We start from the raw sequence: 57,372 nt of genomic DNA, 5'->3' as shown, positions 1-57,372 counted from the left end.
ACGGTCTCCGGGTAGCCGACCAGGGGCGCGATGCGCAGATCGCTGCCGACCGGCCCAAGAAGCAGGTTCCGGCGGGCCGCCCACACGGGAGGTGACAGGGCGGGGATGTTCCACCAGAACGCGGCCAGGTGCAGGGCGTCTGCGAACAGGGCCCGTCCTCCCGGGCCGAGCCGCCGCTCCAGCAACAGCCGCTGCCGATGGGCGTGAACCACCTCGGGCAGGCCGGCCAGCGACAACCAGGTCGTGCCTGCCTCGCGCAGATTGTCCAGCCAGCGGTGATGGCGGGCGCACACCCGCCAGCGCGTGACCGACACCAGATACACCTCGGACGGCCGGCGCCGGGCCGCCGCGCACAGATCGCAGGCGCGCACCAGGAACAACGGCCCTCTGGGCTGCCACTGCGGCCAGTGCCAGACGGGCTGCTCCGAGCCGTCCAGCAGATGGTGGTCCTGCAGATGCGGTAGCGCCCGCTGCAGGAGCTCCACACCTTGCCCGCTCAGCGCGGCCAGACGCTCGAGAGCCGCCGGGTTGAGATAGACCTCGGTGGACTGCACCGGCATGGGCCGCCCCCCGTCCCCGACCCGCTCCATCAGGTCGCCGACGGGCAGACTGTTCAGCGTCGCCAGCCGGGTGACGAAGGAACCCGTGGACTCACCCGCAATCAGCCGCGGCTGCCGGGGCAGCGGAGCGGACACCCGCCGCATCTGCCGCCGCTTCGCCGTACCCCGGCCCCGACCGCTTCCTGCTGCCCTGCCCACGTCCGGTCCTCCCGTTGCGCACTGCCCGCGGCACGCCAGCCCGGCCCGATACGGCCCTGTCGGGCCGGGCGGGACCTGCCCGCCCGGCTGTCAGACCGTACGCCTACAGTGCAGCACGACGTACACACCAGTCGCATCAAGGAATGGCATGCGCCCCTCCAGTCCGCTCGCTCTGCGGCCTCACCAGACAGAAGCGGTCGAAGCAGTCGTCGACGCCGTCGCCGCGGGAGAGCAGCGGGTCACGGTGGTGTCCGCCTGCGGCACGGGCAAGACCCTCACTGCGGCGGTCACCGCCCACCGCCTCGCCCCGCAGGGGGCAGTGCTGGTGGCCGTGCCGACCCTGGCCCTGCTCACCCAGACCGTCCAGCGCTGGCGGCAGGCAGGACGCGCCGGCCCGATGCTCGGGGTGTCCTCCCTGACCCAGCACCGCAGTGGCCTGAGCACCCGGGAAGCGACCATGACCGACGACGGCGACACCATCGCCGACGTCCTCCACGAGGCGCGCGGCCCGGTCACCGTGTTCGTCACCTACGCCTCGCTGCCGCTGATCTGCCGTCTCCACGAGAGCCACGCCCTCGCGGCCTGGGACCTGGTGGTCATCGACGAGGCGCACCGCACCTGCAAGAAGGCCGGACGCGGCTGGGGCATCATCCACAGCGACAACGCTCTGCCCGCCAAAGTACGCCTCTACATGACGGCCACCCCCCGCATCTTCAACACCCCGGCCCTGCCCGGCCCGCTGTCCGCGCTGTTCGAGGCGATGCCGGACGCCACCATGGACCGCCGCGACATCTTCGGCCCGGTCGTCTACCGCCTGAGCCTGTCCGACGCCATCGAACGCGGCATCCTCGCCGACTACCGCGTCGTCATGCCCATCGTCACCGACGAGGATTTGCACGAGATCCTCACCGCCAACCCGGCCGACACCGCCCACCACAACGGACTGCGCACGGCCGCCCTCCACGTCGCCGTCCTGCGCGCCGTCGCCGACCACGACCTGCGCCGCGTTCTGGTCTTCCACAACCGCATCGACGCCGCCCACGCCTTCGCCGCCGCCCTGCCCGGCACCGCCGCCGAGGCTGCCGACGCCCTGAACATCCCCGACCTGTGGTCCCAGGCCGTCGACAGTCGGCAAACTCCCGCCCGTCGGCGCCTGCGCATGGAGGACTTCGCCGACACCCCCCGGCGCGCCGTCCTCAGCAACGTCCGCGTCCTGGGCGAAGGCGTCGACATCCCCGCCATCGATGCCGTCGTCTTTGCCGCCGCCCGCAAGAGCGTCATCGACGCCATCCAGGCCATCGGCCGCGCCCTGCGCCAGCAGCCCGGCCAGGGCAAGAAGGCCACCCTCGTCCTGCCCGTCTACCTTCCCGGCGCCGCCAGCGCCGCTGACGCGCTGCGCACCACCGAGTTCGCCGGACTGTGGAACATCCTGCAGGCCCTGCGCGCCCACGACGACACCTTCCTCGACCGCGTAGCCATGCCGCACTCCAGCGGCCACGCCACCCAGCCCGCCCGCGCCGTCCACTACCACCTGCCCGAACGTGCCCTGGAGATCGCCCTCGCCCTGGGCTTGGAGATCACCCTGCCGCCCACCGGCGACTGGGACGAGGCCCACGCCAGCGCCACCCGCTACCGAAAGGAGTTCGGACACCTCGACGTGCCCGCTGGCTACCGCGACGACACCGGCTTCGCCCTGGGGGAGTGGATCGGCCATCAGCGCCTGCGGCACACCGCGGGCCGCCTCGACGCCGCCCAGCACGCCGCCCTCGATGCCCTGAGCGTGCCGTGGACCGCCTCGGGCGACGACTTCACCCGCATGCTCGGCCACGCCCGTGCCTGGGCCGACGTGAACGGCCACCTCGGCGCCCCGCAGGACGTCACCCACGGCGGACACCCCGTCGGCCGCTGGCTCGCCGAATGCCGCAGAAAAGCCAAAGACGGCCGCCTTGCACCCGACTACGTACAGGCCCTCGACGCCATCGACCCCTGGTGGAACCCGCCCCCTGGCTTCACCGTCATGTGGCGCCGCTACTACGCCTACGCCAAGGCGCATGTCGAGGCGTACGGCACCGGATTCGTCCCCAACGCCTACAAGACTGCCGACGGTGTCCCCCTGGGCCAGTGGATCAATCGGCAGCTCAGTGGCTGTTGTCGTTCCGAAGCTGAGGGCGTCGTTTTCGCTGGTCAGGAATAGAGTCGGCGATTCAGCGGCAGTGGTGACGTGTCGTGTCGTCGCTCCCCGGGAGGTTGCGGATGCCGTCGGTCGTCGGACTGCTGGAACAGCACGAACTCGCCGCTCGCCGTCGGGTCGACGGGTTGCGTGAGGAAGCCGATCGCCTCCAGGCCGAACTGGCCGCGGCCGAGGAGGAATGGCAGGAGTGGGCGATCGCCCGCAGGCGGGTGGGCACCGTTCTGGCTCCGGACAAGGACACCATTGCTGGTCAAGAGGCTGTCCCCGGCCCGCAGGCCGGGGACACACGGTCGGCGCCCGGGCGGGCGGCGAAGGCGAAGTCGCAGGTGCCGGTGTGGCGTGAGGGGCTGGCCTGGTCGGTGCTGTCGGTGGACTACCAGCGCATCCTCACCGCGCTCGCGGACCGGCACCGGCTCCGTCAAGGACCGCTGACCTGCCAGGAGTTGGCCGTGACGTTCGGCCTGGACGCGGTGCCGGCCAGGGTGGAGGCACTGCGGTCGAAGGCGAAACGCCTGGTCGCGCGGGGCTGGCTGGCCGAGCCGCAGCCGGGCCGGTTCACCCTCGCCCACGGTGCGGCCGGGCAAGACGGCGCGTCATGAGCAGGGTCATGGACCAGTAGACCATCGCCTCGGCGCTGGCGGTGCGGCGTTCGAAGTCGCGCACCAGACGGCGGCTTCGCATCAGGTGGGCGAAGAACCGCTCGACGATCCACCGCTTGGGCAGCACCACGAAGCCGCGCATGTCGTCGCTGCGTTTCACGATCGCCAGGACCAGGGCGAACGTGGCCAGGCAGTGCGCGACGAGGCCGCCGGTATAGCCGCCGTCGGCCCAGACGAGTTCCAGCCGGTGGTGCGCGTCGGCGACCTGCCCGAGCAGCACGTGGGCGGCGGTGCGGTCGCCGGTGTCCGCGGCGGTGACCATCACGCCCAGCAGCAGGCCGAGCGTGTCGACCACGACGTGCCGCTTGCGGCCGTTGATGAGTTTGCCGCCGTCGAAGCCCCGGCTGTCCGTCCCGACGACGGCGTCCGCCTTGACCGACTGCGAGTCGATCACACCGGCCGTCGGTGCCACGTCGCGGCCCTGCCCTGCGCGGACCTGTCCGCGCAGCCGGTCGTGCAACTCCCTGACCAGGCCATGGTCGCGCCAGCGGCGGAAGAATGCATACACCCGGTCCCACGGCGGGAAGTCGACCGGCATACCCCGCCACTTGATTCCGTTGTCCACGAGGTAGCGGATCGCGTCCAACATCGCGCGGTGGCAGTATGCCTCCGGCTGCCCGCCCCGGCCGCGCAGCCAGGCCGGCACCGGCAGCAGCGGCCGGACCACGGCCCACTCCGCGTCCGTCATGTCGGACGGATACCGCCGAACACGTTCCGGGTGATCGGCCGCGTTTCCGAACCGGTGGGCGACACAATCACACGACGGAGACGCCGAGTTGAACTCCACCGGCGCGAGCACGTACAACTGCGGCAACAGGGTCTCCTGGATCTCGGTCGGCTTCGCAACCCCGAGCTACCAAGAGGCCCTGCCTTCATGCCCGCGACCAGTAGCGATCACCCGATCGAGACTCCCGTTCGACGCGCACCCCTCAAGATCGAAACGACAACAGCCACTCAGCTTCCGCGCCTGGCTGGGCTTTACCGCAGCCGCCGGATCAAGTGACGACCCCCGCCTGCGCTTTTTAACCCTCAGCCTGAACGAGCCCTACCCAGAACGCCTGTTCACCGCCCAGCGCCACGGCGCTGCGGAGACAGAACTGCGCGCCATCCTCAACGACGCCCTCAGCACGTGTTACTTCCACCGTGACAGACCCGCGCACACACGGGAGAGCGTGAATCTGGAGCGCATCGACTTCCTGGAGTTCTATTACTGACACCAGTTGTCTGAGGGCAACTCGTCATCCTGCCCCGTCTCGCTGCGCTGGGCGACGGCCGACGCCCCCATTGCGACGCCGCCTGTCCGGCCGACGCACAGATGCCCCCGACGCGTCACCGCCATCAGCCTCACCCGCGAAGACAAAACCCCGCCGGCGGCCCCCAGGGGGCTGGTGAACAGTTCGGCCCAGGCAGCGAGTGCTGTGGGCGTCGCCCTCATCTCGCGGCCGGCGAGGCGCCGCCGAGCGGGAGGCCCCCGTTAAGGAATGACCCGCTCCACGCAGCAGACGCCCGCAGGCGCCGCCTCCGGTACCGAAGGCATTGTCCCCGGAGGCACGCCGGGCAGCGGACAGCCCCACTGCGCCCGGGGCCGCCGAGGCGCCGGCGAGGTCAAGCGATGATCGTCACGGACGTCCCACGGAACTCGCGTAACAGCGGCATCGTCCATGTCGAACGCATCCTGTTCCAGGAATCCAGCACCGAAATGGATCTCGACGTCCTCATCGGTCAGTTCCTCACCCGGCTGCGTGCTCCCCGCTGACCACAGCAGTGCGCCGATCCGCTACGGCCGTGCTCTGCCAGGGATAGCGGCCTTGATGCGGCGACGCCGGGGTCGGGTGACGTAGCCGAGTGCCGGTCAGAACAGGTAGCGCGAATCTTCATCGCTGCTGCAGTCTTCGGCCAGCTAACCGAGGCCGCCCTCGAAGGTGGCGTCGATCGCCGTGTGAAAGTCCTTGCGAAGCTTCGGCAAGGTGCGGTCGCAGAGGGCGACGGTCTCTGTCCAGCCGCCCTGCGGCATGTCGAGGCGGGTGACTCCCTGGGGGAGGCCGAGCAGGAGCCACCGGTCCAAGACGTGCTGCTCGGCTCGCAGGGCATGATCACCGGGCAACGGACTGCTCAGAACCTGCTTCCAGCCGTTGCGCTCGTGATCTCGAATCCGTCCACTGCCTTCGTTGCAGATGCCGACCTTTGCGGCACCCAACACGATGTGGACCATCAAGTACAGGAAGGCGGGCAGATCTACTTTGAAGCCATACCGGGCACAGTGGATGCAGGAAGCCCGACGGCGCTGGATGACCTTGTCGAGCACGGCGTCGACCTGCTTGCCGCAGGCGATGTGTTGCGCCTTCCAGACGGCTTTGACGCTCCCGGGAAAGGGGGCGAGCGGTTTCAGACCAGCCTCCTTCATAATCTCAACGGCTACACCGGGATGCGTAGCGCGCCGCGCGCAGTACCGACAGGGGAACTTCGTCTTGCGAGCATTACCCAAGGTCGGGTCGACGATCTTCTTGCACGCGGTGCAGCGGCTGCGCCACTCCGTGTTCGAGCTCGGGTAGGGAACGAGGGCTTCGAGGCCGAGGGTGAGGAGTTCGGCGCGGGCATCGGCATCGGGTATCTGCCGGCTGCCGGAGCAGTAGTCGCAGGCTCCGTTGCCGGCGTAGACGACGCTGGAGTACCACACGTCGATCTCGTGTAAGCAGACAAGGCAAAGGCACCGCCAAGTGCTGCGCGTGCCGGGGAAGTCCTCCAGCGGCTCGACATTTGCCTCACGGATCTTTGCCTCTGCGACATCGGCTGGCACGGCTCGTTTGAGGGCGGCCGCCGCGGAACTCCTGCGTTGCCCGCACGTGAAGCAAGGGCCTTGCCCCTTGGTGACAACGCTGCTGTAACTGGATTTCGTGGGGTTCCTACACGTCTTGCAGATCGCCGGCCAGGGTTTGTCCGCACCAGGGTACGGAGCTTTCAGAATTAGGCCGCGAGCGGACATCTCTGCCGCACGGGCAATGGGATCGATCTTTGCCACGTTGCCTCTGTTGAGTCGAAACATTCCTCACGTCATGTGGACAGGACGCGAGCATACGGAGTCCCACTGACAACGAAGAGGCTGTGACCGAATCATGTACGTCTCTTGTTTTCTGCGGTCCCGGTAGGACGGCATTCCCACGAGGTACAGCCAGCCCGTCTCCGCCGCCGTGCGACGGCCTTCGCTGCGGATGCTCCAGTACCCGGTCTGCGGAAAGCGTCACCAGGACCGGCACCGGCGCACGCCGGCATCAGATGTCCCAGCCGGGGCAAAGCCGGCCGGGCCAGCTCCCTTGAGACGCCTTGACGACCCGTACAGCGACACCGTGTACCGCTACACTCACCACCGCATCGCAAGGCGGGGCGACCGCCGAGCGCCTGACCAGCGAGACCTCTGCGAGCCCTCCGCCTAATCGGCACGTTCACCCAGCAGGAACGCGACTTCGGCGCCTGGCCGGTCACCATCGTCCGTCGTCTGGTCGCCGACTGTCTGTCCGGCGACTCGAACGATTCGAAGAAACCGCAGCACGCGCGCCAGCCTTGCGCTGACGGCGTTGCGGCACCCCGACGCAGAGCGCTCACCGGGTCTTCACTGTGGCTGCGGCAGTCGGGCACAGGAAGCAAGGAGGTCAACTTGACCGTGGGGTGCCGCTGGGCGCGGAGTTCGCGGGCAGTTCCCACCGGATCTCGTCGCTGTCGTGGTTGTGGTGCCAGGCGGTCAGGAGCCGGGTGCGGATCAGCTGGTCGAGTAGGTCCTTCAGCGGCTGAGGTGGCTGCCCGCACTGGCGGGTGAGGGTGTCGAGGTCGCTGCCGCCCGCTGCGGCGGTGCTATGGGCCGCCAGGGCGAGTGCGGTCAGCCGCAGGGCGGTTGGCAGGGCGAGCGGTGCAACCAGCGGGACGGGGCACAGCGCCCATTGGGCGGCGCGGATACGCGCGGTGCGTCCGGAGGCTTGGTGGAGGACGGCGGCATCGAGCAGTTGTGCCCGGATGGCCGGGTGCCGGGGAGCGGGCCGGTGCAGCCAGCCGGCGTGTTCCAGCTCGGACCACACTTCTGTGTGGCCGTGCAGCCGCATGCCCCGCAGAAAGCCGTGGGGCATGCGGATCTGTCCCCGGCTGTCGGTGCGCAGCGCGCACTGCAAGGCGAGCAGGCGGGCGGCGGGGGAAGAGAAGCGGGGCAGAGCCGCAGCGAGGTAGGTGAGCATCTCGCGCACACGCTGCTGCTCCGCCGGACCGAATCGGACGGCCCGGCGCACGTAGTCCGGCGTGCCGGGGGCCGCCTGGGCGGGTCCGGGGCCCAGCAGGGTGCAGGGCACGAGGGCGGTGTGGTCCATCGCCGCCGCGCAGGCGGTGCAGGCATCGGCCAGCCGCCAGATGCGGCCGCTGGAGTCGCGGGTGAGGGCGAGCAGGACGGGGCCGGAGCAGCCGCGGTGGCGAGGGTGCCAGTGGCAGCCACGCGCCCGGCACTGGCAGGTGCGCAGGTGGCCGGGGAGTGCATCGGTAAAAGCGTGGCGGGCCAGATGAGTGAGGGCTGCGGAACGGGCGGAGGCGGCCGGCAGAGCGGGGCCGGGCGCGCAGCGCGGACAGGCCAGGACCGGCCCACCCGCCTGCGGGCGCAGCTGCACTGTCCAGATGCGCGGCACCGTGGCATGTGTGCTGGCAAGCCGCATCGGCTTGTTCTTCCTCCTGGTCTGATCCGGGCCGGCCGTGGGCAGATCGTGATCCCGGGTGCGCGGACGCGGGAGTCGGCCGCACCGTAGTGCAGAGATCCGTAACTGCGCAGCGCCGCCGCCGGCCGTGCGCACCTGCACCGATAACGCAGATCTCTGCGCCGACAGGGCACGGGCCTGCACCGTCGGATGGCGAGGCGACGATCTCGCCGCCCGACCCCTGCCTCGGCCTCGCCGCGTGTAGTGCCGGCACGGCTGGGGAACGAGCGCGGCCGGACCCTCGACGAACTCGCCCAGTACAGCGGCCTGGCCCAGCACACCCTCATCGACCTCGAACACGGCCTCACCACCGGCAACATCACCACCCGGCACGCCCTCGACCACGCCTTCGCGTCCATCCCTCAAGCAGATGCTCGCCGCGCTCTGCGACGACCACACCCTGCCCGGAACACCCGCAGCCGTACCCTCGCCCGGCCGGGCTCATCAGGCAGCCGGATACCGCACGCAAATCACCCGGAACGGTGAGCAGACCCAGAACTCCCGAGCGACAGCTCGACCATGCGTTCGGCACCGCTGGGCCGCCCGGGGGAGTGTCTCCCGGCCGCGTCGTGTCTATGGCAGGCCACCTGGCACGGTCCTCGCCATGCACCTCCACTCCGTCCCTGCCGACCGTCCCCGCACCGGGCCGGTGCCCCGTCCGCCGGGCCTCCCGCCCTGGCCGCACGCCGGTCGCAGCGGCTGGTGCCGCCGATACGGTCACCGCGGTGCCCTCCCTCTGCGCCCCGACCTGCGGCCCATCGCGCAGCACCCCGTCGACCTGGCCACCGTCCGCGTGCCGCGCTCCTGCCACCGGCACCCGCAGGGCAGCACTGCCCGCCCGCACGGTGACGGCACCCCCTGGGCCTGGGTCCCGCACGCCGTGCTCCGCCCCCACCGCGATCCCACCGGCCGTACCGGCCCGTACCGGAAGGCGGAACGCCGCCGACTCGCCCTACGCACCCGCCACCTGATCGACACCGGTGTCCTCACCCCGCCCGCCACCCTCCCGCAACCGGTCCGCCCGCCGGTGCAGACCCTGCTGACCCGTTGCCTGACCGGGAGCCCCGCCGCGCCCCGCCGGCACACGGACCGCATCCGTCCCCGCGGACCCCGCCACCCAGGCACGCTGCGGCCCACGCACCAGACCGCCCCGCACCGCCCGCAGGCGCACAGGCAGAACCTCCTCAAACCCGTCCTGCCGCCGGCCATGGCTGTCCGCCGCACCGCCGGCCGGATGGGACGAAGCCCGGACAACGTCGTGCAGCTGGCCGCGCACCGTGCTGCGGCCCGGTACGTCGCTGACGCGGCCGGCCGGAGCGGCCCGGTCGTGCGGCAGAAGCTCACCCGCGCCCCTTACGGTCGCCTCCGGGCGGCCGGGGGACGCGACCTGGCCCGCACGCCGGGAGCCGGCCCGTGCTGAACGCGACCGAAGAACAGACCGCCGCGGCCGACGCCTTCCGCGCCGGGGACCACCTTGCCCTCCAGGCGGGCGCCGGCACCGGCAAGACCACCACCTTGTCCCTGCTCGCCGACACCACCAGACTCCGCGGCCGCTACCTCGCCTACAACCGGGCCATCGCCCAGGACGCGCGCGCCCGCTTCCCCCGCAGCGTCCAGTGCAAGACCGCGCACGCTCTCGCCTACGCCGCCGTCGGCCACCACTACACCCAGCGCCTGAACGCCCCCCGCCGCCCGGCCTGGCAGACCGGCCACGCTCTGGGCATCACCAGCCCGCTGCGCCTCGGCGACCGCGACCTGTCGCCCCGGATCCTCTCCTACGCCATGCTGCGCACCGTGATCCGCTTCTGCCAGTCCGCCGACCCGCAGATCACCGACGGTCATGTCCCGCGCCTGCGCGGCCTGGAAGATGACGGCTTCCACGGCGAACTCGCCGAGTACATCGTGCCGTTCGCCGCGCGGGCCTGGGACGACCTGCAGCACCCCGACGAGGGCGTGGTCCGCTTCGACCACGACCACTACCTGAAGATCTGGGCCCTGACCGACCCGAAGATCGATGCCGACTTCCTGCTGCTCGACGAGGCCCAGGACACCAACCCGGTCGTCGAACAGGTCTTCCTCGCCCAGCGCGGGCACGCCCAGCTGGTGATGGTCGGCGACTCCGCCCAGGCCATCTACCACTGGCGCGGCGCCAGAGACATCATGACCGGCTTCGACGGCACCCGGCTCACCCTGTCCCGGTCCTTCCGATTCGGCCCGCCGCTGGCCCGGGAAGCCAACCGCTGGCTGGCCATCGCCGAGGCCCCGATCCGGCTGACCGGCACCCCCGCGGTGCCCACCGAGATCGGCCCTGTCCTGCAGCCCGACGCTGTCCTGTGCCGCACCAACGTGGGCGCCATGACCGAGGTGATGAACTGGCTGGCCGCCGGCTACCGCGTCGGCCTGGTCGGGGGAGGAGACAGCGTGCGCAGCCTGGCCCTGGCTGCCCGGGACCTCAAGGAAGGCCGCCGCACCGCCCACCCCGAGCTGGTGCTGTTCCCCTCCTGGACAGGCCTGCAGGACTACGCCGCCCACGACCCGGCCGGCCGCGACCTGCAGCCGCTGGTCGACCTCGTCGACACCCACGGAACCGACGCCATCCTGGCCGCCGTCGCCAGCCTCGCCCCCGAGAACCAGGCCGAGGTCACCGTCTCCACCGTCCACAAGGCCAAGGGCCGGGAATGGGCCCGGGTCAGCATCGCCGACGACTTCACCCCGCCCGGCGACAGCGACCAGCAGGACGCCAACGGCCGCCCCCTGCCGCGCCCCGTCGACGATGCGGAGGCCCGCCTGGCCTACGTCGCAGTCACCCGCGCCCGCCGCCGGCTCGACCTCGGCGGCCTGTCCTGGATCCACGACCACCCGCAAGGAGACCAGTCCGCCTGGCCCCCGTGATCCGACAGCAAGGCCGCGATTCCGCCGCAGCGCCACGGCCGATGCACCCGCGTAGTCCTTCCGGCACGGGTGTCAACTCGGGATCTCCTCGCCGGTCTGGCGGTCGGCAGCCTCCGGTGACGCGGACAGCGCAACCGCCCAGCGCAACCTGCAGACCCGGGACGACCACAGAGCAGCGGCCGCGGCGAGGACGACGACGCGAACGCAGCCGGCCAGGGCCGTACCCGAACCGACCTCCTGCACCACCGGCCCGGCCGCCAGCAGGACGAGCGGGGCGAAGGTGAGCGATCCGGACAGGTCGCAGGAGCTGACACGGGACAGTATCTATTCGGGGACCTCGCGCTGCAGGGTGCTGGCCCACAGCACGGTGAAGATGCCGCCCGCCGAACCCGCGCAGAACGTCGCAGCGGCGATCAGCCAGCCCAGGGCGGCGACACCCTGGAACAGCGAGGGCCGGGCTGCGGGGTACGTGGCGAGTACGGCGATCCGGATCGGGCGGTCCGCTTGTACCCGTACGGCGGGGCCGGCCCCCGTCGTGGCGCCCAGTGTCTGCGCGGCCACGATGACCGACCAGGAGCGGGCTCGGCCCAGGTGTTCCTCGGCGGCCCGCGGGCCCAGGACTGTGACGGCCGCGTTGCAGGCGGCGACGCGGCTGTGCACGGAGCTACCACCACCCACAGCCACTGGCGGGACGCGAACTCCCGCGAGCCCTCGCGCAGGTCGGCGCCAGGCCGGACAAGGTCCGGACCGGCCGACGACGCGGCATCCGGCTGCTGTCCCGCACCTGCGGCGTTCCCGGATTGACGCGAATTCACCTCCCGCGCTACGTTACATCCCTGATCAGATATCAGAGTTTGGATGTAAGGGAAGATGCTGCTGACCACCGGGCAGGCCGCGGAGGAACTCGGCTGCGCGATCACCACGTTCCGCCGCCTCGTGCGCGCCGGGCTGCTGCCAGGTCTGCCGCGCCGCGGGGTGCGGGTCATGGTCCCCCTCGACACGGTTCACGCGCTGCGAACGCGTCACCGCGCGCCGCTGGACCAACTGGAGGCTTGGGAGACCGCCGTGCTGCGGGTCGATGTGGCCCGGCGGGTGGAGGAGACCGACCGCGACTGGATCGGCTTCTCCACCTCCCTCACCCCCGAGGACCTCCTCAAGGCGCTGCGCGGCTGGTGGCGTTGCGACGCCGCAAGCGTCGCGGCCGCAGGCGTGCTGCCAGTGACCCTGTCGGGCTACGTCGTGGCCGTGCTGACCGGCCTGGAAGTGTGGCAGAAGAACGCCGAGGGCCGCCATGCCTTCCCCGAAGCCCGCCTGGCCGGTTACGTCACCGACCTGGCCGCCGCCCGGACCGCGCTCACCTCCCGCACCGACAGCGACCGCCGGCTCGCCGATCTGCTGCTGGGCACCCGCCTCGCCTCCCACTCGGGCGGCGCGATCGCCTACGTCCCGACCCACACCACCCGCTGACGCCCCGGCCCGGAACAGGAACCCTCCCGATGGACGCACACCGCTACAACGCTGCGCTGGCGGATCTGCGCACCGTGCGTGACCAGATCAAGAAGGCCCGGGCGCAGTTGGCGAAACTGGAAGCCGACCGTGACAGGCGGATCACCCGCCTCGCCGTGCACGAGAAGGCCAGAGCGGACCGGATCGCCCCGGCAGCGGGCCTGAGCGTCGCCGATGTCGTCGCCCTGGCCCCGGCCCTCGCCCCCGACAGCCTCGCCGCCGCCGATAACGCCCCCGCCCTTCCGGCACCCCCCGAGCCGTCCCCGGAGGCTGGCGAGGAGGCGCCACAAGAGGAGATCGCAGAGCCGCAGACCGCCGCCCCGGCCGCCCACCGGCCCGCTGCCGCGGCTGACGCCCCCTCGCAGCCGGCGGCCTCCGGGGGGACGGCGCCCGCGGCGGACACCTCGCTGCCCGCACCGCGGCCGGACACACCCGGCACCACCATGACAGGCGGCACCCGTTCCCAGCCCGCCGCACCAGCCGGTTCCGCGGCCCCGCAGACGCCCCCGGCCTCCGAGGCGCCGCGCAGCCTGCCCTCTCTTCCTGAAGGCGACGCGGGCGACGCCTGGCTCACCCACAGCACCGGTCTCGCCTCCCGGCGGCCGAACTTCACCCAGCAGGCCCGCAGCACGGTCTTCCTGGACGCCGGAACCGGCGTGTTGGTGCACCGCCAGCAGACCCATCGCCTCGACCTCGGCGCCGCCTCGGCCGCCGAGATTCTCACCGCGGTCTTCCACACCGTGCCCGAGGGCGTGGAGCGGATCTACATCACCGGCGGCGACCCCTGGCACCGGGACGCCGACCGCTACCCCTATCTGCGCGACGCGGTCGCCGCCTGGCTGAACGCCCCGACCCCGGGCTGGCGCACCGACACCGGCCGCGGCCGGGACCGGATGGCCGGGCACTTCGTGCACGCCCGCAACCCCGTCGGCCGCTACCAGCGCGAGAGCGGCGACCAGCATGTGGAGATCCGGTCGGTGGGGGAGTGGTTCGACACCGACGGCGACGACCCCACCGTGATCCGGGACGCGTTCGTGCTGTTGTGGCAGGCCCTGCGCCGCCACTGGCCGGATGCCGTCGTCATGGGCTCGCCCTCGCAGACCGGCCGCGACCTGTGGACCCGCACCATCCCCGTCCGCGGCCAGCACGTCGACGGCTTCCCCGTGCTGTCGGAGGAGCTGCGCGGCCTGCTCCATGCCACCGCCGGGCAGGGCCGCAACGAACTCGTCGTCCCGCCCCGCGTTCCCGAGCAGCTGCCCCGACTCGTCGAATACGACCGCACCTTCGCCTACGCCAAGCACACCTGGAAGTCCCCGGTCGGCACCCCCCGCCGCATCACCGCCCAGACATTCGCCGCCTGGTCGGAGAAGGAGCAGATGCGCGCCCTGTACGGGTGCGGGCACTGGCACGTGCGCGTCACCGTCCCCGACACCTGGAACCACGTCGGCCTGCTGCCGGCCCCCGCCCCCGGCGACCGCGCCTGGCACTACCCCGCCCAACCCGGCACCACCTTCACCACCTGGGCCGGCGGCCCCGAAATCCACACCGCCCTGACCAACCCCCTGACGCCGTGGAAGATCGAGATCCTCGACGGCATTCTGTGGGAGGACGGCAAACCGCTGGACGACTGGGCCAAGAAACTCAAAGACACCTGGGCCAACCTCTCCGCACAGGCCCACTTCCAGGGCGACCCGGCCCAGGCCCGCGCCGCCCACCTCGCCTCCCGCGCGGTGCGCTCCATCCTGCTGTACGGCATCGGCTCCTTCGCCCAGCGCCCCCGCATGGTCACCGGCACCACCCCCCGCACCGCCGAGCGGGACGTCCCAACGGACGCCGAAATCATCGGCTTCGACGACCAGCAGATCACCTGGCAGAAGCCCACCGGCTTCGCCCGCGACCCCAACGCCCACCCCGAATGGGCCGCCGCGATCTGGTCGTCCGCCCGCGCCGCCCTGCTCACCCAACGCCACCGCGACGAAGGCACCTACGCCGGCGCCCTGCACACCCCGCCCGGCACCGTGATCGCCTTCCGCACCGACGCCCTCTACCTCACCCAGCCCCACAACTGGCCCCACCACCATCAGCCCGGCGACTACCTCCTGCGCGGCCACCTCACCGGCCCGCTCACCGCACCCACCACCGAGGACGAACTCCTCACCCTGCGCGACGCCGGACGCGCCGCCCTCACCACCGCCGGGCAGGAGGCCTGATGCCGCCCCGCCCCCGCCGCAACCATTCCCCGGCCTCGAGCGGGCTGAACGAGGCCGCCCGGCTGGCCGACCGGCTCCAGCAGGCCGGCTACACCAAACGCGACATCGCCCGCATCCTCAACCGCGACCCCTCCCTCGTCTCCCAGTTCTACACGAAGAACAAAGGCGCCGCCTTCGTCCCCGCCCTGCGCCACGTCCTCACCGCCGTCGAGACCGGCGGCATCACCGACCTGCCCGAACTCACCGCCCTCGCCGCCCGCCACACCACCCGCCGCACCACCGCCTCCGGCACCCGCGCCCGGGTGCGCAGCAAAGCCGTCCTGATCACCCCCACCGGCACCGGCACCGGCCGCGTCGCCGCCCAGGCCATCGCCTCCGGCTCCGCCCGCCTGCGCCCCCTCGTCGCCGAAGCCGCCCGCCAGAGGCTGCGCCTGGCCTTCACCGTCCGCCTGGCCAGGACCGGCTACCTGCACCCCTCCGGCAGCCGCACCGACTCGCCCGGCATCCGCCGCGACGTCGTCCAGCGCGCCGACCACACCGAGGAACGTTCCTACGGCTCCGCGCAGACCGGCGGCCACGACGCCGCCGGCTTCGCCCGCCGCGTCGACGCCGCGGGCGGCGACGTCACCGCCGCCGTCCACCAATGGCTCGTCGAGACCGGACGCATCCGCCCGGACGCCCACATCATCCACCTCGAGATCCGCACCTGGCGCCCCCGATGACGCCCGACGCACCCAGGAGAGGAACTGGCCCGCCGTGGCAGTCTCTTGAGCTGTCCAGGCTGCCTTGCCCGAGGTGGAGACCGCCGCAACCGGCGCCACCTACGTGCCCTCCGTGACGGCAGTGGACCGCACGCACCGGGATCGCCGGGAGACCACAGCCGAGGCGATGACTCGTCTTTTGTGCTGCGGCAGGTGCGAAAGCTGCCGGCTTGAGTACGGACGGCTGCGGGGCCGAGGCCCGCAAGCTGTGCGGGCAACAGGCAGTGGGACTGCCCGATCGAGAGTTCATCGGCGGTACGGCCGACGATGAACCCGCCGCAGTCGAAAGCCCGTTGAGCGAGAGCTCCGCGGTTGCCGCTTTGCCCCGGGCGACAGCAGCGGGTCATGACGCTGACGCTGGTCGACATGGTCCCGCCGGAGATCACTGAGGCTCTCGGGGCCCCGAACGGGCCCGCAGATGTCGCCCATGCACGCGGTCGCCGAAGTACATCTCCAGAGGAAGGAGGGCGAAGGGACCCGACGCCCAGCGTGGACTACGAGCCGGAGCTGGCCGATTGCGACATCGCCTACGCTCGGCTCGGCATTCGGTACCAGGCGTCGTAGCTGAGGTGTGCTGCACCATGCCACGGCGAGGGCGAACCGCCGGACAGTGGCTGAGATGCAGGTGACCAAGCCGGACTGGGCCGGGCAGATACGCCAGCTGGCGCTGGCCGAGGACCAGTTCGCGGCCGCGGCGCGGTCTCCGGCAGCCGTCCGCCCGCCGGACTCGGCAAACGGTTCATGGCGCGGCTGAACGGCACCCGGTGCCTGCTGCGTTGCTGTTACCTGTTGCTGCCAGCTGTCCGGGGGGCGCAGGCCACGGCTCTTCCCGCCGGGGCGCACACGCTATAGGCGGGCGGGTGCGCTGGTGAACCCGGTCTGCTGCGACGAGCTTCTGATCCCAAGCCACGCAGACAGAGTGTGCCTCTGGGTAGGCACGGAAGGCATGCGGCGGCCAGTGCCAGCGCGATGCCGCTGGGCTCGCGGTCGTCGGCGTCGAACCGCGAGAACGTCGTCCAGCCTGCAGCTATTACCGCCACGCCCGCCCAGCCCATCGGTGCAGGGTGCTGCAGACGACAGGTGCGCCGGGGGTTACGTGGATGACCTGCGCTGCACATGAGGACACGTTGAGCATCCAGACGATTACTACAACGGATGCACTAAATTGCTCTCGGTGACCTCGCCGCGGTGCGTAAGTGCCTTTAAAGTGCCACTACGGGCTCACGATTTTCACGGGGGGAACATGACGTCACCTGTCATCCACTGCAGAGACAGAAGGCCGATGCTCCCGGACCCGGATCTAGGACATCTCAAACGCTCGCCGATCGAACTGGTGGTTTTCGAGCTGCTGCTCCCGCCCGGCGCCGAGCCGCTTGGTGCCGCTCAGATGCTGGAGTTCAAAGAAGCCGTCGCGGCGCGTGGCTGGACCGCGGGCCGGTTCGAATCCGCCTTTCGCCGCAACCTGAAGCTGGCGCTCGAGCCAGGCGAGATGCTCGCGGACGAGGCAAGAGGATGGACCCTGATTGGGCGGGAGGACCCTCCGGTGACCGTGTCCGTCTTTCCCGCCGTCGTCAACATCCAGGCCAACGGCTACAGTTCCTGGCATCACGCGCTGCGTCCTACCCTCGACGCTGTCATCACCACGGTGCACGAGGTGTTGGAGCCTCCCGCAGTTCAGCGAATCGGCCTGCGCTACATCAACCGCCTCGTCGATCCCGAAGCACGGAGGGCCGACCACTGGCGCGGCAAGGTTTCGGATGAGTTCTTGGGCGCGGCGCTCCACCCCGTCCTCGGGCCGGCTCTTGCCGGAAGTCAGCAGCAGCTGGACCTGGCTTGGGAGGGCGGCGTCACCGGAGTGATCAGACACGGTGCATTCAAGGACGGTGCCGTGTCGAATTCCTTCAGCTACCTGCTCGACGTTGACATCTCCGACGCGAACGGCGGTAATTTCACGCCCGGGCGGGTACTCTCGGTAGTGGACGGACTACAGCTGATGGCCGTGTCCGTGTTCCAGCAGTCATTGACTGGGCAGTATCTCGAAGTTCTACGGGGGAGAACTGATGTCTTTGGCGTCCCCTCCCGCACGCGGTAAAAAAGTGTGGCGTTCGCAGGCGGAGCACGAACCCGCCCTCGAATCCCGGCGTACCGATGTGGAGATCTCCCGGATCGTCGATCCGGTTCTGCGGGATACCCTGATCGCGTTCGAGGCGCGGCTCAGCGCTGTCGGGGGTCCTTCGCTGCCCCTGTACTCGCGTACTTTCTGGCCTCTGGACGCCGTCATGATCGCGCTGTCCCAGGAACTCCAGCCTTCCCCGCTGCGCTCGACCGGAATGGGATGGCTGGGCACCACCCGCAACAGATCTCGGTCGGTACAGGTGGTACTCAGGGCTGTTGCGGAGTTGCAGGACCTGCTGGGCTTCACCCAGCAAGAGGTGTTGCAGGCCGCCGGTGTCAGCAAGCGGACTTTCCAGAACTGGCGCAAGGGCAGCGTCGAGCATCTGCGCTCCGCCAGCATCGGTCGACTCTGGGAACTGTACGCCCTCGTCCAGGACCTGACGGAGACCAAGGGCATCAGCGGTCTTCAGCACTGGCTGGCCGAAGACAAGACCAGGAAGAAGGACCTGAGAGAGGGGAAGTTCGACACCCTCATGATGCAGGCTTCCGCACCCGACGCCACGAAGACGTCCGCTCCTCTCTTCCCGATCGAGACCACTGGGGTGGAAGAGGACCTCAGGCTGTCCGTCGATCCGCACGAGACGGACGACCTGGAGATCGACCCCGATGATGTTGCGGAGCCGCCAGAGTGAATCTGGAAACACTGATCGACAAGGACGCATGGTCCGAGGGCATCGACCAGTCCTTGGATCAGTTCCATCAAGGTCACTTGATCCGCAATATCCCTCTGTTCTATGCGGGCAGCCTCAACGCGCCCGTGACCAAAGCGACCAAGAAAGTCGCGGACGCTATGCAACGGGCCGGCAGCGACATCGCCGGCCTGCAGGTGATATCCCTGCCCAAAACGAAGCGTTACCCGTACGCAGTGATTACATCGGCCACTTGTGACATAGCAGAGGCCGGGACATCCAGGAACCCTTTCATTCAGGTCGCTCCCGTCTTCAACATCGGCCCCAACATAGACAACGGCGCGGCCAACATGATCCGCGCAGGCCGATACGGAGACTTCGTGTATCTGACGAAGCAACCCAGACCCGTCGGCTGCTGGGTCGTCGACCTGCGCGTCTTCTTCCCCGTCGAAAAGGGCGTCCTGCACGACCGCCAGCCGATCGACGGGTTCGCATCCGAGGCAGACCGCCTCCGCTTCGCCCGGCGCCTGGGCAAGCGCGTCATGCGGCCGGCACTGGCAGATGTGGTGCACACCCACGTCGTCGCCGAACTCGACCGATGGATCAAGGAGGACGAGCGGGAAGCGGTACGCAGCAGACCTAAGGTCCTCCGCGGCGGACTGGCGCGATTCGCCGACGTCAAGCGTATTGCCCTGCGCTTCCAAGGTGACCGTCTCGCCCCGGAGTGGGTCCAGGTTGTCGTCTTCCAGGACACCGCCCTGAGCCCGACGGACAAACTCCACTGGCGGAACTGGCGCAGCAGAACGGAGAAGAAGCTCCGCAGACACGGCATCCGCCTGCAGCCCGTGGCCTTTACCTCCCTGGCCGACATGTCAGTCGCTGAATACGAAGGCCTGGTAGAAGTGGTCGTGACGGGGCTGGGACATGAGACATACTACTGAACACCACAATCGGAACAGGGGCAACGCCCCTTGACCAATCGTGAGTCTCACATCCCCCGCTCAACCCGTCCACCGTGCACGTCGACGCGAGTTCGACGCCGCAGATCTTGCGGAGCCGGCCGGTGAACAGCCGGAGCGCAACCCCCGGATGCGGTAGGCAACCTGCTGGCGGTCGGCTTGTTACACCACCAGACCTCACGGCCTCCGCGGCCCGATCGGCTCGGACGAGCAGCCGTCGGACGCGGCAGCACCCCGCCCCGGCCCAGGGCGCAGAACCCGACCGCGGACGGCCGAGGGAGCCAGCGCCAACGTGGGCACCCCGATCGTCTCCGGCGCCGGACGCCTCGCGCGCAAGGCCCTTTTCCCTCCGGCCCGCCGCCGCAGCCACTTGGCCGCCCCCGTTCGGACCACCCGCTGATACGGCCGTGCCGTATCGCTCCTGCGGTATGACTGATCCACTCGGCCGGGTGACCGGCGCACCAACCGCAGCGTCCACCGTCCGCCAACCGCTTGAACGGTGCATGTTCCAGACCGCTGTGCGAAGCCTTACGGCCGTAGCCATCCTCGCCTGCCCGCTTGCCGTGATCCCCTCGGCGCACGCTGCGCCGCAATCCCAGCCACTGAGCCTGCACGCCGCCGTCGCCCGGCTGCCGCTCGCCACCGAATCGCGCGCGGGCTACGAGTGCAGCAGCTTCAAGCACTGGGTGGATGCCGACCGGGACGGCTGCTCCACCCGTGCGGAAGTACTGATCGCCGAGTCCCGCACCGAGCCGGTGATCGCGTAGCCGAGTGCGGTGGCGTCCACGCCGAATGCGGCGATCTGGCCCAGGCCGATGCCGGTGGTGGCGGGCATGGACTGGTAGCTGACGTACCGGACGGGGCCGTGCGGCCGGGGCGGGTGGACGGATGGTGATGTGTCGTTCCGGTTGCTGGGAGGCGCAGAGCGCCCGGGGCAGGCCGACGTGCTTGCCCTGGGCGGCTGGCTGACCCTTGTCGGGCTGTCAGGGCTTGACGTGCTGCCAGACGAGCCAGGCGAGTGCTTCCTGGCCGGTGGCGTTCGGGTGGAAGGATTCGACCTGCCTGGACAGGGGGCGGATACCGTTGACCCAGGCGGGGTCGCCGCAGCTTTCATGGGTGTTGAATGAGGCTCGGGGATCGACGAAGTCGTAGCCGTGGGCCTTTGCCCTGGCGGCGAGCGCCGTGTTGAGGGTGTCGGCGGCGCGGTGCAGTGCTTGATGGGTGCTGTCCGGCCAGGCTCCGTCCGCCAGGCACCAGAAGGTGGATTCGGCCTGCACGACGTGCGGATAGCCCACCACGACGACCTGGGTGCCCTTCGCCTTCCGGGTGTCGATCCTGTCGAAGAGCCGCTCGAGCTTGCCGGGCAGTTCCTGCCGGTATCGCGCGGTGACTGCGTTGATCCTGCTGTTGCAGGCGCCGGTCCGCGGCGGATTCCAGAGGTAGCAGAAGGTGAGAGGCGTGGAGAAGCCGAAGTCGTTGGAGCCGGCCTGCACGGTCACAAGGTCGGTGGACTTGGTGACAGCCGTCGCCTGCTGGCTGCGCACCGCTGTGCTGGACGCGCCGCAGAACGATTTGTCGGTCAGGGTCGCGCCGAGCGACTGCGCGACACGATTCGGGTAGGAGAGGCTTGAGTTGGGCACCCTGGGGCCCGAGTTTCCTCCGTTGAGGAAGCAGCTCGATGAGTTCGCGGACGGTGAACCGGCCCCGATGCCGGCCGCCACCGAGTCGCCCAGTGCAACATACTTGATGGCTTCGGCACCTGCGTCGGTTGCCGAGGCGGGAGCGGGTAATGCCACAGTCGCCGACCGAAGAGGCTTATGAGGCCGAGGGCGGTCCGTCTGCCGAATGCTGTTCTCACCACTGGTGATCCTTCCTTTGCCGGCGAGTTGCCAGTGGTGCCTCATGTTTGGCAGGGCCGTGACAGGACACAAGGCCTCGCGCCTGTCCCGGACAGTCCGCGTCTGTCCGGACTGGTCAGCGGACTGTCCGGGTCGCCGTCCGGCGCGCATGCCGCCCCCGGCCCCAGGGGAGAGTCCGGCCGCAGGCCGTTCCTCTCATCCCTGCGGGAATCTGCACGCTGTGCATCGTCGGAAGCGGACCTCGCAGGCGGCGTACCGGTGGCGCGTTCGTCCCGTGCGCGTCCGGCGGGCGGGGGCCGAAAACCGCCCCGCATCCCACCGCCACGACCAGCCCACCCGGCAAACTCACGCGGTGACAGCACCGGCTGGCGCAGACGCATCCCACCGAGGAACCGGGCTTGCCCAAAGACCGAGCCGCCATCGGCGGACGCCTCCTCGGCCGCCCCATCCGGAACCCGTCCGGCTCTGTAACGCCGTAGCCCTGGGCACGACGTCCCCGCTGCTCACGCAGCGAGGCGGCCGCTCGTCCGCGGCCGGAGCGGGGCGGCTGTATCACAGCCCCGAGCCGGGGTGATGCCGAGACACTTCCGCCGGAAGGCAGGTCGCCCGTGCTACAGGTGCAGCCGCCAGGTAACTTCGCCGGTCTCTGTAAGGTGGTGCCAGGCGGACAGGGCGCGGTGGGCGACCAGGCGGTCGAGGAGTTCGCCGATCTGCTGGGGTGAGTGTCCGCACAGGCGGCCCAGGGTGTCCAGGTCCGTCGTGCCGTCGGCGGCGGTGTGTGCGGCCAGCGCCAGTGCGGTCAGGTGCAGGGCCGGCGGTGCCGCGGCCGGCAGGGTGACGGGGGCGGGCCGCAGCGCCCAGTGTGCGGCGCGGCGGCGGGCGTGGCGGCCGGGCGCCTGGTCCAGGACCGCGGTGTCGCCAAGCCGCACGTCCAGGCGCGGCGCGCGGAGGTCGGGCAGCTCCAGCCAGCCGTCCTGGGCCAGTTCCTGCCACAGTTCCTGGCGCCGGTGCAGGCGCATGCCGCGCAGCAGGCCGGCCCGCAGCCGGACGCGGCCGCGGGTGTCGCAGCGCAGGGCGCACTGCAGGGCGAGCAGCCGGGCGGCGGACGTGGTGCAGCGGGGCAGCGCGGAGGCGAGATACGTCAGCATCTCCCGTACGCGCGTCCGCTGTTGTGCCTCCTCGTCTCGGGGGCGCTGCTGGTTGCGGCCCGGCCGTGCGGACGAGAGGGACTGGAGCGGCCGCCGGCTCGTGCCGGGCAGCATGTCCGGTACGACGGCGGTGCGGCTGGTGGCCGCCGCGCAGGCGGCGCAGGTGTCGGCCAGCCGCCAGAGGCGGCCGCTGCCGTCGCGGGTGAGGGCGAGCAGCACGGGGCCGGCGCAGCCGCGGTGGCGCGGATGCCAGGAGCAGCCGCGCTGGCGGCACTGGCAGGTGCGCAGATGCCCGGGCAGCGCGTCGGCGCGCGCGTGGCCGGCCAGATGCGCCAGTGCCGCCGACCGCGCGCTCCGGGCGGGCAGGGCGGGGCGGGCGGTGCAGTACGGGCAGGCCAGCGCCGGACGGCCCCCGAAGGGGCGCACTTCCACCGTCCAGATCCGCCGCACCGCGGCATGCGCACCAGCGAGCCTCATCGGCCGACCGCCCTCGCCTTCGTCCGTCGTCGTGAGCCTGTGTCCCCGCCGGCCTGGTCCGCGACCCGGGACGCAGGCACGTTAGTGCAGGTTTCTGCACTACGGGAGCCATCTCGACCCCCTGGTCCGGAAAGTGCAGATTCCCGCACTGACAGGGCAGGTGTCTGCACCGTCGGATGGTGGGGTGACGATCTCGCCGCCCGATCCCGAACCTCACCGCGCTGCGCCTGACGCTGGCGCGCCTGCGGGGCGAGCGCGGCTGGACCTTCGACGAGCTCGCCGACCGCAGCGGCCTGGCCCGGCGCACCCTCATCGACCTCGAGCACGGCCGCGCCGCCGGCAATGTCACCACCTGGCACACCCTCGTCCACGCCTTCGACGTGCCCATCGAGCACCTGCTGGGCGCCCTCTGTGACGACCACACCCCGCCCGGCGGCAGCCGGGACACCTGACCCTTCCCGCCGCGCCGTCCCGCCCGGCGGCGGAGCGGCGAATCACCCGAACCGGCGAGCCCCCACCGAACACCCATCCGGGTGCTGCGATATGTGTTCGTCCCCGCTGGGCCGGCCGAGCGACACCCTCACAGCCGCACCGCCCCGCACGGCGCGTCTGCTGACACCGTCCCCGCCATGCACCCCACACCCGCCGGCCGCCACCGGGACGGCAGCCCCCGCGTCACCCGCCACCCCCGCCCGCTCCACCTGGCCGCGACCAGCCCCAGCCGCCTGCTGCGCGCCGACCAGAGCAGCCGCTGCCGCCAGTGCGGCCAGCCCGTCCACCTCTATCAGCGCACCGACCGACGGCCGATCGCCCTGCACCCGGCCGAACTGCCCACCGCCCACGTCCCCGAGCCCTGCCGCTGGCACCTGAGCGGCGGCATCGCCCACCCGCACGGCGACGGCAGCGCCTGGTGCCGCATCCCGCACGCCGTCCTGTGCCCGCGCCGTACCCCCGCCTGCCCGCCCGGCCTCCGCCTCGAAGCGATCCGACGCCACCTCGCCGTCCGCACCCGCCGCCTGATCGACACCGGCAACCTCGCCCCGCTTCCGCCCTCCAGTACCGCCCCATCTGCCGGCCCCCGGCCTCCTGCCCGGCCCGTCGTGCAGATCCTGCTCGTCCGCTACCTGGCCCCAGGCCCCCTGAACTCGCTGCGCTGCGTGGCCCGGACCCGCCACCGGCACCGCTGTCCCCGGCCCGTCCTGTCCGCCGGCAGCCCTGTCGGCCGCTGGAGACTGCTGCCTGCCTCACCCCAGCACGGCCAGTCCGCCCTGCCCGATATTCCGATGGCCCTCTACGACCTGAGCCACCTCCCCCATAGCGAGCAGCTGCGCTGGCGCGCCCAGCGCTGCCCCGCCCACAACGCCGGTTCCGTCGCCGACCTCGCCCTGCCGGGATGGGAGCCCTTCGACCCGCTCGCGCACGCCGCCCACATCCACACCCGCCTCCCGCACTCACCGGCGGCCCGGGGACGGGCGAGCTGACAGTGCCCCACTACGCCCTCGAGGTCTCCCTGACCCGCCCGCTCTCCCCGCAGGCCCTGCACCGTGCAGCAGGCCGACTGCCGCTGGCCGCCAACCACGACGCCACCCGCCTGATGACTCTCATGCCCGCCAAGAGCCCCCACCGGGCCGCACAGAAACTGCGCCACCGGCTCGGACACCGGCTGCCCGTCGACGTGATCACCACCCACTACCCGGACGCCGACCACCACGTGCTGCTCAACGTCGCCTTCCCGCCCGCCGCCCGCGCCGCCCTCGAAGACGGCGCGCGCCGCGCGCACCAGAGCCCCGAGCGCTTCACGGAACTGGCCCTGCACCGGGCCCTGGTCCAGCACGCCGATGAGGAGGCCGACCGCATCGACCGGCAGGTGCAGCGCCTGCTGGAGACCACCACCCCGGCCTGTCTGCTCGCCGCCGTCGGGCACGCCCTCACCCGGCTGTCCGGGAGGAGCACACCGTGAAACCGACCGACGAACGGACCGCCGCCGCCGACGCCTTCCACGCCGGCCACCACCTCGCCCTGCAGGCCGGCGCAGGCACCGGCAAGACCACCACCCTGGCCCTGCTCGCCGCCGCCACCACCCGCCGCGGCCGCTACCTCGCCTACAACCGGGCCATCGCCCAGAACGCCGCCACCCGCTTCCCGGCAAGCGTCCGGTGCAAGACCGCCCACGCCCTCGCCTACGCCGCCGTCGGCCACCGCTACCGCCCCCGCCTGAACGCACCCCGCCGCCCCGCCTGGCAGACCGGACAGGCCCTCGGCATCACCAAAGCGATCCGCGTCGGCGACCGTGCCGTCACCCAACGCCGCCCTGCGCACCGTCACCCGCTTCTGCCACACAGCCGACGAGGCGATCACCCGCCACCACGTACCCCGCCTGCGTGGCCTGGACGATCCCGACCGACACGCCCAACTCGCGAGCCATGTTCTGCCGTTCGCCCGCAAGGCCTGGGCCGACCTGCAAGATCCCGACGCCGGCGCCGTACGCTTCGAGTACGACCACTACCTGAAAATCTGGGCCCTGACCCGGCCGCGGCTCGATGCGGATTTCCTGCTGCTGGACGAGGCCCAGGACACCAACCCCGTCGTCGAACACCTCTTCCTCAGCCAGCGCGACCACGCCCAGCTCGTCATGGTCGGAGACTCCGCCCAGGCCATCTACCAGTGGCGCGGCGCCAAGGACGTCATGACCGGCTTCAACGGCACCCGGCTCACCCTGTCGCAGTCCTTCCGCTTCGGCCCCGTCCTCGCCGACGAAGCCAACCGCTGGCTGCGCCTGGCCGACGCCCCGATCCGCCTCACCGGCACTCCCGCCATTCCCACCGAAGTGGGCCCCCTTGCCTGCCCCGATGCCGTCCTGTGCCGCACCAACGTCGGCGCCATGGCCCAGGTCATGACCTGCATGGCCGCCGGCTGCCGGGTCGCCCTGGCCGGGGGAGGAGCAAGCCTCCAGGTCCTGGCCCTGGCCGCCCGCGAGCTGAAAGAGGGTCGCCGCACCCACCACCCCGAACTGACCCTCTTCCCCACCTGGGGCGACCTGCAGGACTACGCCGCCTACGACCCGGCCGGACGCGACCTGCAGCCCCTGGTCAGCCTTGTCGACGCCCACGGCACCGACGCCATCCTCGCTGCCGTCGCCCAGCTCGCCCCCGAATCACATGCTCAGGTCACTGTCTCCACCGCCCACAAGGCCAAGGGACGCGAATGGCCCCGCGTGCTCATCGCGGACGACTTCGCCCGGCCGGAAGACACCCCTTCCGAGGGGCGGACCGGCACCGCTGCACCACCCGATCCGGTCGACGACGGCGAAGCCCGCCTGGCCTACGTAGCCGTCACCCGGACCCGCCAACACCTCGACCTGGGCGGCCTGTCCTGGATCCACGCCCACCCCGACGGGGGCCCCGCCGCGAAGGAGGATCCAGACACAACGACGGGTCAGACATCGTGACACCGTCTGACAGGTGCTTCCGGGGCAGCGGCGCAGGGGCACCGTGAGGTGGCGCGTGGAGCCCTTGTTCAGCCTGAGCCAGATCGGGACGGCTGTCGGCGTGCGCGAAGTCCCTGTATAAGGCGTTCGGGCTGGTCCGTGAGACCTCTACAGCAGGTGCTGTGACTCAGATTACTGAATTTTATTCCGTGCTTTCATGTCATTTCGTCGACGAGTTTCCCTGCGGCGAGTGCTACTTGACCGCCGTACTGACTGGGGCCCTTTGTGCACGCGCACGTCGGATGCCCGAGCGGTTCGGTACGCCGGACGGGATGATTCCGTTGGCGTTGACGGATCGCGGCGAGGCCATCTTCCTCGCGCCGAAAGGATCAGGGGGCGCAGGATCGCTGTTCGTGGAGAACGGGGAAGGTGTTTTTTCGAGTTTTCGGTCAGCTTCTCCGAGTGGCTGTACCGCTGGCTGGCCGAAGAGGAGATGACGGGCTCTGGTGGCAGCGTCTACAACCCGGGACCCGTGCGGATCACCCGCGTGCCCGCAGGGGCGGTTCCGGCTCGGCGGACCGTCGGCTGGGGGCACCGCGCTCAGGTATGTCGGCCCAGAAGGCGGTCATGGTGGGCTGGGCCGCTGTCGTAAGTAGCTTCCTGCTGCCGTCGATGGGGGCTTGACACGATTATTGGCAGCTGTACTGACCGACCCGTGCCGACCGGCTCAATGCCCTGACCAGGCCAAGATGACAGCGTGCTGTGGATCGAGACTTTGCGAAACCTGATGCCTCCTCATGCCGGGGCCGGTGACCTCGTCGACTGGGAGGCCGTGGAACGCAGTTGGGGGCATCCCTTCCCCCGGGACTACAAGGACTTCATGGCGCTCTACGGCGGGGGAACGGTGAGTGACTACCTGGGCTTCTTGCTGCCGGAACCGCGTACGGCGGAAGGCGCTGAGCCCGTGTACCAGGGGATGGAGGCGGAGACACGGACCGCGGAATCCTTCCGGCGAAGCACGGCGGCCGGAGATTGGCTGCCGTCACAAATCATCGCCTGGGGGGTGGACGCCAGTGCTGACATCCTCTGCTGGCGTGTCACAGGAAAGCCGGAGGCCTGGCCTGTGCTGGTGTGGAACCAGGACGATGCCACGTGGTCGGAGTATCCCTGTGGCATGGTCGAGTTCCTGTGTCGGCTTTTTCGAGAGGATTGCAGCGAGATCCCTCTGGGCTCTGTCGGCTGGTGGGGCGAGTCGCCGTGTTTCCTGCACGCGGCCGAGGAGGGGCGTCTGCGGGCTGCGGGAATCGATTCCTGGACTGGACGGCTGGATCCGTTCGCCGGAATGTTCGGCGAGTGAGGGCCAGCCTTCTTTTTGCGTCGAGTGTTTCAGGATTTCGTCCGGGGCTCATGACTGCCCGGGGGGGGGCGTCGGGCGGCGCGGTTCGTCGGCGGTTGCCGGCCGTCAGTCCGGTTCCGTGTGGGCTGGTTCAGGGGTGTGGGGGCAGGGCGATGCGGGCCCAGACGGTTTTGCCGGTGGGGTCGGTGCGTGTGTAGCCCCACTGGGTGGCCAGGGCCTCGACGATGAGCAGGCCTCGTCCGGTCTCTGCGTACGGGTCGGGGTGCCCGAGTGCGGGGGGTGTGGGGGGTGTGGGGTCGGGGTCGGCGACGGCGCAGACCAGGGCGCCGCCGGTGCGGGCGATGCCCAGCCATGCTTTGGCGTAGCGGGTGTCGCCTTGGGGCAGGGCGTGGCGTACGGCGTTGGTGGTGAGTTCGCCGACCACGGTGATCACGTCGTCGGCGATCGCGTGCAGTTCCCAGTCGTCGACCACGTCGCGGGCGAAGCGGCGGACGGTTTCGAGGCTGCGGGGTGCGCAGGTGAAGGCGCGGGCGGCGAATGCGGCGGCGCTGATGCCGAGGGCCAGTCCCCAGTCGCCTGTGGTGGGCGGGGCCAGGGCCGCGGTGTCGAGCGGGTCGCGGTGCGCCGACAAGGGGGAGATCGGGACTCCGGTGACCTGGCTGAGTGTCGTGGCCGTGTGCGTTGTCACTGTTCATCCCCCGAAAGACGTCCAGTTTGCGGGCCGCGGAACCGCGCCCCGACCGGTTAGTATCCTCGCCGCTCCACCGCCAGTGCAATTGCATCGGAAATTGCAGACCCGCAAGGAGGGTGAGGGGAACGCATGTGCCTATCGTGAAGCTTGCTACGGGGTAGCGGCAGAGGAATGTCGGACAGCGTGGGAAGGGCGGACATGGAAATGGCCGGCAGCGGCGTGGCCTTCCGTGATCCGGGCGACGTGGTCTGGGTGAAGAGCCGGCGCAGTGGAGCGGACGGGAACTGCGTGGCGCCGGCCTTACCGACCGACGGTCAGGTGGCCGTGCGCAACTCGCGGGATCCGCAGGGCCCCGTGCTGGTCTGCACCCGGGCGGAATTGGCCGCTTTCGTGGCCGGGGCGAAGGACGGCGAGTTCGACGCCTTCACCGAATGACCGCAGGGGAAAGACGTTTTCGGGACTCCTGCCCGGCGGCGCCCTGGGAGACTGGCGTGCATCGTCTGTCCTGTCCCGGGAGCCCCCATGCTCGCGTCAGCCCGCTCGGTGGATGCTCCAGCTCTTGAGTACTATCTTGCCGCTTCTGCACGCAGCCCGATCGCACTGCGTCTGGTCCTGGGCCGCTTCTTGCGCATACTGCGCAGGGAAGCCGGGATCGAAGCGGAGGAGGCGGGCAAGGCCATCCGTGCGTCGGAAGCCAAGATCAGCCGGATGGAACGCGGCCTGGTCACCTGCAAACCGCGCGACGTGACGGACCTGCTCGTCTTCTACGGGGTGACGGACGCCGAACTGATGGCCACTTTCGCCGAGGTGGTGCAGGTCTCCCGGCAGTCGGGCTGGTGGCACGCGTATGACGGGGTCCTGCCGGAGTGGTTCGGCAAGCTCATCGGGCTGCAGGAAGCCGCCTCGATCATCCGCGCCTGTGAACTTGAGCTGGTGCCCGGACTCTTGCAGACCGCCGGGTACGCCGGGGCAGTGGTGCGCCAGGGCTACCCGTTCGCCAGAGTGCAGGAGATCCGCTCGCGGGTGGCGCTGCGGATGGAACGCCAGGAGGTCCTGGTGGGTGCCGACGCACCCCGTCTGTGGGCGGTGCTGGACGAGGCCGTCCTGCGGCGTCCGGTCGGCGGGGAGCAGGTCATGCGCCAGCAGCTGTATCACCTGGCGCAGGTGGCGCGGCTGGACAACATCACGGTGCAGATCGCGCCGCTGGACGATCCGGCCTGCGCAGCGGCTGGTTTCCCGATCACTCACCTGCGCTTCGAGCTCCCTGCCCTGCCGGACATCGTCTACCTCGAGCAGCTGCGCGATGCCGATTACCTGGACGAGCGCGAGGAAGCCGAGCACTGCCGGCGTGTCCTGGACCATCTGGCCCAGGCGGCTCTCTCCCCGCAGGACAGTCTCGACCTGCTGCAACGCCAACTCGTGCACGGACAAGAGGCGTAGCGTCCGGCGCGGCTGCGGCGCATCACCCGATGCGGGCCACGCCGCCGGACTCCGCCCACAGCACGCTGCCACCGGCCGCTGTGCCATCACGTGCGCAGTGCCAGACCGCGACATCGACGAGCCCCGGAGGCATCAGCGGCAGCGCGCGGAAGGACGCTGCGACTTCGCGGCGGGAGCGAACCCGTCCCGAACGGCCGCCGGCCGTCGCCCGGAGCAGCTCGCTGGCGTGCTGCCGCACCCGGGCGTCCTCGCTGACCAGCTGGCTGGCGGGCTGACCAGCTGGCTGGCGGCGAGGAAACTCCCCGGCGCCAGCACCGAGGCCGTCTCCTGCAGTACCCCGGCCGGATCCGGCAGAGTGTGCAGCACCGACACGAACAGCACCGCCACCGGCAGACCGATGTCGATCAAGTTCCGTGCCGCCGGGCCGGGCAGCACCTGTGCCGCCCGGCCCGGGGCGGCCTGGACGACCAGCGTGCGCCGCCGGTCCTCCCGCACGGCCCGGTCATGCGTGACGGCCAGCGGATCGTCCTCGGCATAGACCACCCTGGAGACGGCATCGATCTCCTGGGCGACCTGATGCACGCCCGCCGGGGTGGGCAGCCCGGCGCCGAAGACCACGAACTGCCGCACCCGGTGCTCGCGCACCAGGCGGCTGGTCGCCCGCAGCAGGAACCGGTGGCCGGTCTCGGCCACCCGCCGTGCATCGGGGGCGATCTGCAGCAGCCGCTCACACGCGGACCGGTCGGCCGGATAGTGATCCCTGCCGCCCAGAAGGAAGTTGTGCATCCGGGCCAGGCTGGGGGAGGCGACGTCGGCGACGTCGACCAGCGGCACCCGCCCGCGCTCCAATGCGGCACCCCACCCGTCGGCGCACTGCGGCACACCCTGCACCGCAGCCCTTGCAAGGGTAGAAAATCCGCCACTCGCACGCACCGGTCCGCACAGATTGGCCCGCAGCTGACGGAAGTGCGCTATGGAAACGACCCGCTTCCGCCCCCGGCGTCACGACTTGCACAGCCCACCGGCGACCGCGCTCCCGGCCCGGGCCCCGAAGGCTCGGCTGTCAGGTCGCCGGGCAGTGCACGCTGCGCCATCCGCAGCTGCGAGGCGACCGCCGGCTCCTCGACCCCCATCACCTCGGCGGCCTGGGCCTGGCTCAACTGCAGCCGGCAGCGCAGAATGACGGCGTCCGCCTGGGCCGGCGGCAGGATGCGGTGCACCGGATCCAGCGGGTGCGCCGCCCGGGCCCGCTGGCCGCGCAGCGCCGAGGAGATCAGTGCGTCCAGCAGACGCCAGGCCACCGCCGCGGGGCGGGAACTGCTGATGACAGCCGGCCAGATCGTGGCGAGATTGCCCAGGGCGGCCTCGACCACTTTGCGGCTCACCCATGCATCCTGCATCCGTTCCTGGGTGTAGCGCAGGTAGCGCTCCTGGTGCAGCAGGCAGAACGCCGTGTACTCCAGCGGCAGGGCCAGCCTGATCGTCTCCTGGGGGAACTCATCTCGCGCGGACGGCGGGCAGGACGCCAGCACGGGCGCCTCACTGTGACGACGCAAGGACAAGAACATGGGGCACCTCTTACCGGGCGCGGAAGGACGGTCAGTCGGATGCTGGGCGTTCCCGCGGCATCTGCCGGGGATCGGGGTCGAGGCAGAACAGGAACGCGTAATGGACGGCCTCCCACAGCGGCCGCACCTCGGCGGGCCCCCCGCCCAGGGCGGTGACCAGCGCCGAGGCCTGCTCCCAGTTCGGGATCAGCACGCCGCTGAGGAAGTCGTTGATCTCCTGCGCGCTGAGCGCCCCGTGCGAAATCTGGTGGATCACTGCGGGGTCCGGGCGCCCGGCCGCCAGGTGCAGCCCCCGCAGGGCCGCCTGCAACTGTGCCACGGCGTGGGGGATGCCCGGCTGGGCCGGGGGCACCAGTCCGTGCGCGCTCTCGAACAGTGCGCTCAGCTCGGCCGGCTCCCCGCCGAACAGCTTCACCAGCGTGCACACCACCGGCCAGGTCGGCATGCGTTCACCCGACAGGATCCGCGACACGTACGACGGCGACAGGGACAACTGCTCGGCCACGTCCCGGATCGCCAGCCCGCTGCTGCGGTGCAGGTGCGACAGCGCCGCGGCCAGCTTCGCCGACGCCGGTTCGGCCGCCTGGGACAGCAGCCGGTCCTGCGCGGCGTCCCGGGGCTGCACCCCCGGCGCCGGCGGCTGGCGCACCGCGGCACGTTCCCGGGCCCGCCGCTCCAGGCGCTTGAGCACCTTCGCTTCCGCCCACTGGGTGCGTGCCGTGGTCACGCTGACCTGTGCGGCCGCGGCCACCCGCTTCCAGTCGGCGCCTTGGTTACGGGCGTCCTGGATGGCCGCCGACGTGTAACACTCCACCTCCCGGGTCACCTCGACTGCGCACCGCAGCAGTTCCTCCAGCGGCTGGTCGTTGTACTCGGCCTCCAGTAAGGCCGCCGACAGCGTCTGCAGATCCTCCGCGATCCGCCGCCCCAGCGGCAGGGCGCTGCGGGCCCGTTGCTTCCCCGCCCGGCCGTCCCGCTTGCGCTGCGCGTGCTGCCGGCAGGTGGTGCTGCAGTACTCCCTCTTTCGCCCCGGTCCCGTGGACTGGGCGAACGGCTGCTGGCAGTTGCGGCAGACATCATGGCGCGGGCTGCTGCCCGTCATCGTTTCCTCCTGTGGCCCGTGGCCGTTTCTCTTCCCGGTGCGCGGGTTCTTGCGTACGGGAGGGAGAAACTCGGCTTCTGCGTGTCGCGGTGCTGGTGGACGTCCGGGCAGGCGACAGCGCTGCCAGGTGGCGCGCCGCCGCCTGCCCGGACGGGTCAGTTCAGCCGAAAGCGCTGGTAGCGGCAGTGCGACTGCCGCGTGGCCATGAGCAGGGCGGCCACCACCGTGGCGGTGGCGGGAGCCGTCCACCAGCCCCGGATCAGAATCACGGGCATCACCACAATGGCCAGAAACACGCTCGCCTGCAGCGTGACAGCCCAGGCACTCGCGATACGGGTTTCACCCCGGAGAAAGCGCGGAATGTTAACGTCGTCGCACGTTGCCGCCCTCAACAGGGCAGCGACGGAAAACCGGTCAAGCATGCGGTACTAACCCGCCTCTCTTGGGCTGGACATATGAGGAGCCCCGGTGTTGGTTGCTAGCCCGCCCGGGGTTTCCTCGCGTCCAACGCACGGTAGTACCTCCGTCACGCCAGGTGCCATATAAACCGTTCATCGCGCAAAATTTGCATTTCGCGACGATGACTAATTGACGCCGGTGACGAGGTGAACACCCGAGCGCTTTCACCCTTGACCATCCCGGATCGAATCCGACCGCCAATGACCGTGCGTTGACCGGCCTGCAATTATGCAAGGCGTCGACCACGGTGGTGACATCGCCGCGCATGCCGGACCAATCAGTAGCCCACCTGGCGATTGCCGACGCAGAAGGCAGGACATGGCGGCATCGGCCGCCGGGGTCCGCGGTACGCGAGCCGCTGCTGCCGGAAGGCCGTGATCTCTGGCCGGACATCGCGACGGTCTACGGCGACGATCACGGCCTCGGGAACGCCGTGATCGCCGGCCGGCACGACGATTCCTTCGCCCTGGTCGGGCCTTGCGGCGGAGAGCTCTGGCGGCTCGACGGCAGCGGATGGATACCTCAACCGTGGAAGCCCGGCCAGGCGAGAACCGGTGCCGCTCATCCAAGCGAACCGCTTTTCGCCGTCGCCGACCTCTACGGCGGTGACGTCCACCTCTGGCACATGAGCGAGGGCCCCAGCCCGCGGAAGGTGGCGGTACTCACCGGACACAACGACGCGGTGCTCTTCCTGGACTTCAGCCCCGATGGCCGAAAGCTCGCCACCGCGAGCGCTGACGGCACCATCCGCATCTGGAACGTACGCCGACCCTGAACGTTGTCGCCGGAATCCGCTACAAGCCCTCGGCTACCTCGCGTCAGCCGAACATGAACAGCAAATGCTCATGTCACGTACGTTGTCACTCGTCGCGTGGAACCCCGTGCCCGCGCCCAGGGGACAACCTCATATTCGCCCGGAGCTGTCGCCGTCTCCAGCGTCAAGCGGGCCCGGGCGGCCGGTGTCTGCTGTGGTCGTGGTCTTCGGTGGGTGGGGCGGTGGGGGCTTGGTGTCCGTGCAGGCGGTAGACCATTTCGTCGGGGCTGCGGTGCAGGCGGGCCCGGCGCCAGGCGGCGTCGTAGGACAGGGGTGCTGTGCTGCGTTGTCGGATGCGCCAGGCCCGCCAGCTGGTCAGCGGTGCGAGCAGTACTCGCCACAGAACCAGCTTCATGGCTGTGCCCTCGTTGCCGCGGCACCGGTCGAGGAGTCTTCGGGCGGTGTGATGCCGGAAGGCAGGCTGCCGCCGTTGAGGGCTTTGAGCGCGTCGTGCAGGACGAGCATGGCCTGCTGTTGCATGCCGGCGTCCTTGAAGCCCCGGCCGACCTGTTCCCATTGCTGCAGTACTGGGAACCACCAGCGGTCGCAGGAGTTGATCAGGCGGGCCAGGCGCTGGAGTTCGGCGACGTACCCGTCGCTCAGGGCGCCGGGTGCCTGGCGCTCGAGCTGGTCGACGACGATGAGGTCGGGGCGGTCGTAGAGGTTGTCCTTCAAGAACCGCAGGCGGCGTACGCGGTGTTCGTCCGCTGCCTGCTGGGCCAGCATCTCGCGGGTCGTTAGGGACAGGTCCAGGACTGCGTGGGCGGCCAGCTGCCTGTAGTGCGGGCAGGTGCGGGGGAGCGTGTCCAGTGCGGCGTTGACGGCGTCCTGCGCGGCGGGCAGGTCCGTGGCGGCCAGCTGCTTCGCGGCCCGGGCGGCTGCGGTGTGGACGAGGGTGCGTACGGCTTCTTCCGCGTGGGGCCGGGTGCGCCGGTTCGGCCGCCAGGTGATGGTGTACACGGCTTCGAAGGCGATGTTGTCGGTGGCGCTGGGCAGGGCGCGGGGCTGGGCGGACGTGCTGGTGCGTGCAGCGCGGTGCCAGGGCCATCTCATGCGTCGCCCCCTGGCCGCGGGAAGACGCCCTGCACGCGGTTGTCGACGAGGTGGTCGTAGAAGTCGTCGGCCGCGCTGACGCCCTCGGTGGTGGAGATGTCGCGCAGCTCCTGCATGAGGCGCATGCCGGCGTCGAGCATCCTGTGGCCGCGCAGCGCCGGCAGGAGTTGGTCGCGCAGGCGTGTGTAGGCGCCGGGGTCGGTGGCGCTGGTGCGGATCCACAGGGTCAGACGGGCGATGACCTCCGTGGTGGTCTCCGGGGACTTGAGCAGGTCGTGCACGGCTTGCTGCGCGTCGATTCCGGGCGGCGGCGCGGACACGAGCCACGGGATGCCCTCGTGTTCGGCGCTCATCAGGGCGAGGAAGGCGAGAGCTCCGCTGCGGGCGGCGGAGACCTTGCCGTCCTGCCAGCTGCGGACCTCGTTCATCAGGTGCTGTGTCGCCGTGGGCTGCTGGACCAGTGCGTCGAAGGCGTCCAGCACCTGTCCGCGCACGGCGTGGTCGCCGGCCTTGTGTGCGACGCGCCGCAGGCGCACCATGGCCCGCCTGGCGTGGGCGGTGGTGACGGAGGAGTCCTCCAGGATGCGCCGGCACAGAGCGATCACGGTGGGCGCGTAGCCGTCCTGTGCGGCCCACTGGTAGAGGGCCTCCCAGGCCAGGCGTCCGATGTGTTCGTTGCGGATGGCGCTCTCCATGACCGTGCCCAGCACCTCGGGGTGGCTGGCACGGGCGAGGTCGCCGAGGGTGGTGAGGTAGTCCGTCGTGCCGTGCCGCACGGTGAGCTGTGCCAGCGCGTCCACGGCCCGGTCGTCCGGATCGGGGCTCTGCGCCGTGGCGAGCAGCCAGGCCAGCAGGGGGGTGCGCATGACGTCGTAGTTGTCCCAGACGTATTCGAGCACGGCGCGCCCGTAGGTGGGCCGGTCGAAGACCACCGTGTCCTGCATGTCGACGCGGGCTCCGACGTCCTGGATGCGCCGGCGCAGGCCGCGTCCGGCCAGGACGCTGGGAATAAGCCCGGAAGATCCTGCAGCGGCGCCGGGAATGACAGGCGCATGTCCGATGGCCTGCAGCAGAGCGGCCGCACTGCGCGCCACGTCGGGCATGGGGGCGCACTGGCGTACCGCCAGGGCGATGAGCAGGCAGCGGTCCTCGACCGGGAGGGAGGGGCTGTCGGGGCTGCGCAGGCTGGTCATGTCGCCGAACAGGCCGTCGAGGGCATCGCGCCAGTCGGTCAGCGCAAAGGTGATGCGCTGCTCCAGACTCATCGGCGTGTTCTGGCCGTCGGGCCTCGCCGGCTGCTGCGACGCACGGGAGTGTTCCTTCCAGGCCATGACGGCGGTGTGCGCGGCCTGCACGGCGGCCACCGCCGTCAGCCCCCGCAGTGCTGCCGTGGCTTTGGGGAAGGACAGCAGCGAGTCGGTCAGCTCGTCGTAACCGTGGGCTCGCAGATGCACCGCGACGACACGCTCGGCGTCGGGAGCCTCCTGCAGACGGAGCACGTGGATGCCGGGGCGGTCGCTGAGGCGGTGGTCTCTCCACAGGTCCTGCGCCACGGTCAGTACCAGGTGGGAGCGGCAGCCGCGCAGGTGAGCGGCGTGCTCCGACAGGGCGTCGAGGAAGTCGGCCGACGGCTGGTCGTTTTCGGGGTGCTTGAGGTCGAGCTGGTAGGCGTGGTCCTTCTCCAGGGGCAGGCGTCCCTTGCTGGGGGTGTTCCAGTCCGCTTCCAGCTTGATCATCTGGGCGTGACCGGCGGTGTGTTCGGCCAGCAGCCGCAGGGCGAACGTGGTGGAGCCGCAGGAACGGGGCGCCACGATGATCGTCACGGGCTGGCGCAGCCGGCCGCCGTCAACATCCACGGCCTGCTGCTCGACGCTGTCCCAGTGCGCGCTGCGCACGAACGGCAGCCCGAGGAACTGCTTCCGGTCGACCTCGGTGCCTTCCAGCAGATCCTGCTTGCGGGTCTGCTGGTTCAGTTCCTCGATGACGTTGGCGACGACGCCGACGTCTCCGTACAGGTGCGTGTCGCCGTTGGCGGTTTCTCGTGATGGCTGTCCGGCCGGGACGGCGTCGGGCGGCTGCAGTGCGGGGGAGGGGAGGGAGTGATCGCCGGGTGCCGGGGCCGGCGTGCCGGGGAGGTCGGTGCCTGGGTGCCGTCGGCGCGTCAGCCAGCGGCTGGCGCCGTTTTGCTGCTGCTGCGAGGCGGTCTCGTCGGCCGGTGTACCGGGCTCGGGCGCAGAAGGGCCGAATGGGGCATCGGACATGGAGGAACTCCGCGGTGGGTGAGGTGACAGGGGCAGGGGAGGCGGGCGCGCCTCAGTGCTGGCGCCGGTCGATGCGCAGGTATTTGATGCGGTCGGCGATCGTGGGGTCGTTGAGCTGCCCGTGGAAATGGAAGGTGCCGCCGCGGCTGTCCGCCGGCGGGGCCGGCGCTGTCGCCGGCTCGGCGGCGGCAGGAGTGTGAGCGGGCGGCTGGGCGTCGGTGAGGTAGGGCCGTACGGCGGGCGCGGTCAGGTTGGGCACGTGGATGCGGCAGGGCTGCTCGAAGCCGGCTTTGTCGCTGACCCTGGCGACGGCCTCGACGAAGTGGTGCTCACGCAAGCCCGGCGTGCGGTTGGCCTGCACGGTGCGGTGGTAGACGAGCTCGGACAGCACTGCCGCGAGGAATCCGCCGCTGTCCCTGGCAGCGGCCATTGCCTCGCGGACGGCCTGGCTGTTGAGGAGGCGGGCTGCGTCATTGATGGCATCGCCGCGGTGGTGCGGCAGGGACAGCGGGCCGGCATGCACGCTGACCCGCAGCCGCACCAGCGGGCTGTCGGCCAGCTGGTGCTGCCGGTAGCGTCGCAGGGCCGCGTCGAGCCGGCCCAGCAGCGGGTCCACCAGCCGGGCCACAAGCGAGGACGGGAACAGCAGAAAGGCTCCGTCACCGCTGTCCTTGTACCCCGGCAGCTCGTCCAGGGCGGGAAGCCCGCACTCGGCGAGCACGGTCGTCAGGATGTCGTCCACATCGCACCGCGCGGCATCCATCCCCGCCTCGGGGATCTGGCTGTACTTCTCCATGTCGATCGCCAGGAGGGCGAGTTCGGCAGGCACGTCTCGCTCGGGCAGCGGCGCAGCCATCAGGGCACCGTCCTTTCGGCACAGGCGGTCAGGGAGGTGCCCATGCTGATCGGAGGGGACGGCTAGCGCTGCCCACCAGTGGGCATGCCCACCGTGCTCCCGGTCACGGCTGCGCCCGGGCCTGGGACGCGATGGCACGCATGTTGCGGATGAGGAGTCCGCCGCCGGGTGCTGTGGCCACCCACCCCTGCTCGCGCCAGGGTTTGAGCGCGTTTCCCACCGCGTTGCGCGAGGCCCCGATCATTTCGGACAGCTCCGTCTGCGTCAGGCGCACGACGAGCTCCGGGGCGTTGGCGGAGGCGGCCTCCGCCAGGCGGGAGAGAGCCGAGGCCAGTCGCAGCGGCACGTCTGCCGTGGCCAGTTCGAGCCGGACCGTCTCCGACTCCCTGACCCGGGCGATGGCGTGGCGCAGCAAGCAGGAGTGCAGGCTGTGCTCCTCCACGAAAGCGAGGAAGACGTCGGCCGGAACGATACGGATACGGCACGTCTCGGCAGCGATGACCGTGGCGGTGCGCGGCTGGGAGTCCAAAACGGCCAGCTCCCCCAGCAGCTCGCCGGCACCGCGCACCGCAAGAAGCGCACGCTCTCCGCCGGTTCCGGCCAGGGTGATCAGCGCCGAACCGGAGTCCAGCACGATGACGTGGGTCGCCGGATCTCCCTGGCGCAACAGCACGCTGCGGGCAGGCCGCACGCGCTGCGGCGCGAGTGTCTTCAGACGTGCCCATAACGCGTCACCGATCACCGCGGCATGCGGCTGATACACACGTCCCCCTGTGCTGCGGCTCGTCACATTGAGATCATTTTCTCAATCAACTATGAAGCCGCTCAACAAGCCCATTCCGGCCACGGAAAGACCTATCAAGACAAGGTCGATAGCCAGGCGGACCGACCGCAGCTTCCTGTCCGCCAGGCGGGCCAGCGCAGGTCCCCCGCCACCATGGCCCCCAGTGCCGTCCGTGCGGCGGGCAGCCGCCTCGCCGGCCAGCTCGGCCCACAGTCCGGTTCTCGGAACCACCGGACGCAGCGCGAACAGCGCGGCCCCCACCGCGCATACCAAGAGCGCGCACATCAGCACCAATGGCGCCGCACTGACCAAAGGCATGTCCTCCAGGCCCGACAGCGCAGCGACGCCGGCGGCCAGGAAAGCACCGGCAACCCCGCACAACGCGGCTGCCTTGGTATCGGCCCGCTGTATCTCCACGAAGGCACGCTCCTCCAGCCGCCATGCCTGTGAGGCAATCCTGCTCGGCCCGTCGGCACTGCCACTCATGCCAGCCTCCTTACGGTCCCTGCCCCTTGCTGTCGGGACGCAGCCACCCTGTCCGAGAGCGCCGACGAGCGGTGCCCATCACAGGGCACGGGCAGTGCCGCGCTGCTCACTGTGAGGCAACCCCGTCTCATGTTCGGTGATAACGCGGAGCATTGTCGGCGCCGTTGTCCTGACGGACGCCGACGGGCGTGTGGGGGCGGTGTCTTCCGGCCGTCTGCGCTGGTCGTCCTGAACTCCCGGCTTTCGGCAGGCGGCTGTGCCGGGAAGGGCAGGCGGCGGACCATGGGCGGGGCGTACGCGGCGTCGGGTGCAACGAGCGCTGAGACCACCGGCCGCCCACGTGGTCACGACTGCTGGGCTGTGCACCCTGCCCTCTCCGCTACGCCTGCGAACGGAAGACGAACCCGGCACATTTCCGTTGGTTCTTAGACGCCGGTGCGCTGCGGCGCCTTCGGCACACCGGTCGGCGCCCGCGGCGGTGATGCGCACTGTCGGGATCAGGACACGGACAAGGCCCGCACGACACCTCGTCGATCCGTCAAAAATAGCGTGTCATCCACGAGGACCGGCTCCCCCTGCGTCGGGGCATCCCAGGTCATTTCGCTGGACCACAGCTGCCGGCCGGATGCCGTGATGTTGTAGGAGGCCAGTCCGGCCCGGTGCGCGAGATAGACGGCGTGGCCCACGACGAAGGGCTGCCCCAGCGCCAGTCCGGGCAGCCGTCTGCGCCAGTACAGCTCCCCGGTGGCGGTGGCGTACGCGGCGAGTGTGCGCCCCTGGTTCACCATGACGAGGTCATGCGCTACAACCGGCGATGCGGTGAGGGGAGTTCCTGCGGGGATGTGGCGCTGTGTCCCGCTCGCGCGTGAGATCTGGTACAGGCCGCCCCGGCTGCCGGCCACGTGCAGCGATTCTCCCGCGACCGTCGGCGCCGACAGCACCGGCTCCGGCAGACGGGTGCTCCACAGCGGATGGCCGGTCCGCTTCTGCAGAGCCACCACCGTGCTGCTGTCGCTGCCGGGCCGTTCGATGACGTACAGCAGGTCGCCGTCGAGGTGCCACGCGGAGGCCAGCTCGGCGCCGGCCCGGTACTGCCAGAGCTCCGTGCCGTCCGTCGTGCTCATCGCCACCACGCGGCCCGCGGGCTTCGTTGCGTCCTCCTGCGGGCTGCAGCCGGACCGCAGGGCGAAACACCGGCCGCCGTCCACCAGGACGCTAGCCGTGAGCGTGCCCGCCTGGCCGGACGCTGTCCAGCGCGTGTCGCCGCTGAGGCTGTTCAGCGCGCATATGCCGCCCTGCTCGGTGGGGGCGTAGAGCGTCCCGTCCGAGTACGCCATGAGGTCGTCGCGCACGCGAAGGGGGCGCTCCCAGCGGCGGTGCCCGTCCCGCAGGGCCAGCGCCCGCAGACGTCCCGCCCCGGCAGAGACGAAAACGGCGCCGTCACCGACCGGATTGGCCCGGTCGAACGCGGTCGCGACCGACCACTTAGGAGCGCCCGACATGGCGTCCAGAACGCGGAGCCGGTAGCCGTGGCGCACGATCGCCCATCCGTTTGCGACCTGAGGCTGCCACGCCTCCGGCGCCCCCGTGGCCTGCTGCCACAGCTGCTTCGGTGTGCGGAAGACCGGAGCTCGGCGCGTGGGCCTGCTCGCCGGCTGCGGTGCCGCGCCCGCCCCGGGACCTCCGCCTTTGTCGGTGAACTCCTCGATGTGCGCGCAGAGCGCTTCGACCGAGGCCGCGCACAGCTCGTTCTCCCGCGGAACGGCCACCCAACTGGGAGCCGCAACCGTGATGTTGAGCTGCTCGGTGAGGTTGACCCAGAAGAGGCGCTGCTCGTCGAGGTCGTACACCACTCCGATGACCGGGAGCTTGCTGGTGCGCCAGTCCGTTGCGTGGCTGCCCACGTTGATCGCGTAGCCGCGTGCACGCTTGTACTTCTTGCCCGTCTTGACCTGGACGGTGAAGGCGTAGCCGGTGCGCTTCTGCGCCCGGGTGATCATGACGAAGTAGTCCTCGCCGTGGTCTGTTCCGCCGGAGATCTCCTGGACCGGGTGATCATGTGCCTCGAGCAGCGTCCTCAGGGCATTGGCCCCGGCCCGTTCGGTGCGGCGGTTCGGGTGGACGGTTGCCATACGTTTCCTGATGCTGATCGGGCCGGTGCAACGGCGAGTTGAGAGGAGATCTTAAGGGAGCCCCTCGACAGGCGATGCAGTGGAACAGCGGCGTGCGGCCGCCGGGCGGAGACGGTCAGGTGTTTCTCCTCGCTGCGCACCGGTTGTGGCAGGAGACCCGGCGCAACGGTCCACATCCCTCTTCACCGGGGCGCCGTAGGCATCGGTGCATCGACGCAGCGCCCGCCTGCGTCGGTGAGCCGTTTGCGGCGCCTCATACGTGCTCTGCGCGATGGACCGGGCACGGGGTACCCGGCCCGGTCTCGGCCGGGGCCACCCCCGCACGGCGGGCATCCTCCTGGTCGGTTCTTCGACTGCGATCTGTGGGATCCCGGCAGACGCCCGGTCTGTTCCCCTGCACACAGCCGCGAGCAACTCGAACGCCAGCAGCACCGCCAGGCCGCCGCCCACAGCCTTCCCGTCCGGGCCGGAGTGCTGGATGGCCGGCCACCAGGAAAGCACGAGTGCCTTCCGCCGCACCGCCAGGCCCTTGGCCGCCCGCCGCGGGTGCGGTCGGGTCGGCGGGGAGTCCGGCGAGCCCTGGGCTGGTGTTCCCACAGGTCTCGAATCTCCCTGAAAAGATGCTTTTTATCTGGAAAACCGCACGTAGCTGCTGCCCCAGGGGTTACGGTCTGTGCTCATGCGGTTCCTGCACACGTCGGACTGGCATCTGGGCCGCCGGTTCCACACCGAAGACCTGATCCCCGCCCAGCGTGCCTTCCTCGACCATCTGGTCGAGGCCGCCCGTACCGAGAACGTCGACGCGGTCCTGGTGGCCGGTGACATCTACGACCGGGCCATCCCGAGCCTGGACGCGGTGCGTCTGTTCAGCCGCGCCCTGCACGAACTCGCCGGCCTCGGTGTGCCGGTCGTCATGATCAGCGGGAACCACGACTCCGCCCACCGTCTCGGCGTTGGGTCCGGTCTCCTGGCCCGCGCCGGCGTCCACGTGCGGTGCGACCCGGCCGCCTGCGACACCCCCGTCCTCCTGGAAGACGCCGACGGCCCCGTAGCCGTGTACGGCGTCCCCTACCTCGAGCCGTCGATGGTCCGCGACGCCCTGGAGGCCGAAGCCGCCTCGCACCGCGCGGTGCTCACCGCGGCCCTGGACCGCATCCGCGCCGACCTCACCGACAACCAGCCTCCCGGCACCCGCTCGGTGGTCCTGGCCCACGCCTTCGTCACCTCCGGCAGCGGACAGCCCGAAGAGCGCGAGGAGCGCGAGGAGTCCGTCAGCGAGCGCGACATCGCCGTGGGCGGTGTCGCCCACGTGGGCGCCGACGTCTTCGACGGGATCGACTACGTCGCCCTGGGCCACCTCCACGGCCCCCAGCGGGTCACCGACCGCATCCACTACAGCGGCTCCCCGCTGGCCTATTCCTTCTCCGAAGCCCGCCACACCAAGTCGATCACCCTGGTCGACCTCACCCCGGGCACCGCCCCCGCGCTCACGCACAAGCCCTGCCCGGTACCCCGCCGCCTGGAGCGCGTCACCGGCTTCCTGGACGACCTCCTGACCGGCGACGCCTACGAGCCGCTGACCGATGCCTGGCTCGAGGTCACCCTCACCGACACCGCCCTGCCGTTCGAGGCCATGGCCCGGCTGCGCCGCCGCTTCCCCCACACCGCCAGCCTCAGGCACACACCCGCCCGCATCCCCGCCCAGGCCGCCGGCACCCCCACCTACAGCGAACGCATCCGCGGTCGCAGCGACCTCGACATCACCGGCGACTTCATCCACAGCATGCGCGGCACCGACCCCACAGCGGACGAACACGCCCTGCTCCAGCGGGCCGTCGAAGCCTCCCGCCTGAACGAACAGCACAGGGAAACCGTCTGACATGCGCCTGCACAGCCTGCGCCTGCAGGCCTTCGGACCCTTCGCCGGCACCCACACCATCGACTTCGACGCCCTGTCGGCTGACGGCCTGTTCCTCCTGCACGGCGACACCGGAGCCGGCAAGAGCACCGTCTTCGCCGCCCTCTGCTTCGCCCTCTACGGCAGACCGCCCGGCGACCGAGAGTTGCTGCTGCGCAGCCACCACGCACCCGCCGGCCTGCTGACCGAGGTCACCCTGGAGGCCACCCTCGCGGGCCGCCGCCTGCGCATCCACCGCATCCCGGCCCAGAAGCGCCCCAAAAGGTCCGGCCAGGGAGAAACCGACCAGAAGCCCGAAACCCGCCTGAGCCAGTGGGCCGTCGACGCCGACGGCCAGGGCCGCTGGGAGGCCTCCAGCACATCCCACCAGGAGGCCGCCGCCGAGATCACCGGCCTGCTGGGCATGAGCCGGGACCAGTTCTGCCAGGTCGTCCTCCTCCCGCAGAACGAATTCACCAAGTTCCTGCGCGCCGACGCCCACGGCCGGCGCGAACTCCTCGGCAGACTCTTCCGCACCCACCGCTTTGCTTTCACCGAACGCTGGCTGAACGACCACAGCCGCACCACCGAGAAGAACCTTGATGCCGCCCGCGCCGACGTGCTGCGCCTGGCCGAACGCATCCACCAGGCGGCCGGAGACGGCCTGGCCACCCAGCACGCCGCCCCCACCCCCGACGACCCGCACACCCTCACCCAGCCCGCCCGCACCTGGGCCCAGGACCTCCTCCGCGCCGGCCGGGCCCACCACACCGAAACCCTTCAACAAGCCCTGACGGCCAAGGAGAACCTGGCCGCACAGCAGATCCTCGAAGCCGCGGCCCGCGAACTCCACCAGCAGCAGACTTCCCATGCCGTCGCCCGCAGGCAGCTGGACCTGCTGCAGGAACAGGCCCTGCACCAGCAGACGCTGGACGAGCGCCGCGAGAAGGCCCGCCGCGCCCAGCAGGTGGCCCCGCTGCTGCACGCCGCGACCACCGCTGCAGCCGACCACGCCCGGGCCCGAAGCGCCGAACGCACCGCCCGTGATCACCTGCCTGCCGAGCACACGGATCTGGACGCCGACCGACTTGCAGACACCGAGCAGTGTGTCCGCGCCGAAGCCGCCGTCCTGACCGCGCTGATACCCCAGGAAGACACCCTGCGCCGGCTGACCGCCGACTGCGAGCGCATCGACACCGAACGGCAGGACTTCACCGCCCAGCAGCGCATGGCCCAGGACTGGCTGGAGGAGGAGCCCGCCCGGCGCCGCGCCCTCGAAGCCCGGCGGGAGGCCGCCCGCCAGGCCGAGGACGACGCCCGCCGCCACCAGACCGGCCTGGACACCCTCACGGGCCGCATCACCGCCGCCGAACGCCGCGACGCCCTCCTGACCAAGATCACCGAAGCGGTGCGGCAGCTCGAGGACGCAACAGCCGACACCCGCAGGACGGGCGAGGCCTACCTCGGCATCCGCCGCCGGCGCACCGAAGGCATGGCCGCCGAACTCGCCGCCGCCCTCACCGACGACACCCCCTGCCCGGTCTGCGGATCTCCCACCCACCCCGACCCCGCCGCCCCCAAGGAGGGGCAGCCCACACGCGACGACGAAGACCTCGCAGAAGCCTTCCACGAGCGGGCCAAAGCCGCCCAGGAAGCCGCCTCGACCGCGCTGCAGCAGCTCCGCGAACAGGCTGCCGCCGCCACCGGCGAAGCCGGCGACACCCCCCTGGCCGACCTCCAGGCCCAGCGCAAGACCCTCGCCGCCGAGCTGACCGACGCCCTGGAGAGCGCCGCCGACCAGGGCGCCGCCCAGGAACAACTCCTCGCGCTCGACACCGAGCACACGACCATGACCCGGCAGCACAGCACCGCCACGGCCGGCCTGTCCGCCCGCAACGCCAGCTACGACACCCTCACCCGGCAGATCACCGAGCTGACCGCCAAGCTCACCGCGGCCCGCGGCACCCATCCCACCGTCGCCGCCCACACCGGCGAACTCACCCGCACCGCGGGCCGCCTCAAGGAAGCCGCCGAGGCCTCCCACGCCCTGGCCGCGGCCGCCGGGGTACTCGGCGACCGTACCGGCCAGGCGACCCTTGCCGCCCAGGGCCAGGGCTTTGACACCCTGGACCTCGCCCAGCAGGCCCTGCTCAGCGACAAGGACCTGCGCGCCGTCGAGGACGAGATCACCAAGTGGCGTGAGGCCCGCGCCGCGCAGACCGCCGTCCTGGACAACCCCGCACTGCAACAGGCCGCCGCCCAGCCTCCCGCCGATCCCGACACCGCCACGGCCGCCCGGGCCGCCGCCGACGATCAGCACGCCGCCGCGAGTGCCGCCGTGAGCGCCGCCCGCACCCGCACCGAGGAACTCACCGCCCTCGCCGCCGCCCTCGACGCCACCGTCGCACGCCTCGAGCCGCTCGAACACGCCCACCGCACCGCCCGCCACCTGGCCGAACTCGTCACCGGCAACTCACCCAGCGCCCGCGTCCGCATGCAGCTGGAGGCCTACGTCCTGGCCGCCCGCCTCGAAGAAGTCGTCACCGCCGCCAACACCCGCCTGCACATCATGTCCGAAGGCCGTTACACCCTCGCCCACTGCGACGACCAGGCCGCCCGCGGCGCCCGCTCCGGCCTGGGCCTGGAAATCACCGACGCCTGGACCGGCCGCCCCCGCAAGACCGACACCCTCTCCGGCGGCGAATCCTTCTTCGCCTCCCTGGCCCTCGCCCTGGGACTGGCCGACGTCGTCACCCACGAAGCCGGCAACAACCCCCTGGACACCCTCTTCATCGACGAAGGCTTCGGCACCCTCGACGAAGACACCCTCCACACGGTCCTCGACGTCCTGGACTCCCTGCGCGCCCACGACCGCACCGTCGGCGTCATCAGCCACGTTGCCGAACTGCGCCGCCGCATCACCCACCGCCTCCACGTCCGCAAGAACCCCACCGGCTCCACCCTCACCCACCTGACCGAAGCAGCCGAATAACCCACCCGGCGGATGCCACAATGCATCCGCCCCGCACCATCACCGAAAGCCGCCACCCACACCATGGCCCCCGCCGAGCTCCAGCTCCGGCCGCACCAGAAAGACGCCGTCGCGGCCGCCGCCCGCACCCTGCGCCGGCACCCCCGCGCGAGCGTGATCGCCGCCTGCGGCACCGGCAAGACCCTCATCGCCGCCCGCACCACCACCCGCACCGCCCCCCGCGGCCGCGTCCTGGTGCTGCTGCCGACCCTGGACCTGCTGTCCCAGACGATCCGCTCCTGGCGCGCCGCCGGCCGCAAGGGCACCGCCGTCGCCGTGTGCTCTGCCCGCCAGGCCCTCGACCACGACCCGCTCGGCGCCGACGTCCCCCTGACCACCGACCCCGGCGAACTCGCCTCCCTCATCAGCACCTCAGCCCCCGGCCCCGCCACCGTCTACGCCACCTACGCCTCCCTGCCCGCGGTCGTCGCCGCCCACCGCGACCACCGCCTGCCCGCCTGGGACCTGGTGGTCGTCGACGAGGCCCACCGCACCGCCGGCCGCCTCGGCAAGGCCTGGGCCGCCGTCCACCACGACGACCAGGTCCCCGCCGCCCGCCGCCTGTACCTGACCGCGACCCCCCGCATCTGGGATCCCGACGACGCCCCGGACGCCGACGGGGAAGAGGCGGTGGCTTCCATGGACGACAAGACCCTCTTCGGCCCCGTCGCCTACCGGCTCACCCTCTCCGACGCCATCGACCTCGGCCTCCTCGCCGACTACCGGATCCTCGTCCCCGTCGTCACCGACACCGATCTGCGCGACTGGCTGGCCACCGGCCCCGGCGCCGGCGTCGACGGACTGCGCCTGGCCGGCCGCCAGGTCGCCGCCCTGCGCGCCATCCACGACCACCGGCTGCGCCGCATCCTCACCTTCCACCACCGCGTCGCCGACGCCCGCGCCTTCGCCACGACCCTGACCGAGACGGCCGCCACTCTCCCTGCCGAGCTGCGGCCCGAGAATCTGTGGGCGGACTGGGTCAGCGGCCATCACACCCCCCAGGTCCGCCGCCGCCTCCTGCTCGAATTCACCTCCCACACCAGCCCCGACACACCGGCCGTCCTGTCCAATGCCCGCGTGCTGGGGGAGGGCATCGACGTGCCCGACATCGACGCCGTCGTCTTCGCCGACCCCAAGAACAGCCCCGTCGACACCGTCCAGGCCGTCGGCCGCGCTCTGCGCCAGCAACCCGGCGCGGGAAAGAAGGCCACCCTCGTCGTCCCCGTCTACCTCACCCCCGGCGAAGACCCCGACGACCTCCTCGGCGCCGACGCCTACACCCCGCTGTGGCGCACCATCCAGGCCCTGCGCGCCCACGACGACCGTCTCGAAGCCCGCCTGGCCGACCCGCGCACCCACCGCCCCACCATGCCCCCCGAAGACCCAGAAGCCTGGCTGCGCTTCGACCGCCCCACCCAGGCCGACGAGGTCGCCCTCGCCCTGTCCCTGCGGGTGCTGGCACCCAAGAGCGCCGAATGGCGCCGCGGTCTGGCCGCGGCCCGCCGCTACCACCACGCCCACCACCACCTCGACGTCCCCCAGACCTACGAAGACCCCACCGGCTACCCCTTGGGCCGCTGGCTCACCTGGCAACGCCACCTCCACACCACCGGCACCCTCGATCCCGCACGCGCCCAGGCACTCGAACGCCTCGGCATCATCTGGCGCCCCCGCCGGCAGGCCTTCGACCGCGGCCTCGCCCACGCCGCCGCCTACGCCGCCCACCACGGCCACCTGGCCGCACCCGTCGAGACCGTCCACGACGACTTCGCCCTGGGCCGCTGGCTGGCCACCCAGCGCGCCCGCGCCGACCGGCTCACCGCGGAACGCGCTGCGGCCCTCACCGCCCTGGACCGGTGGTGGAACCCGCCCTGGCCGATCACCTGGCAGCGCACCTACCACGACACCCGCCGAGGCCTGCAGGACACCGAGACGGCCTCGCAGGCGGGGGAGTGGCTCAAGGCCCAGCAGGCACACGCCCGCGCCCTTCACCCCGAGCAGCGCCACCTTCTGACCGCCCTGGGACTCGACCTGCGCCGGGAAGACGCCACCGCACCGGCAGCGCGCCAACTGCCCGCGCGTGAACGCGCTTTCCAACGGGGGGTTGCCGCCGCACGGTCGTTCCTCGAGAGGGAGGGCCACCTCAACGTCCCCCAACGGCACATCGAAGACGTCGAGGGCGACTCCGTACGCCTGGGCCAGTGGCTGACCAACCTGCGCCGCCGCAAGACGGCGCTGAGCCCCCAACGACGCCAGGCCCTCGCCCAACTCGGCCTGTAGCCACGTCGGGTGGCCTCGGCGTCACCGACGTTCGCCCGGGTGCCTGCTCCCTGGGCACCTCCGACAGAACCTCCTGGGCTCTGGCCGGCTGACCGCTCTGTGCCAGGAGCCTGCCGAGCTGATGGCGGGTGCTCGCGTGCGGGAGTACAGGCCGAGTGTGCGCTCCTGATCGCTAAGGACCGCTTCCATCTGCCGTATCGCCCTCATGGGTCACCGGAGTGACCCATGAGGAGCGCCGGAAACGGGTGTCGAGCGTGCGAGGGGTGTGCTTCGCCCAGAACGCGCTCCTGGTCCTGCATGGGTGCGGGGCAGCCGGCGCAACCGAGGGCCCGGGCCATCTCCTGGTGCGTGAGCAGGACGTCGGCGTGATCCGGGTCGGAGGCTGCCGTCGTTCCCGGACCACGTCAACCTTGAGTCTTCCGAGGCCAAGGCGAGGCCACCGGCTGACCGCTGCCTGGGCGCGGCATCTCAGGTGCGGGCGCCGTTGCGCCTTACTGGGTTCGGCCGTGTTCCCGCTGCGCCGTAAGCAGCCTGCGGGTGTGCTGTCGCCGTTGACGGCCGCGATGGTCTTGAGCGGCAGGGTGCGCGGGCCTCCCGGGGCAGGACAGCCGGCTTCCGGATCTTTGCTAGGGGCGACGTACGGATCGGGGGCGCTGGTTGTCGGCGGGCGCGGGTAGAGTGCCTCGCCCGCGACCGGAGTGGGCTGTTCTAGCTCATCGGACGCGACGGACGTCTGACAAAAGCGCCTAAAAGCACTTTGCTCGAGCGTGCCACCCATCACCCACCCGGTGTGATGTTAGTCACACAGAGAGTGTCTTTCTGAGGGGCCAATCCCCCATGAGCTGGGTCCTTCCCGATACCCGACAAGTGATCCGAGCTGCCCAACGTGCACTCGCCGGATGCGTTTTGAGCGCGAGTCGAGCAAGATGGGGGGCATTGCCGGACCCTTGTGTGGCCTGCGTCACATCCGCCCTTGTGGGCTTGCGTACGGGTCGGTAACCGCATTCGGAAGTACGGAAAGCCCCACCCGCTGCCTGCGAAGCTCTGGGTGAGGCCCTCCTGGTACAGCGCACGCCGACTGCTGCGTGGTCCCGGCCGTCAGGCCGGGGCTTTGCGTGTCACCAGGGCCAGTGATCTGCCACGATCTTGCAGATCGTGTAAACCGGTCCCAGCCAGCGGACCAGCCGGTACGTCTGGTCGCGCCTGCTGCAGCAGCGGCAGTGCCCCTCCGGCACGTCGTTCACTGCCATCGGGTTAGTCACCGCCCTTCCGTGGGCCCACGACCATCGTGGACACCCGGGTGGCGCGCGAGAGTCTCGGACCCCAGAGCGTGACTGATAGCTAGGCAGATTACCCGCACGTTCCGCCATCCGCCTGCGATGAACTCCCCGTGCCCGCAAGGCGGATTGGGCACGCAGCGTTACCGGGGCGCGGACAAGGGGAAGGTGGTCTACACCTACCGCCCGGACGGGCCCTCTTAGCTGCAGTGTCCTTTGGCGGTACGTCTGACGCCGGGCAGCAGTTCCCGTTCGGCGTGTCGCGCATCTCACACAGGAAGCATGTGTATCTGGTGAACGCGCGCCCCCCTCGAAACCGTGGAGTCCCCTTTTCCCAGGGGGTATTGAAACTCAACCCTGGAGCCAGAAGCCGCTTCTGATGCTTCCCGAGAGCGCTCGCAGACGTCCGGGGGTCGAGAAAGAAGACCGCGCGCTTCCTTCCGGGCATCGAAAGTGACACTTCCGGGACGGTTCTCGGCGCCTGCCGCTTCATGGGAGTCCGTTCTTGAACTCCACTGGAGAAGGTGCAGGATCTCAGGGAAGAGACGCGCCTGCGCAAGCGGCTGGCGGACATGCAGATTGCGGAGGCCAGCTACCGGCGTCACGCCGAGGACGGCGACCTGCACGCGCTGCTGACCGCGCCCAGCCTGCGCAGGCACACACTCGAGAACCCGGACCCCGACAGGAAAGCCCTTCTGCGTGCTTATGACCAGGGGATGGTCAGCCGCAAGGAAGGCCGTGCGCTCTACGACCGCATCAAGGCGCTGGCCCCGCACGGAGAAGTGCCCGCTGTGCGGTATAGGCGAGGTCGACACGCTCGACCACTACCTGCCCAAGGCTCACTTCCCGTTGTGTGCGATCCTGCCCATCAACCTCGTCCCGGCGTGCATGCACTGCAACCACGACAAGGGCCCGGCCACCTCCGACTCGCCCGGCACCCAGCCGCTGCACCCCTACTTCGACCGGCTCGGCCAGGGACGCTGGCTCGTTGCCGACGTCCTGCCCACGACTCCCGTCACCGTGTGCTCCGACGTCCAGGCGCGCCCGGAGTGGTCTGCCGCGCTGACGGCCCGCGTGCAACACCACTTCACCGCATACGACCTGGGCAGCCGGTACGCGCTGAAGACCGGCAGGCACCTCGCCGGCAGACGGCACCTGCACAGACAACTGCTCGACATCGGCCCGAAACCTCTGCGCGAGACTCTGCGAGAAGAGGCGGAGAGCTGGACGAAGCCCAACCCCAACGCCTGGGAGACCGCGCTGTACTTCGCCCTGGCCGACAGCGACTGGTACCTCGCCGAAGGACTGGAAGAGGACTAGACCTCTCATGTCGACGAGCGAGAGCGCCGACCCGGAGGCCCCGCGAGTCGCGACCGGCCGGACGGGGACCCGCTCGCCGGCATCGCTCTGGCCGTTCCGTCGCACGCCCACGCCGTCCCCGTAGTACGCCGTGCACGGGAGGCCGCCCGCGCGGGGTCCCTGGACGCCCGGCGCGCACCGTTGGGCCCCGGCCTGCAGGGGCTCCGGGTGACCGGGAGGACAGGGCGGCGGCCGCCGTGCGACGGCAGGGCAGGGACTCGCCCATGCCTGGCCCGGCTCGCGGCGGGGAAGTAGGTTGTCAGCGAGGCTGGCGATGCATGGAGGGGGGCGGTGTGGAGGAGCAGGAGTTCAATGCGGCGGTGAGCCGGCTGATCCGGCAGGCGCGGGTGCGAGCAGGGGTGACCCAGGAGTATCTCGGGCGGCGGGCAGGGCTGTCACGGGGGTCGATCACGAACATCGAGGCCGGGACCCAGATGCCGCCGCTCTACCGGCTGGCCCGCATCGCCTCGGCGCTGAACGTGCAGCCCGCAGAACTCCTCCCGCCTCTTCTGCCCGATGAGACTGCGGACCTCTCCGCGCGGCACGCGGCCGGTGTCAGTGCCGTGTGGGCCCGGGCGGCGGAACTGAGGGGCGGTCATGGCGAAGGCTGACGTCGCGGCACGGGCCCTGCTGGGGGAGTTCCAGATCCGTACTCCTCCCGTCGACCCCTTCGCGCTGGCCGAACGGCTCGGCGTGGTGGTGGTGCCCCAGCGCCTGGACGGCGACGTCTCGGGCATGCTGCTGCGCAAGGACGGAAGCTGCGTCATCGGCGTCAACCAGGACCATGCGCCGCTTCGGCGCCGCTTCACCGTGGCCCATGAACTCGGCCACCTGCGCCTGCATGAAGGGCGTCCGCTGATCCTGGACACGGACGTGCGCGTGAACTACCGCAACACGGTGTCGAGCATGGCCACCGACCGCGAGGAGATCGACGCCAACCGCTTCGCCGCCGCGCTTCTGGCACCCGAGCCGATGGTCCGCCAGGCCGCTCAGCATGTGGCCTTCGAGACGGTTCAGGACCTGGTGAAGGCGCTCGCCGGACAGTTCCAGCTCAGCGAGACGGCGATGACCTACCGTCTGATGAACCTCGGCATCATCTCCGGACCGGCCCTTTGAGGACCAGGCGTTCCGCCTTCCCCGAACTCCCCTTGTGATCACCAGGGTTGAGCGTCACAGCACGCAACTCGGGCCGGGTGAAGGCACTTGCCGCAATGTCAGGGAAACTGTCCGTCAAAATAGGCCTTGCGTGAATGTCGCTCTGTGTGTTCTGCTTGTTACAGCAGAAAGCTAGCGAGCTCTCTGCAACGGGTGAACTCCGCCCGGCGCGCTGCCGGCAGACGTACACCCGCCCGGGCTGTACCGCGTACACGTGCCTGCCGAAGAGGGCCAGGCACCACTGACCGGACAGCACCGACCCGCTGCCGACTGGCCAGACACCGCGCAGCACCAGGGCCCCGGCCCCAGCCATCCGGACGGCACCCGCCGGACCCGCGACCGGCAGACCGGGCACCCCTCACGCAACCGCACATCACACGGCATCCCCACGGCGCACAGCAGGGGACACCCAGCGCGCACCCCGCGATGCCCACAACCCGCCCGCGGGCTCACCGGCTTGTCCAGCCCGCCAACGCGACCTCCTGCGCCCCGACGCGCACCCATCACACCCCAGACACCCGCTGCACCCCAGGCAGCGCTTCAGAAGGGAACCCCGATGCAGCACGCCGACAGCTTCCGCAGCTTCCTGCGGGACACCGTCAACCTCAGCCAGAGCCGACTCGACCTGCTCGCCACCCGCGTCGAGACCATCTACCAGGCCCTCAGGCACGACCCCGACCTCGGACCCCTGGTCCTCGGCAAGAAGCCCCAGGGATCCTGGGCGCAGCGCACCATCATCAATCCCCGCGGCGACAAGGAGTTCGACGCCGACTTCATGCTCCACCTCGCCGAGGTGCCCGACTGGTCCGACAGCCCCAAGATCTACAACGACAAGGTCTACGCCGCTCTCCACCACCACCGCGTCTACGGGGACATGCCGCACACCCGCAAATGCCGGTGCGTGCAGCTGAGCTACGCCAACTCCATGCACGTCGACATCGTGCCCTACCTGCACCTGGCCGACGGCCGGGAAGTGATCGTCAACCGGGACGACAACCGGTGGGAGCAGACCAACCCGGCCGGATTCACCGCCTGGATGCAGGAGCAGGACAAGATCACGAACGGTAACCTGCGCAAGGTCATCCGCCTGATGAAGTTCCTGCGCGACCACAAGAACTCCTTCACCGGAACCCGCTCGATCATCCTCACCACCCTGCTCGGCAACCGCGTCAGCCACCTCCAGGCCATGACCCGCCCCGGCTGCTACGCCAACGTGCCCACCGCCCTGCTCACCATCGTCGAGGACCTCGACACCTGGCTGCAGGCCCGCCCCTTCAAGCCGTCGATTCCCGACCCGTCCGGCTCGGGCGTCACCTTCGACCACCGCTGGAACCAGGAGACCTACAGCTACTTCCGCGACCGCATCCACACCCACGCCCGCCAGATCCGCGAGGCCTACGACGAGACGGACTGCGACCGCAGCGTGCGCCTGTGGCGGAACCTGTTCGGCGACGCCTTCCCCGCCCCGCAGAACCGCACCGCCCCGGCCGCAGCCCGATTCGCCGCGCCGCCGCTGCTCACCACCGTCTCCCGCACCGGGCGCGCCGGATGACTAAGCGGAAACCTCCAACATCGCACCCCAACGACTGGCAGAAGCGAATGCTGGCCGAGCTCAAGACCCTCACCGCCCAGCACCCCGCAGACGTGCGCCTCACCGGCCGTCCGCACACCGCTCCCGACGGCTCGTGCACCGTGCCCATCCGCATCCGCACCGGCGACATGCCACACGCACCGGGCGGCCTGCGCCTGCGCCAGAACGAGGACTTCCTCCTCGTCCTGGCGCCCACCCCACTGACTCCGCCCCGAGCTGAGACCACCCACCTTCGGTTCGCCGGCACCCCGCACGTCCTGCAGGGCAACCGCCTGTGCCTCTACCTCGACCCCGCCCGCGAATGGGACCCCGCCGCCGGTCTCACCCCCGTCATAGACCGCCTGTGGCAGTGGCTCACCGATGCGGCAGCCGGAAACTTCGACCCCGCCACCGCCCTCTACCACCCTGTCGGCGGCGTCCTGCACCACACACCCGGCACCCCCACCATCGTCGTACGCGACCCCGTCCCGCACAGCCACGCCAGCATCGGCTGGCTCATCCCGCGCACCGACGACCGCCTCGATCTGACCACCAGACGCCCCACCGACCGCCACAGCCACCGAACCCCGATCCTGCCCCTGAACCACTCGCTGCCCCTGGGCGCCGGCAGCAACCTCGCCGAACTAATCACGCTCATCGACCGCACCCCCGCCACAACACCCCCGGCTCCGAACTCCCCTTCCCGCACCCTGCTGACCGCCCTGACCGCCAGCGCCCGGCGCAACCCCGCCGGGACCGCTCAGCACTTCCTCCTCGCCGTCCCCCATCCCGCCGCCCCCACCGCACCCTCCTTCCTCCTCGCAGGGCGCCTCGAACCCAGCGACGCCCTGCGCCACCTCGACCCGCACACCCTGCCCACCGTGCTGCCCGCCGTCGACCTCACCTGGTGCTCCCTGTCCGACGAACGCCCGGAAGTCACCACCCGCCGCGACGCCGAGCGCCCGGTCCACTCCTTCCACGGCGCGCACGTCCACATCTGGGGCTGCGGCGGCATCGGCTCGTGGACGGCCGAGCTGATAGCCCGCGCCGGAGCCGCCCACCTCACCCTCAGCGACCCCGGCCGCATCACGGGCGGACTCCTCGTACGACAGAACTACACCGAGAACCACATCGGCACCACCAAAGCGATCGCCCTGGCCCAGCGCCTGCGCAGCATCCGAGACGACCTCACCGTCGACATCGCCGACCCGCCGCCCGACCCCTCACTGCTCCAGGCCGCAGACCACGCCGACCTCATCATCGACACCACCGTCAGTGTCACCGTCGGACGTTTCCTGGACCTGCTGACCCAAGCCCCACATCGCACAGCCGTCCTCGCCCAACTGGCCACAGACAGCCTCAGCGCCAGCCTGGGCATCCTCACCCTCGTCGCCCCCGACACCCACACCAGCGCCACCGCCATCGACCAGACCAGTGGCCGTCACGTCCTGACCGCACCCCACCTGGAGCCCTACCACTGCCTGTGGACCGAGCCGGCACCAGGCGACGAGCTGCGCCCCACCCGCGGCTGCTCCGTGCCCACCTTCCACGGCTCCGCCGCCGACCTCATGGCCACCACCGCCACCCTCGTCAACCTGCTGGGCACCCAGATGCGCCACCCGATCTCGGGAACCCACCTATGCGCCCAGCCCCATACCGGAACCCGTCCCGCACACCGCTTCATCCCCTACACGGACCCGCCACCACAGACAGCGGAACATCAGCCGTCCGACCGGCCTATCTCCAGCGTGGACTCGTAGCACCCCGCCAACCGCTCGTAGATCACCAGCTGCGGGTGCACCTGAAGATGATGGACACGACCCAGCGCCACCGCCGCCGACATCGGCACGGCGGGCAGCACATGCAGCCGCCGCACCGTCTTCGCTTCCACCTCCAGCAACGCCAGGAACCCCCGCAGCGTGTCCTCCAGGAGCCCCAAGGAGGCACGGCTGCGCAGAATGTCCGGCCCCGTCGCCACGCCGACGGGGCTGATCACGTAGCGCCGCAGCGCGGACAGCTCCTCGGGCACCTCGTGCCGGCCGATCGTCCCCGACACATTCACGACGACCACGGCATCGCTCCCGGCCGGCACATCCCGATCAACGTTCACGGCGAACTGCGCACCCGCACCACCCTCGTCCGGCCATCTCCACGACTCCTCAGCCCTGTGCCGCTGAAAGACATCCGTCGGCACGGTGTCATCCAGCCGGGACCCCAAATACACCAACAACGGCAGCCGAGCGAACCCGAACACACTCACATGCTGCACGGCATCCCGCTCAATCCCCGCCCGCAGCTGGTGCTCAACCACGTCATCAATAACCCGCACGGCGTGCTGAAAGTACGCACGACTCCCGGCCGCGGCACGCACCGCGTCCTCGGACGTCACAGGACGCTCGCCGGGAATCTGCCGCAGATCGATCTCCACCCCATGACGCGCATACGACTCCAAGAACAGCGGAAACCGGTCCCGCGCGGTAACAGCCTCCGCGGCCGCCTGCCGCGACAACTCCACGGTCTGCCCATGCACCGACCCCAGCAACCGGACTACCGCCGTGGCACGCTCCGGCCCCAGCCCGGTCACATGCCGAATGCGGTCCTCGTGCTCCTGCTTCAACCGGCGCAGCCGCTCCACGGTGAAGACGTCCAAGGCACCCTGAGCATCGATCTCACCGTGCTGATCCGCACAGAGCAGCATCAGGTTGTCGGCCTCGTCCCGCAGCCCCGGATCCAGCGGGAACTCACTCCGAGGCGACCGCACACCGACACCCTGCCCGACGATATGCGCCATCTCGCCCAGGCGCAGCGTCCGCGCCGACATCACCCCTTCCAGCAGATACGCATTGCACAGCACACACCGACCCCCGCTGCGCACCCACACATCCAAACGCGCCTGCGCGGAAGGTCTGCGTCGGCCGCCCGCCGTTCCGCCCCCGTCCAACTGACATCGCCTCCACCGTAATTTTGTGGTTGTCCCTCCCGACACTAGACAGTAACTGCGGCCTGAAAGAAGGAACTTGACAACAATGACGAGCCCATCAGCCGCACCGCCTCAGGAGGAAACCCTGATCTCACCCCTACCGCCGGCCAACACCCCCGAGCTGGACACCTAGGTGCCACCTGGCCCAGAGACTGAGAGACAACAGCGTCATCAAAGCGCAATCCGACCAGCCATCAACAGACAAGCTCCCCGGCAGGGGAGCGGAATCAAATCTTTGCGCAATCCCACGGATTCGACATCATCGGCGCCGACAGGCGCCGACACCCCGATCCGACCCGAGGAAGGGGAGATACCCCAACACACCCCGTCCTGCCGCCAGGCAGGACACACCGCCCTTGCCAGCGCAGGCCGCCAGGCCTGCCAACTCCCACGAAAACCAACGAAGTTGGCCCGCCAGGGCCAACCCTTGTACTTGACACACAGT

49 protein-coding genes and 3 pseudogenes (1 of these 52 only partly in view) are annotated in these 57,372 nt (G+C 70.5%); 31 read left to right on the top strand and 21 right to left on the bottom strand.

What is annotated here, in order from left to right; translation table 11 throughout:
• Positions 1-695 carry the 5' portion of a TniQ family protein gene (locus ACFV6E_RS32785; RefSeq protein WP_385466647.1) on the bottom strand. 361 nt of this gene lie to the left of the window's left edge, so only the first 695 of its 1,056 coding nucleotides appear in the window; it begins with the start codon at positions 693-695; the stop codon falls past the left edge of the window.
• A 211-nt stretch (positions 696-906) separates the two neighbouring features.
• Between ACFV6E_RS32785 and ACFV6E_RS32780 the strand changes: the two genes are divergently transcribed.
• Both ACFV6E_RS32780 and ACFV6E_RS32775 read left to right on the top strand, forming a co-directional pair.
• Complete coding sequence (locus ACFV6E_RS32780) at positions 907-2,952, top strand: Helicase associated domain protein (protein ID WP_385466645.1); 2,046 nt, start codon at positions 907-909, stop codon at positions 2,950-2,952.
• A gap of 59 nt (positions 2,953-3,011) precedes the next feature.
• On the top strand, positions 3,012-3,548 hold the full coding sequence (locus ACFV6E_RS32775) for a hypothetical protein (RefSeq protein WP_385170104.1): 537 nt from the start codon (positions 3,012-3,014) through the stop codon (positions 3,546-3,548).
• Here the strand turns inward: ACFV6E_RS32775 and ACFV6E_RS32770 are convergent.
• Positions 3,505-4,296 (bottom strand): IS5 family transposase, encoded by a 792-nt coding sequence (locus ACFV6E_RS32770; RefSeq protein WP_385170106.1) that lies wholly within the window; start codon positions 4,294-4,296, stop codon positions 3,505-3,507. The genes ACFV6E_RS32775 and ACFV6E_RS32770 overlap by 44 nt on opposite strands.
• Before the next feature lie 88 nt (positions 4,297-4,384).
• On the opposite strand from ACFV6E_RS32770, the gene ACFV6E_RS32765 reads away from it, so the two are divergent.
• Both ACFV6E_RS32765 and ACFV6E_RS32760 read left to right on the top strand, forming a co-directional pair.
• On the top strand, positions 4,385-4,822 hold the full coding sequence (locus ACFV6E_RS32765) for a hypothetical protein (RefSeq protein WP_385466643.1): 438 nt from the start codon (positions 4,385-4,387) through the stop codon (positions 4,820-4,822).
• A gap of 398 nt (positions 4,823-5,220) precedes the next feature.
• Complete coding sequence (locus tag ACFV6E_RS32760; protein ID WP_385466641.1) at positions 5,221-5,364, top strand: hypothetical protein; 144 nt, start codon at positions 5,221-5,223, stop codon at positions 5,362-5,364.
• A gap of 144 nt (positions 5,365-5,508) precedes the next feature.
• On the opposite strand, the gene ACFV6E_RS32755 is transcribed toward ACFV6E_RS32760, so the two are convergent.
• Entirely contained in the window at positions 5,509-6,405 is an 897-nt protein-coding gene (locus ACFV6E_RS32755) for a hypothetical protein (protein WP_385466639.1), read from the bottom strand.
• A gap of 520 nt (positions 6,406-6,925) precedes the next feature.
• On the opposite strand from ACFV6E_RS32755, the pseudogene ACFV6E_RS32750 reads away from it, so the two are divergent.
• Positions 6,926-7,113: pseudogene (locus ACFV6E_RS32750) on the top strand (sigma factor); the annotation flags it as partial.
• Positions 7,114-7,255: 142 nt separating this feature from the next.
• On the opposite strand, the gene ACFV6E_RS32745 reads toward ACFV6E_RS32750, so the two are convergent.
• The gene (locus ACFV6E_RS32745) at positions 7,256-8,293 is read right to left on the bottom strand and encodes a hypothetical protein (protein WP_385466636.1); all 1,038 of its coding nucleotides are present in this window, start codon (positions 8,291-8,293) and stop codon (positions 7,256-7,258) included.
• A 243-nt stretch (positions 8,294-8,536) separates the two neighbouring features.
• Between ACFV6E_RS32745 and ACFV6E_RS32740 the strand changes: the two genes are divergently transcribed.
• The 3 genes from ACFV6E_RS32740 (at position 8,537) to ACFV6E_RS32730 (ending at position 11,224) form a co-directional block, all read left to right on the top strand.
• Complete coding sequence (locus tag ACFV6E_RS32740; protein ID WP_385466633.1) at positions 8,537-8,818, top strand: hypothetical protein; 282 nt, start codon at positions 8,537-8,539, stop codon at positions 8,816-8,818.
• A gap of 118 nt (positions 8,819-8,936) precedes the next feature.
• Positions 8,937-9,752, top strand: coding sequence for a DUF6083 domain-containing protein (locus ACFV6E_RS32735; protein WP_385466631.1), 816 nt, complete (start codon positions 8,937-8,939; stop codon positions 9,750-9,752).
• The gene (locus ACFV6E_RS32730; protein ID WP_385466666.1) at positions 9,749-11,224 is read left to right on the top strand and encodes a UvrD-helicase domain-containing protein; all 1,476 of its coding nucleotides are present in this window, start codon (positions 9,749-9,751) and stop codon (positions 11,222-11,224) included. The genes ACFV6E_RS32735 and ACFV6E_RS32730 overlap by 4 nt, the downstream gene beginning before the upstream one ends.
• Positions 11,225-11,548: 324 nt before the next feature.
• Here ACFV6E_RS32730 and ACFV6E_RS32725 read toward each other — a convergent pair whose 3' ends face one another.
• Complete coding sequence (locus tag ACFV6E_RS32725) at positions 11,549-11,884, bottom strand: hypothetical protein (protein WP_385466628.1); 336 nt, start codon at positions 11,882-11,884, stop codon at positions 11,549-11,551.
• A gap of 210 nt (positions 11,885-12,094) precedes the next feature.
• On the opposite strand from ACFV6E_RS32725, the gene ACFV6E_RS32720 reads away from it, so the two are divergent.
• The 7 genes from ACFV6E_RS32720 to ACFV6E_RS32690 all read left to right on the top strand — a co-directional run bounded on the left by ACFV6E_RS32720 (position 12,095) and on the right by ACFV6E_RS32690 (position 19,446).
• Positions 12,095-12,691: a helix-turn-helix domain-containing protein gene (locus ACFV6E_RS32720; protein WP_385466625.1), complete on the top strand. Its 597-nt coding sequence runs from the start codon at positions 12,095-12,097 to the stop codon at positions 12,689-12,691.
• Positions 12,692-12,720: 29 nt separating this feature from the next.
• Positions 12,721-14,940: a hypothetical protein gene (locus tag ACFV6E_RS32715; protein WP_385466622.1), complete on the top strand. Its 2,220-nt coding sequence runs from the start codon at positions 12,721-12,723 to the stop codon at positions 14,938-14,940.
• Positions 14,940-15,662 (top strand): helix-turn-helix domain containing protein, encoded by a 723-nt coding sequence (locus ACFV6E_RS32710; RefSeq protein ID WP_385466620.1) that lies wholly within the window; start codon positions 14,940-14,942, stop codon positions 15,660-15,662. The genes ACFV6E_RS32715 and ACFV6E_RS32710 overlap by 1 nt, the downstream gene beginning before the upstream one ends.
• Before the next feature lie 658 nt (positions 15,663-16,320).
• Complete coding sequence (locus ACFV6E_RS32705; RefSeq protein ID WP_385466617.1) at positions 16,321-16,455, top strand: hypothetical protein; 135 nt, start codon at positions 16,321-16,323, stop codon at positions 16,453-16,455.
• 528 nt (positions 16,456-16,983) lie between these two features.
• On the top strand, positions 16,984-17,793 hold the full coding sequence (locus ACFV6E_RS32700) for a TIGR04255 family protein (RefSeq protein WP_385466614.1): 810 nt from the start codon (positions 16,984-16,986) through the stop codon (positions 17,791-17,793).
• Positions 17,762-18,508: an antitoxin Xre-like helix-turn-helix domain-containing protein gene (locus tag ACFV6E_RS32695; protein WP_385466611.1), complete on the top strand. Its 747-nt coding sequence runs from the start codon at positions 17,762-17,764 to the stop codon at positions 18,506-18,508. Before ACFV6E_RS32700 ends, ACFV6E_RS32695 begins: the two co-directional genes overlap by 32 nt.
• Positions 18,505-19,446, top strand: a complete 942-nt coding sequence (locus ACFV6E_RS32690; protein WP_385466608.1) for a hypothetical protein — start codon at positions 18,505-18,507, stop codon at positions 19,444-19,446. The genes ACFV6E_RS32695 and ACFV6E_RS32690 overlap by 4 nt, the downstream gene beginning before the upstream one ends.
• Before the next feature lie 676 nt (positions 19,447-20,122).
• Here ACFV6E_RS32690 and ACFV6E_RS32685 read toward each other — a convergent pair.
• The 3 genes from ACFV6E_RS32685 to ACFV6E_RS32675 form a co-directional block, all read right to left on the bottom strand.
• A complete protein-coding gene (locus tag ACFV6E_RS32685; RefSeq protein ID WP_385466606.1) occupies positions 20,123-20,299 on the bottom strand; it encodes a hypothetical protein in 177 nt (58 codons plus the stop codon).
• A 148-nt stretch (positions 20,300-20,447) separates the two neighbouring features.
• The gene (locus ACFV6E_RS32680; protein ID WP_385466603.1) at positions 20,448-21,368 is read right to left on the bottom strand and encodes an SGNH/GDSL hydrolase family protein; all 921 of its coding nucleotides are present in this window, start codon (positions 21,366-21,368) and stop codon (positions 20,448-20,450) included.
• A gap of 566 nt (positions 21,369-21,934) precedes the next feature.
• Positions 21,935-22,948, bottom strand: a complete 1,014-nt coding sequence (locus ACFV6E_RS32675) for a hypothetical protein (protein WP_385466600.1) — start codon at positions 22,946-22,948, stop codon at positions 21,935-21,937.
• Positions 22,949-23,132: 184 nt separating this feature from the next.
• Between ACFV6E_RS32675 and ACFV6E_RS32670 the strand changes: the two are divergent.
• From ACFV6E_RS32670 to ACFV6E_RS32650, 5 genes and pseudogenes are all read left to right on the top strand, one after another.
• Positions 23,133-23,400 (top strand): annotated as a pseudogene (locus tag ACFV6E_RS32670) (helix-turn-helix transcriptional regulator).
• A 177-nt stretch (positions 23,401-23,577) separates the two neighbouring features.
• Positions 23,578-24,429, top strand: a complete 852-nt coding sequence (locus tag ACFV6E_RS32665; RefSeq protein WP_385466597.1) for a DUF6083 domain-containing protein — start codon at positions 23,578-23,580, stop codon at positions 24,427-24,429.
• On the top strand, positions 24,426-24,908 hold the full coding sequence (locus tag ACFV6E_RS32660; protein ID WP_385466663.1) for a hypothetical protein: 483 nt from the start codon (positions 24,426-24,428) through the stop codon (positions 24,906-24,908). The genes ACFV6E_RS32665 and ACFV6E_RS32660 overlap by 4 nt, the downstream gene beginning before the upstream one ends.
• Positions 24,905-26,396 (top strand): annotated as a pseudogene (locus ACFV6E_RS32655) (UvrD-helicase domain-containing protein). Before ACFV6E_RS32660 ends, ACFV6E_RS32655 begins: the two are co-directional and overlap by 4 nt.
• A 736-nt stretch (positions 26,397-27,132) precedes the next feature.
• A complete protein-coding gene (locus ACFV6E_RS32650) occupies positions 27,133-27,732 on the top strand; it encodes an SMI1/KNR4 family protein (protein ID WP_385466594.1) in 600 nt (199 codons plus the stop codon).
• A 130-nt stretch (positions 27,733-27,862) separates the two neighbouring features.
• On the opposite strand, the gene ACFV6E_RS32645 is transcribed toward ACFV6E_RS32650, so the two are convergent.
• Positions 27,863-28,420, bottom strand: coding sequence for an ATP-binding protein (locus ACFV6E_RS32645; protein WP_385466591.1), 558 nt, complete (start codon positions 28,418-28,420; stop codon positions 27,863-27,865).
• 201 nt (positions 28,421-28,621) lie between these two features.
• Between ACFV6E_RS32645 and ACFV6E_RS32640 the strand changes: the two genes are divergently transcribed.
• Entirely contained in the window at positions 28,622-28,858 is a 237-nt protein-coding gene (locus tag ACFV6E_RS32640; RefSeq protein ID WP_385466660.1) for a DUF397 domain-containing protein, read from the top strand.
• 87 nt (positions 28,859-28,945) lie between these two features.
• Positions 28,946-29,863, top strand: coding sequence for a helix-turn-helix domain-containing protein (locus ACFV6E_RS32635; RefSeq protein WP_385466588.1), 918 nt, complete (start codon positions 28,946-28,948; stop codon positions 29,861-29,863).
• Between the two features lie 132 nt (positions 29,864-29,995).
• Here the strand turns inward: ACFV6E_RS32635 and ACFV6E_RS32630 are convergent, their stop codons facing one another.
• From ACFV6E_RS32630 to ACFV6E_RS32615, 4 genes are all read right to left on the bottom strand, one after another.
• A complete protein-coding gene (locus ACFV6E_RS32630; protein WP_385466585.1) occupies positions 29,996-30,697 on the bottom strand; it encodes an SAM-dependent methyltransferase in 702 nt (233 codons plus the stop codon).
• Positions 30,698-30,834: 137 nt separating this feature from the next.
• Positions 30,835-31,419, bottom strand: coding sequence for a sigma factor-like helix-turn-helix DNA-binding protein (locus ACFV6E_RS32625; RefSeq protein WP_385466582.1), 585 nt, complete (start codon positions 31,417-31,419; stop codon positions 30,835-30,837).
• 43 nt (positions 31,420-31,462) lie between these two features.
• Entirely contained in the window at positions 31,463-32,533 is a 1,071-nt protein-coding gene (locus tag ACFV6E_RS32620; protein WP_385466579.1) for a helix-turn-helix domain-containing protein, read from the bottom strand.
• 155 nt (positions 32,534-32,688) lie between these two features.
• Positions 32,689-32,955 (bottom strand): hypothetical protein, encoded by a 267-nt coding sequence (locus ACFV6E_RS32615; RefSeq protein WP_385466576.1) that lies wholly within the window; start codon positions 32,953-32,955, stop codon positions 32,689-32,691.
• Between the two features lie 248 nt (positions 32,956-33,203).
• Here ACFV6E_RS32615 and ACFV6E_RS32610 point away from each other — a divergent pair, with 248 nt between their 5' ends.
• Positions 33,204-33,767, top strand: a complete 564-nt coding sequence (locus tag ACFV6E_RS32610) for a WD40 repeat domain-containing protein (RefSeq protein WP_385466573.1) — start codon at positions 33,204-33,206, stop codon at positions 33,765-33,767.
• A gap of 163 nt (positions 33,768-33,930) precedes the next feature.
• Here ACFV6E_RS32610 and ACFV6E_RS32605 read toward each other — a convergent pair whose 3' ends face one another.
• The 7 genes from ACFV6E_RS32605 to ACFV6E_RS32575 form a co-directional block, all read right to left on the bottom strand.
• The gene (locus ACFV6E_RS32605) at positions 33,931-34,161 is read right to left on the bottom strand and encodes a hypothetical protein (RefSeq protein WP_385466570.1); all 231 of its coding nucleotides are present in this window, start codon (positions 34,159-34,161) and stop codon (positions 33,931-33,933) included.
• Positions 34,158-34,859 carry a hypothetical protein gene (locus ACFV6E_RS32600; RefSeq protein ID WP_385466567.1) on the bottom strand — a complete coding sequence of 234 codons (702 nt, stop codon included), beginning with the start codon at positions 34,857-34,859 and terminating at the stop codon, positions 34,158-34,160. Before ACFV6E_RS32600 ends, ACFV6E_RS32605 begins: the two co-directional genes overlap by 4 nt.
• Positions 34,856-37,120: a hypothetical protein gene (locus ACFV6E_RS32595; RefSeq protein ID WP_385466565.1), complete on the bottom strand. Its 2,265-nt coding sequence runs from the start codon at positions 37,118-37,120 to the stop codon at positions 34,856-34,858. Before ACFV6E_RS32595 ends, ACFV6E_RS32600 begins: the two co-directional genes overlap by 4 nt.
• 52 nt (positions 37,121-37,172) lie before the next feature.
• Entirely contained in the window at positions 37,173-37,976 is an 804-nt protein-coding gene (locus ACFV6E_RS32590; RefSeq protein WP_385466562.1) for a hypothetical protein, read from the bottom strand.
• A gap of 103 nt (positions 37,977-38,079) precedes the next feature.
• Positions 38,080-38,739, bottom strand: coding sequence for a Crp/Fnr family transcriptional regulator (locus tag ACFV6E_RS32585; RefSeq protein WP_385466559.1), 660 nt, complete (start codon positions 38,737-38,739; stop codon positions 38,080-38,082).
• A gap of 42 nt (positions 38,740-38,781) precedes the next feature.
• A complete protein-coding gene (locus ACFV6E_RS32580; protein WP_385466556.1) occupies positions 38,782-39,246 on the bottom strand; it encodes a hypothetical protein in 465 nt (154 codons plus the stop codon).
• 497 nt (positions 39,247-39,743) lie between these two features.
• Positions 39,744-41,378, bottom strand: a complete 1,635-nt coding sequence (locus ACFV6E_RS32575; RefSeq protein WP_385466552.1) for a PQQ-binding-like beta-propeller repeat protein — start codon at positions 41,376-41,378, stop codon at positions 39,744-39,746.
• 679 nt (positions 41,379-42,057) lie between these two features.
• Here ACFV6E_RS32575 and ACFV6E_RS32570 point away from each other — a divergent pair.
• The 8 genes from ACFV6E_RS32570 (at position 42,058) to ACFV6E_RS32535 (ending at position 55,707) form a co-directional block, all read left to right on the top strand.
• Complete coding sequence (locus tag ACFV6E_RS32570) at positions 42,058-43,257, top strand: exonuclease SbcCD subunit D (RefSeq protein ID WP_385466549.1); 1,200 nt, start codon at positions 42,058-42,060, stop codon at positions 43,255-43,257.
• Between the two features lies 1 nt (position 43,258).
• Positions 43,259-46,267, top strand: a complete 3,009-nt coding sequence (locus ACFV6E_RS32565) for an AAA family ATPase (RefSeq protein ID WP_385466546.1) — start codon at positions 43,259-43,261, stop codon at positions 46,265-46,267.
• Positions 46,268-46,330: 63 nt separating this feature from the next.
• Positions 46,331-48,586: a Helicase associated domain protein gene (locus ACFV6E_RS32560; RefSeq protein WP_385466543.1), complete on the top strand. Its 2,256-nt coding sequence runs from the start codon at positions 46,331-46,333 to the stop codon at positions 48,584-48,586.
• A 2,015-nt stretch (positions 48,587-50,601) separates the two neighbouring features.
• Positions 50,602-51,183, top strand: coding sequence for a hypothetical protein (locus ACFV6E_RS32555; protein ID WP_385466540.1), 582 nt, complete (start codon positions 50,602-50,604; stop codon positions 51,181-51,183).
• A 332-nt stretch (positions 51,184-51,515) separates the two neighbouring features.
• A complete protein-coding gene (locus ACFV6E_RS32550) occupies positions 51,516-51,833 on the top strand; it encodes a helix-turn-helix domain-containing protein (protein ID WP_385466537.1) in 318 nt (105 codons plus the stop codon).
• On the top strand, positions 51,820-52,338 hold the full coding sequence (locus ACFV6E_RS32545) for an ImmA/IrrE family metallo-endopeptidase (protein ID WP_385466534.1): 519 nt from the start codon (positions 51,820-51,822) through the stop codon (positions 52,336-52,338). The genes ACFV6E_RS32550 and ACFV6E_RS32545 overlap by 14 nt, the downstream gene beginning before the upstream one ends.
• A 595-nt stretch (positions 52,339-52,933) precedes the next feature.
• Positions 52,934-53,929 carry a cyclic GMP-AMP synthase DncV-like nucleotidyltransferase gene (locus ACFV6E_RS32540; protein ID WP_385466531.1) on the top strand — a complete coding sequence of 332 codons (996 nt, stop codon included), beginning with the start codon at positions 52,934-52,936 and terminating at the stop codon, positions 53,927-53,929.
• 47 nt (positions 53,930-53,976) lie between these two features.
• On the top strand, positions 53,977-55,707 hold the full coding sequence (locus ACFV6E_RS32535; RefSeq protein ID WP_385466528.1) for a ThiF family adenylyltransferase: 1,731 nt from the start codon (positions 53,977-53,979) through the stop codon (positions 55,705-55,707).
• On the opposite strand, the gene ACFV6E_RS32530 is transcribed toward ACFV6E_RS32535, so the two are convergent.
• Entirely contained in the window at positions 55,668-56,801 is a 1,134-nt protein-coding gene (locus ACFV6E_RS32530) for an SAVED domain-containing protein (protein WP_385466525.1), read from the bottom strand. The genes ACFV6E_RS32535 and ACFV6E_RS32530 overlap by 40 nt on opposite strands.
• Positions 56,802-57,372 lie beyond the last annotated feature (571 nt).

The organism is Streptomyces sp. NPDC059785 (genome assembly GCF_042732375.1).
Taxonomy (GTDB): Bacteria; Actinomycetota; Actinomycetes; order Streptomycetales; family Streptomycetaceae; genus Streptomyces.
The sequence above is the reverse complement of the archived record's forward strand: the minus strand, read 5'-3'. Positions and strand labels throughout refer to the sequence as shown.

Coding starts and splice junctions, on each gene's coding strand:
- ACFV6E_RS32780 (WP_385466645.1), top strand. CDS start 907: ATGCGCCCCTCCAGTCCGCTCGCTCTGCGGCCTCACCAGACAGAAGCG.
- ACFV6E_RS32775 (WP_385170104.1), top strand. CDS start 3,012: ATGCCGTCGGTCGTCGGACTGCTGGAACAGCACGAACTCGCCGCTCGC.
- ACFV6E_RS32770 (WP_385170106.1), bottom strand. CDS start 4,296: ATGACGGACGCGGAGTGGGCCGTGGTCCGGCCGCTGCTGCCGGTGCCG.
- ACFV6E_RS32760 (WP_385466641.1), top strand. CDS start 5,221: ATGATCGTCACGGACGTCCCACGGAACTCGCGTAACAGCGGCATCGTC.
- ACFV6E_RS32745 (WP_385466636.1), bottom strand. CDS start 8,293: ATGCGGCTTGCCAGCACACATGCCACGGTGCCGCGCATCTGGACAGTG.
- ACFV6E_RS32735 (WP_385466631.1), top strand. CDS start 8,937: ATGCACCTCCACTCCGTCCCTGCCGACCGTCCCCGCACCGGGCCGGTG.
- ACFV6E_RS32720 (WP_385466625.1), top strand. CDS start 12,095: ATGCTGCTGACCACCGGGCAGGCCGCGGAGGAACTCGGCTGCGCGATC.
- ACFV6E_RS32715 (WP_385466622.1), top strand. CDS start 12,721: ATGGACGCACACCGCTACAACGCTGCGCTGGCGGATCTGCGCACCGTG.
- ACFV6E_RS32710 (WP_385466620.1), top strand. CDS start 14,940: ATGCCGCCCCGCCCCCGCCGCAACCATTCCCCGGCCTCGAGCGGGCTG.
- ACFV6E_RS32705 (WP_385466617.1), top strand. CDS start 16,321: ATGCAGGTGACCAAGCCGGACTGGGCCGGGCAGATACGCCAGCTGGCG.
- ACFV6E_RS32700 (WP_385466614.1), top strand. CDS start 16,984: ATGCTCCCGGACCCGGATCTAGGACATCTCAAACGCTCGCCGATCGAA.
- ACFV6E_RS32695 (WP_385466611.1), top strand. CDS start 17,762: ATGTCTTTGGCGTCCCCTCCCGCACGCGGTAAAAAAGTGTGGCGTTCG.
- ACFV6E_RS32685 (WP_385466606.1), bottom strand. CDS start 20,299: ATGCCCGCCACCACCGGCATCGGCCTGGGCCAGATCGCCGCATTCGGC.
- ACFV6E_RS32680 (WP_385466603.1), bottom strand. CDS start 21,368: ATGAGGCACCACTGGCAACTCGCCGGCAAAGGAAGGATCACCAGTGGT.
- ACFV6E_RS32675 (WP_385466600.1), bottom strand. CDS start 22,948: ATGAGGCTCGCTGGTGCGCATGCCGCGGTGCGGCGGATCTGGACGGTG.
- ACFV6E_RS32665 (WP_385466597.1), top strand. CDS start 23,578: ATGCACCCCACACCCGCCGGCCGCCACCGGGACGGCAGCCCCCGCGTC.
- ACFV6E_RS32640 (WP_385466660.1), top strand. CDS start 28,622: ATGGAAATGGCCGGCAGCGGCGTGGCCTTCCGTGATCCGGGCGACGTG.
- ACFV6E_RS32635 (WP_385466588.1), top strand. CDS start 28,946: ATGCTCGCGTCAGCCCGCTCGGTGGATGCTCCAGCTCTTGAGTACTAT.
- ACFV6E_RS32620 (WP_385466579.1), bottom strand. CDS start 32,533: ATGACGGGCAGCAGCCCGCGCCATGATGTCTGCCGCAACTGCCAGCAG.
- ACFV6E_RS32615 (WP_385466576.1), bottom strand. CDS start 32,955: ATGCTTGACCGGTTTTCCGTCGCTGCCCTGTTGAGGGCGGCAACGTGC.
- ACFV6E_RS32605 (WP_385466570.1), bottom strand. CDS start 34,161: ATGAAGCTGGTTCTGTGGCGAGTACTGCTCGCACCGCTGACCAGCTGG.
- ACFV6E_RS32600 (WP_385466567.1), bottom strand. CDS start 34,859: ATGAGATGGCCCTGGCACCGCGCTGCACGCACCAGCACGTCCGCCCAG.
- ACFV6E_RS32595 (WP_385466565.1), bottom strand. CDS start 37,120: ATGTCCGATGCCCCATTCGGCCCTTCTGCGCCCGAGCCCGGTACACCG.
- ACFV6E_RS32590 (WP_385466562.1), bottom strand. CDS start 37,976: ATGGCTGCGCCGCTGCCCGAGCGAGACGTGCCTGCCGAACTCGCCCTC.
- ACFV6E_RS32580 (WP_385466556.1), bottom strand. CDS start 39,246: ATGAGTGGCAGTGCCGACGGGCCGAGCAGGATTGCCTCACAGGCATGG.
- ACFV6E_RS32575 (WP_385466552.1), bottom strand. CDS start 41,378: ATGGCAACCGTCCACCCGAACCGCCGCACCGAACGGGCCGGGGCCAAT.
- ACFV6E_RS32570 (WP_385466549.1), top strand. CDS start 42,058: ATGCGGTTCCTGCACACGTCGGACTGGCATCTGGGCCGCCGGTTCCAC.
- ACFV6E_RS32565 (WP_385466546.1), top strand. CDS start 43,259: ATGCGCCTGCACAGCCTGCGCCTGCAGGCCTTCGGACCCTTCGCCGGC.
- ACFV6E_RS32560 (WP_385466543.1), top strand. CDS start 46,331: ATGGCCCCCGCCGAGCTCCAGCTCCGGCCGCACCAGAAAGACGCCGTC.
- ACFV6E_RS32545 (WP_385466534.1), top strand. CDS start 51,820: ATGGCGAAGGCTGACGTCGCGGCACGGGCCCTGCTGGGGGAGTTCCAG.
- ACFV6E_RS32540 (WP_385466531.1), top strand. CDS start 52,934: ATGCAGCACGCCGACAGCTTCCGCAGCTTCCTGCGGGACACCGTCAAC.
- ACFV6E_RS32535 (WP_385466528.1), top strand. CDS start 53,977: ATGCTGGCCGAGCTCAAGACCCTCACCGCCCAGCACCCCGCAGACGTG.